The sequence below is a fragment of the Cupriavidus neocaledonicus genome, assembly GCF_000372525.1.
Lineage (GTDB): Bacteria > Pseudomonadota > Gammaproteobacteria > Burkholderiales > Burkholderiaceae > Cupriavidus > Cupriavidus neocaledonicus.
This window is the reverse complement of the sequence record NZ_AQUR01000072.1, coordinates 1-56,161: the sequence shown is the minus strand read 5'-3', so window position 1 is coordinate 56,161 and position 56,161 is coordinate 1. Positions and strand designations below refer to the sequence as shown.

53 protein-coding genes and 3 pseudogenes (1 of these 56 cut by a window edge) are annotated in these 56,161 nt (G+C 64.4%); 31 read left to right on the top strand and 25 right to left on the bottom strand.

From position 1 onward, the window contains the following. The 8 genes in view from A3AG_RS0104115 to A3AG_RS0104080 are tightly spaced (at most 57 nt apart) and all read right to left on the bottom strand, a layout consistent with a single transcriptional unit that may run on beyond the window. Positions 1-316, bottom strand: partial view of a Pnap_2097 family protein gene (locus A3AG_RS0104115; protein WP_018004197.1) — the 5' end (the start) only. The gene continues 524 nt to the left of window position 1, outside the view; the window shows 316 of its 840 coding nt (coding positions 1-316); the start codon lies at positions 314-316; its stop codon lies off the left edge, out of view. A 1-nt stretch (position 317) separates the two neighbouring features. Then, a complete protein-coding gene (locus A3AG_RS0104110; RefSeq protein ID WP_018004196.1) occupies positions 318-1,613 on the bottom strand; it encodes an MSMEG_0569 family flavin-dependent oxidoreductase in 1,296 nt (431 codons plus the stop codon). A gap of 57 nt (positions 1,614-1,670) precedes the next feature. Then, positions 1,671-1,958 (bottom strand): MSMEG_0570 family nitrogen starvation response protein, encoded by a 288-nt coding sequence (locus A3AG_RS0104105; protein ID WP_018004195.1) that lies wholly within the window; start codon positions 1,956-1,958, stop codon positions 1,671-1,673. Between the two features lie 3 nt (positions 1,959-1,961). Then, positions 1,962-2,978, bottom strand: coding sequence for a sll0787 family AIR synthase-like protein (locus tag A3AG_RS0104100; RefSeq protein ID WP_018004194.1), 1,017 nt, complete (start codon positions 2,976-2,978; stop codon positions 1,962-1,964). Further along, complete coding sequence (locus A3AG_RS0104095) at positions 2,975-3,529, bottom strand: MSMEG_0567/Sll0786 family nitrogen starvation N-acetyltransferase (protein ID WP_018004193.1); 555 nt, start codon at positions 3,527-3,529, stop codon at positions 2,975-2,977. The genes A3AG_RS0104100 and A3AG_RS0104095 overlap by 4 nt, the downstream gene beginning before the upstream one ends. After that, positions 3,526-4,605, bottom strand: a complete 1,080-nt coding sequence (locus A3AG_RS0104090; protein ID WP_018004192.1) for an MSMEG_0568 family radical SAM protein — start codon at positions 4,603-4,605, stop codon at positions 3,526-3,528. The genes A3AG_RS0104095 and A3AG_RS0104090 overlap by 4 nt, the downstream gene beginning before the upstream one ends. Beyond that, a complete protein-coding gene (locus A3AG_RS0104085; protein ID WP_018004191.1) occupies positions 4,598-5,614 on the bottom strand; it encodes a Nit6803 family nitrilase in 1,017 nt (338 codons plus the stop codon). The genes A3AG_RS0104090 and A3AG_RS0104085 overlap by 8 nt, the downstream gene beginning before the upstream one ends. A 20-nt stretch (positions 5,615-5,634) precedes the next feature. Beyond that, entirely contained in the window at positions 5,635-6,117 is a 483-nt protein-coding gene (locus tag A3AG_RS0104080) for an MSMEG_0572/Sll0783 family nitrogen starvation response protein (RefSeq protein WP_018004190.1), read from the bottom strand. Between the two features lie 391 nt (positions 6,118-6,508). Between A3AG_RS0104080 and A3AG_RS0104075 the strand changes: the two genes are divergently transcribed. Next, positions 6,509-7,900, top strand: coding sequence for an aminotransferase-like domain-containing protein (locus A3AG_RS0104075; RefSeq protein ID WP_018004189.1), 1,392 nt, complete (start codon positions 6,509-6,511; stop codon positions 7,898-7,900). A gap of 86 nt (positions 7,901-7,986) precedes the next feature. Here the strand turns inward: A3AG_RS0104075 and A3AG_RS0104070 are convergent, their stop codons facing one another. Then, complete coding sequence (locus A3AG_RS0104070) at positions 7,987-8,910, bottom strand: LysR family transcriptional regulator (protein ID WP_018004188.1); 924 nt, start codon at positions 8,908-8,910, stop codon at positions 7,987-7,989. A gap of 161 nt (positions 8,911-9,071) precedes the next feature. On the opposite strand from A3AG_RS0104070, the gene A3AG_RS0104065 reads away from it, so the two are divergent. The 8 genes from A3AG_RS0104065 to metC all read left to right on the top strand — a co-directional run bounded on the left by A3AG_RS0104065 (position 9,072) and on the right by metC (position 15,314). Further along, positions 9,072-9,836 (top strand): SDR family oxidoreductase, encoded by a 765-nt coding sequence (locus tag A3AG_RS0104065; RefSeq protein WP_018004187.1) that lies wholly within the window; start codon positions 9,072-9,074, stop codon positions 9,834-9,836. Positions 9,837-10,110: 274 nt separating this feature from the next. Beyond that, positions 10,111-10,941: a transporter substrate-binding domain-containing protein gene (locus A3AG_RS0104060; protein ID WP_018004186.1), complete on the top strand. Its 831-nt coding sequence runs from the start codon at positions 10,111-10,113 to the stop codon at positions 10,939-10,941. Positions 10,942-10,980: 39 nt separating this feature from the next. Further along, positions 10,981-11,115 carry a hypothetical protein gene (locus A3AG_RS34695; RefSeq protein ID WP_276307879.1) on the top strand — a complete coding sequence of 45 codons (135 nt, stop codon included), beginning with the start codon at positions 10,981-10,983 and terminating at the stop codon, positions 11,113-11,115. After that, complete coding sequence (locus A3AG_RS0104055) at positions 11,112-11,855, top strand: amino acid ABC transporter permease (protein WP_018004185.1); 744 nt, start codon at positions 11,112-11,114, stop codon at positions 11,853-11,855. Before A3AG_RS34695 ends, A3AG_RS0104055 begins: the two co-directional genes overlap by 4 nt. Further along, a complete protein-coding gene (locus A3AG_RS0104050; RefSeq protein ID WP_026163926.1) occupies positions 11,845-12,657 on the top strand; it encodes an amino acid ABC transporter permease in 813 nt (270 codons plus the stop codon). The genes A3AG_RS0104055 and A3AG_RS0104050 overlap by 11 nt, the downstream gene beginning before the upstream one ends. After that, a complete protein-coding gene (locus A3AG_RS0104045; RefSeq protein ID WP_018004183.1) occupies positions 12,644-13,516 on the top strand; it encodes an amino acid ABC transporter ATP-binding protein in 873 nt (290 codons plus the stop codon). The genes A3AG_RS0104050 and A3AG_RS0104045 overlap by 14 nt, the downstream gene beginning before the upstream one ends. Further along, positions 13,513-14,136, top strand: coding sequence for a cysteine dioxygenase family protein (locus tag A3AG_RS0104040; protein WP_018004182.1), 624 nt, complete (start codon positions 13,513-13,515; stop codon positions 14,134-14,136). The genes A3AG_RS0104045 and A3AG_RS0104040 overlap by 4 nt, the downstream gene beginning before the upstream one ends. Further along, entirely contained in the window at positions 14,133-15,314 is a 1,182-nt protein-coding gene (gene metC / locus A3AG_RS0104035; protein ID WP_026163925.1) for a cystathionine beta-lyase, read from the top strand. The genes A3AG_RS0104040 and metC overlap by 4 nt, the downstream gene beginning before the upstream one ends. Positions 15,315-15,417: 103 nt before the next feature. Here metC and A3AG_RS0104030 read toward each other — a convergent pair whose 3' ends face one another. The 3 genes from A3AG_RS0104030 to A3AG_RS0104020 are packed head-to-tail and all read right to left on the bottom strand — an operon-like array spanning position 15,418 to position 19,556. Then, positions 15,418-16,221: a transporter substrate-binding domain-containing protein gene (locus tag A3AG_RS0104030; RefSeq protein WP_018004180.1), complete on the bottom strand. Its 804-nt coding sequence runs from the start codon at positions 16,219-16,221 to the stop codon at positions 15,418-15,420. A 54-nt stretch (positions 16,222-16,275) separates the two neighbouring features. Then, entirely contained in the window at positions 16,276-17,331 is a 1,056-nt protein-coding gene (locus tag A3AG_RS0104025; protein ID WP_018004179.1) for a succinylglutamate desuccinylase/aspartoacylase family protein, read from the bottom strand. Between the two features lie 2 nt (positions 17,332-17,333). Beyond that, the gene (locus tag A3AG_RS0104020) at positions 17,334-19,556 is read right to left on the bottom strand and encodes a rhodanese-like domain-containing protein (protein ID WP_026163924.1); all 2,223 of its coding nucleotides are present in this window, start codon (positions 19,554-19,556) and stop codon (positions 17,334-17,336) included. 223 nt (positions 19,557-19,779) lie between these two features. Between A3AG_RS0104020 and A3AG_RS0104015 the strand changes: the two genes are divergently transcribed. Beyond that, entirely contained in the window at positions 19,780-20,766 is a 987-nt protein-coding gene (locus A3AG_RS0104015) for a tripartite tricarboxylate transporter substrate-binding protein (RefSeq protein ID WP_026163923.1), read from the top strand. Positions 20,767-20,789: 23 nt separating this feature from the next. After that, complete coding sequence (locus tag A3AG_RS0104010; RefSeq protein ID WP_018004177.1) at positions 20,790-22,424, top strand: rhodanese-like domain-containing protein; 1,635 nt, start codon at positions 20,790-20,792, stop codon at positions 22,422-22,424. A 58-nt stretch (positions 22,425-22,482) separates the two neighbouring features. Here the strand turns inward: A3AG_RS0104010 and A3AG_RS0104005 are convergent, their stop codons facing one another. Both A3AG_RS0104005 and A3AG_RS0104000 read right to left on the bottom strand, forming a co-directional pair. Further along, a complete protein-coding gene (locus A3AG_RS0104005; protein WP_018004176.1) occupies positions 22,483-23,313 on the bottom strand; it encodes a substrate-binding domain-containing protein in 831 nt (276 codons plus the stop codon). Positions 23,314-23,353: 40 nt separating this feature from the next. Then, complete coding sequence (locus A3AG_RS0104000; protein WP_020384431.1) at positions 23,354-24,280, bottom strand: tripartite tricarboxylate transporter substrate binding protein; 927 nt, start codon at positions 24,278-24,280, stop codon at positions 23,354-23,356. Between the two features lie 160 nt (positions 24,281-24,440). On the opposite strand from A3AG_RS0104000, the gene A3AG_RS0103995 reads away from it, so the two are divergent. The 8 genes from A3AG_RS0103995 to A3AG_RS0103960 all read left to right on the top strand — a co-directional run bounded on the left by A3AG_RS0103995 (position 24,441) and on the right by A3AG_RS0103960 (position 31,479). Further along, positions 24,441-25,343 carry a LysR family transcriptional regulator gene (locus tag A3AG_RS0103995; RefSeq protein WP_026163922.1) on the top strand — a complete coding sequence of 301 codons (903 nt, stop codon included), beginning with the start codon at positions 24,441-24,443 and terminating at the stop codon, positions 25,341-25,343. Positions 25,344-26,246: 903 nt separating this feature from the next. Beyond that, positions 26,247-26,882: a nitroreductase family protein gene (locus A3AG_RS0103990; protein ID WP_026163921.1), complete on the top strand. Its 636-nt coding sequence runs from the start codon at positions 26,247-26,249 to the stop codon at positions 26,880-26,882. Between the two features lie 186 nt (positions 26,883-27,068). Then, positions 27,069-27,614: a carboxymuconolactone decarboxylase family protein gene (locus A3AG_RS0103985; protein ID WP_018004172.1), complete on the top strand. Its 546-nt coding sequence runs from the start codon at positions 27,069-27,071 to the stop codon at positions 27,612-27,614. Positions 27,615-27,763: 149 nt separating this feature from the next. Beyond that, positions 27,764-28,459 carry a glutathione S-transferase N-terminal domain-containing protein gene (locus A3AG_RS0103980; protein ID WP_018004171.1) on the top strand — a complete coding sequence of 232 codons (696 nt, stop codon included), beginning with the start codon at positions 27,764-27,766 and terminating at the stop codon, positions 28,457-28,459. A 179-nt stretch (positions 28,460-28,638) separates the two neighbouring features. Beyond that, positions 28,639-29,088, top strand: a complete 450-nt coding sequence (locus tag A3AG_RS0103975) for a GNAT family N-acetyltransferase (protein WP_018004170.1) — start codon at positions 28,639-28,641, stop codon at positions 29,086-29,088. 113 nt (positions 29,089-29,201) lie between these two features. Next, positions 29,202-30,158, top strand: coding sequence for an AraC family transcriptional regulator (locus A3AG_RS0103970; RefSeq protein WP_018004169.1), 957 nt, complete (start codon positions 29,202-29,204; stop codon positions 30,156-30,158). Between the two features lie 275 nt (positions 30,159-30,433). Beyond that, complete coding sequence (locus A3AG_RS0103965; protein WP_018004167.1) at positions 30,434-30,940, top strand: YkgB family protein; 507 nt, start codon at positions 30,434-30,436, stop codon at positions 30,938-30,940. A 53-nt stretch (positions 30,941-30,993) separates the two neighbouring features. Next, positions 30,994-31,479, top strand: coding sequence for a Rid family hydrolase (locus A3AG_RS0103960; protein ID WP_018004166.1), 486 nt, complete (start codon positions 30,994-30,996; stop codon positions 31,477-31,479). Between the two features lie 298 nt (positions 31,480-31,777). On the opposite strand, the pseudogene A3AG_RS31335 reads toward A3AG_RS0103960, so the two are convergent. Then, positions 31,778-32,113: pseudogene (locus tag A3AG_RS31335) on the bottom strand (transposase); the annotation flags it as partial. Positions 32,114-32,214: 101 nt separating this feature from the next. Further along, positions 32,215-34,053, bottom strand: coding sequence for a PHA/PHB synthase family protein (locus tag A3AG_RS0103955; protein WP_081610679.1), 1,839 nt, complete (start codon positions 34,051-34,053; stop codon positions 32,215-32,217). A 267-nt stretch (positions 34,054-34,320) separates the two neighbouring features. Between A3AG_RS0103955 and phaZ the strand changes: the two genes are divergently transcribed. After that, on the top strand, positions 34,321-35,451 hold the full coding sequence (phaZ, locus tag A3AG_RS0103950; RefSeq protein WP_020384430.1) for a polyhydroxyalkanoate depolymerase: 1,131 nt from the start codon (positions 34,321-34,323) through the stop codon (positions 35,449-35,451). A gap of 252 nt (positions 35,452-35,703) precedes the next feature. Here the strand turns inward: phaZ and A3AG_RS31330 are convergent. From A3AG_RS31330 to A3AG_RS0103930, 4 genes and pseudogenes are all read right to left on the bottom strand, one after another. Continuing rightward, positions 35,704-37,123, bottom strand: a pseudogene (locus A3AG_RS31330) (amino acid permease). Between the two features lie 42 nt (positions 37,124-37,165). Beyond that, a complete protein-coding gene (locus tag A3AG_RS0103940) occupies positions 37,166-38,230 on the bottom strand; it encodes a porin (protein WP_018004162.1) in 1,065 nt (354 codons plus the stop codon). Between the two features lie 68 nt (positions 38,231-38,298). Continuing rightward, positions 38,299-38,691 (bottom strand): RidA family protein, encoded by a 393-nt coding sequence (locus A3AG_RS0103935; RefSeq protein WP_018004161.1) that lies wholly within the window; start codon positions 38,689-38,691, stop codon positions 38,299-38,301. A gap of 38 nt (positions 38,692-38,729) precedes the next feature. Next, complete coding sequence (locus A3AG_RS0103930) at positions 38,730-39,932, bottom strand: amino acid aminotransferase (RefSeq protein WP_018004160.1); 1,203 nt, start codon at positions 39,930-39,932, stop codon at positions 38,730-38,732. A 193-nt stretch (positions 39,933-40,125) separates the two neighbouring features. Between A3AG_RS0103930 and A3AG_RS0103925 the strand changes: the two genes are divergently transcribed. After that, a complete protein-coding gene (locus A3AG_RS0103925) occupies positions 40,126-40,593 on the top strand; it encodes an Lrp/AsnC family transcriptional regulator (RefSeq protein WP_018004159.1) in 468 nt (155 codons plus the stop codon). A gap of 681 nt (positions 40,594-41,274) precedes the next feature. On the opposite strand, the gene pdxR is transcribed toward A3AG_RS0103925, so the two are convergent. Then, entirely contained in the window at positions 41,275-42,801 is a 1,527-nt protein-coding gene (gene pdxR, locus A3AG_RS0103915; protein WP_018004157.1) for a MocR-like pyridoxine biosynthesis transcription factor PdxR, read from the bottom strand. Between the two features lie 190 nt (positions 42,802-42,991). Between pdxR and A3AG_RS0103910 the strand changes: the two genes are divergently transcribed. From A3AG_RS0103910 to A3AG_RS33140, 3 genes are all read left to right on the top strand, one after another. After that, positions 42,992-43,750, top strand: a complete 759-nt coding sequence (locus A3AG_RS0103910; protein ID WP_018004156.1) for an SDR family oxidoreductase — start codon at positions 42,992-42,994, stop codon at positions 43,748-43,750. Between the two features lie 30 nt (positions 43,751-43,780). Further along, positions 43,781-44,239, top strand: coding sequence for a cupin domain-containing protein (locus tag A3AG_RS0103905; RefSeq protein WP_018004155.1), 459 nt, complete (start codon positions 43,781-43,783; stop codon positions 44,237-44,239). Between the two features lie 131 nt (positions 44,240-44,370). Next, positions 44,371-44,625, top strand: coding sequence for a Txe/YoeB family addiction module toxin (locus A3AG_RS33140; protein ID WP_240619787.1), 255 nt, complete (start codon positions 44,371-44,373; stop codon positions 44,623-44,625). A 273-nt stretch (positions 44,626-44,898) separates the two neighbouring features. Here the strand turns inward: A3AG_RS33140 and A3AG_RS0103895 are convergent. Then, positions 44,899-45,159: pseudogene (locus A3AG_RS0103895) on the bottom strand (Hsp70 family protein); the annotation flags it as partial. Positions 45,160-45,758: 599 nt separating this feature from the next. Between A3AG_RS0103895 and A3AG_RS0103890 the strand changes: the two are divergent. The 6 genes from A3AG_RS0103890 to A3AG_RS0103865 all read left to right on the top strand — a co-directional run bounded on the left by A3AG_RS0103890 (position 45,759) and on the right by A3AG_RS0103865 (position 52,339). Continuing rightward, a complete protein-coding gene (locus A3AG_RS0103890) occupies positions 45,759-46,088 on the top strand; it encodes a hypothetical protein (protein WP_204321164.1) in 330 nt (109 codons plus the stop codon). 665 nt (positions 46,089-46,753) lie between these two features. Beyond that, positions 46,754-47,590, top strand: a complete 837-nt coding sequence (locus A3AG_RS0103885; protein WP_026163919.1) for a phytanoyl-CoA dioxygenase family protein — start codon at positions 46,754-46,756, stop codon at positions 47,588-47,590. 25 nt (positions 47,591-47,615) lie between these two features. After that, a complete protein-coding gene (locus A3AG_RS0103880; protein ID WP_026163918.1) occupies positions 47,616-48,023 on the top strand; it encodes a RidA family protein in 408 nt (135 codons plus the stop codon). Positions 48,024-48,116: 93 nt separating this feature from the next. Next, entirely contained in the window at positions 48,117-49,550 is a 1,434-nt protein-coding gene (locus A3AG_RS0103875; protein WP_018004150.1) for an MFS transporter, read from the top strand. A gap of 38 nt (positions 49,551-49,588) precedes the next feature. Continuing rightward, complete coding sequence (locus A3AG_RS0103870) at positions 49,589-50,950, top strand: NAD(P)/FAD-dependent oxidoreductase (RefSeq protein WP_051073466.1); 1,362 nt, start codon at positions 49,589-49,591, stop codon at positions 50,948-50,950. A gap of 84 nt (positions 50,951-51,034) precedes the next feature. Further along, the gene (locus tag A3AG_RS0103865) at positions 51,035-52,339 is read left to right on the top strand and encodes a flavin monoamine oxidase family protein (RefSeq protein WP_018004148.1); all 1,305 of its coding nucleotides are present in this window, start codon (positions 51,035-51,037) and stop codon (positions 52,337-52,339) included. Positions 52,340-52,346: 7 nt separating this feature from the next. On the opposite strand, the gene A3AG_RS31325 is transcribed toward A3AG_RS0103865, so the two are convergent. Further along, positions 52,347-53,006, bottom strand: a complete 660-nt coding sequence (locus A3AG_RS31325) for a TetR/AcrR family transcriptional regulator (protein WP_018004147.1) — start codon at positions 53,004-53,006, stop codon at positions 52,347-52,349. Positions 53,007-53,376: 370 nt separating this feature from the next. Here A3AG_RS31325 and A3AG_RS0103855 point away from each other — a divergent pair, with 370 nt between their 5' ends. Then, positions 53,377-54,591, top strand: coding sequence for a porin (locus A3AG_RS0103855; RefSeq protein WP_018004146.1), 1,215 nt, complete (start codon positions 53,377-53,379; stop codon positions 54,589-54,591). A 110-nt stretch (positions 54,592-54,701) separates the two neighbouring features. Here the strand turns inward: A3AG_RS0103855 and A3AG_RS0103850 are convergent, their stop codons facing one another. Together A3AG_RS0103850 and A3AG_RS31320 are read right to left on the bottom strand one after the other, a co-directional pair. Further along, on the bottom strand, positions 54,702-55,628 hold the full coding sequence (locus tag A3AG_RS0103850; protein ID WP_018004145.1) for an MBL fold metallo-hydrolase: 927 nt from the start codon (positions 55,626-55,628) through the stop codon (positions 54,702-54,704). A 197-nt stretch (positions 55,629-55,825) separates the two neighbouring features. Beyond that, on the bottom strand, positions 55,826-56,161 hold a 336-nt coding region (locus tag A3AG_RS31320), incomplete at its 5' end, for an NAD(P)(+) transhydrogenase (Re/Si-specific) subunit beta (protein ID WP_035847784.1).

Genomic DNA, 56,161 nt, shown 5'->3' with positions numbered 1-56,161 from the left:
GCGTCCCGTCCGGCGATGCCACGGCATGCTGGCTGAGGCGCTTCACGCCGCCTGCCGGCAAGCCGGCCGAGTCCAGCGTGAAGGTGCCATGCTCGCCGATCCTCTCGAGCACGGCATCGCGTACGCGTACGGCGGTGAAGGCGGCATAGACAGGATTGCCCTCGCCGTCACGGAAGTCCGGCACTGCCAGGCCACAGCCCGCGGCCAACTGGCGCCAGTGCAGGTCGCCGCAGCTCTTCAGCAACCAGTTTTCCGACAGGCCGGTGTAGGCCAGTTGCGGCATACCAGCGATATGGTGCGAGCGGACGGCCTCCATGTCACGCTGCCAGTGCGGCGTCGGGCCCGTATGCGGCGATCAGCCCGGCCAGGTACTCGGCATCGCGCGCGATGCCAGAGAAGCGCCCCGACCCCCAGGTGTGCAGCCACGGCAGGCCAAGGAAATACAGGCCGGCATGCGCGGTCACGCCACGCTCGTGGCCCGGATAGCCTCGGCCGTTGAAGACCGGAACCTCCAGCCAGCTGAAGTCCGGCCGGAACCCGATGCTCCAGATGATGGTGCTGATCCCCGCCGCACGGGGATCGAGTGTGGTGCGTTCCGACTCTGGCGTCCATACCGGCGTATAGATACTGGCCGGCGGCGCTTCGATGCCGCGCTCGGCAATAAACTTGTCGATGCTTGCGTTGATGCGGTTGTAGGTCGCATCGGCATCGTCGAGGCTCTGGCGCAGGTTCGGCGCAAAATGCAACTGCCCGTCCCGGTAGTCTTCCAGCACGCCGTACAACTGCATGCCTTCGGTGGCAAACTTGCGCAGGTCTATGTCGCGGCCGCCGTCGCGGCCGGTCACATAGTGATTGGTGTTGTCGCGCACGCCTTCGCGCAGTGGATGCTCGGTGACGGGCAAGTCGTAGTACTTCATGTCGGCGAGCCAGTCAACCACATCGCGGCCGCGATAGAAGCGCGCGCAGCGGGGCGCTTCCCCGACCGCCAGGACGACCTTGCGGCCGGCCAGATGCAGGTCTTCGGCAATCTGGGCGCCCGACTGCCCGGACCCCACGACCAGCACAGCGCCATCCGGCAGGTCTTGCGGGTTCCGGTAATCGGCCGACTGGATCTGGCGGATCGAAGCGGGCAGGCGCTCGGCCATGCGCGGCACGATCGGCGTGTGATAGCCGCCGGAGGCGACCACCACTTGGTCGGCGCTGAAGACGCCCCGGCTGGTCGTGACGAGGTACCCGCCTTGTGGCCTCGGCCTGACGCTCAGCACCGCGGTATGTTCGAGCACCGGTGCCGCGACGGACTGGATGAACCCGTCCAGGTACGCGATGATCTCGTCCTTCCTCATGAAGCCGTGCGGATCGTCCCCGCGGTACGGATGCCCCGGCAGCGCGCATTGCCAGTTCGGCGTGACCAGGCAGAAGGCGTCCCAGCGCTGTGTGCGCCAGGTATGGGTGAGCGTGTGCTTTTCCAGCACCAGGTGTTCGATCCCGGCCTGCTTCAGGTAGTAGCTGACGGACAGGCCAGCCTGGCCGCCTCCCACCACGATCACCGGGAGATGACGGGGTTCCGCGTGAACGGGCGTTTTAACGGGGGTATCGATGCTGTTGCGTGTCATGGCGTGGTTTCCTTGATGCGATTGGGGTTCGGCCACGGTGGCAGCCGTCAATGCTGGCTAACGACCGAAGCCGATCACCTGCACGGTGGCATCCGGCTGGTCGTGGAATCTTGCGGCGGCCGCTTCGATGGCCTGCAACTGGTCCATGGCGGACGAACACGCGTAGCCATACTTCATGCGCACGCGCTCCGACGCCTCGACCAGGGCCACGCGGGTCAGGCTCACGAACTCCGCGAGCGGATAGGTGCGGCCCGCGTCGAGATGCGCCGTCACCACCGATGACGGCGAATAGCAAACCGCTTCGCTCTGGTCCGGCCAGCGGATCCGGAAATGGGTAACAGGCATGGCTTACGCTCCCGGCGTGACGGGTTCCGGCGCTTCGAAACCCGCTGCCTGTTCAGGCAGGATGAAGGCGGCCCTGGCAAAGTCCCACAGCAAGGCCGACTCGCCCTCGTGGGCGATCGACACGCGCGTGGTGCCGTCGAACTGGCCGATGGACGCGCACGCGATGCCGCGCGCCTGGAAACGCGCCGTGACTTCCGCGACATGGCCTTCATCCACGGCAAGCAGGAATCCATAGCTCGGGAAGGCGCTCAGCCAACGGAGCAACGGCACATCCGGTGGCGTCGGCACGGCATCGAGGTCGATCCGTCCGCCGACGCGCGAGCACTCCATCAACATCAATGCCGTGCCCGCGATGCCCGCCATGCTGATGTCCTTGGCGGCCGCGCACAGTCCGGCCTCGGCCAGCGCGGGAAGGATCTCCAGATCGGCGCGTAGCCGTTCGGCTGGCGCGCTGGTGGACGCGTTCCAGTAGGGATATGGCTCCTCAAAGGCACCACGCAGGTCCACGGCCATCAGCAGGTGCTGGCCGGGACGCGCCGCGAAGCTCGACAGCAGCCGGCGCGCCCGGCCCAGAACGGCCACGGCCAGTTGCGCGCCATCGCTCCTGGCATTGCTGTGCCCGCCGACGACCGGCACGCCATAGGCGGCCGATGCGGCAGCCATGCCCCGGATGACGTCGGCCGCGCCGTCGATGCCATCGCTCCAGATCGCATCGACCACCGCCAGCGGCCGGCCGCCCATTGCATAGATATCGCTGACGCTCACCATCACTGCGCTATAGCCAGCGAACCAGGGCATGGTGCGCAGGAACTCGCCCACCATGCCTTCGATCGCGAACAACAGGTGTCCGTCACCGTCCGGAATCGCGGCACAGTCATCCCCCAGTGCGATGCCCCGGTCTTCCGCGCCCTGCCCGGCCGGCAGCGCATGCCTGAACACCGACAGCATGCCCGCGATATCGGTCTTGTGGCCAAAGCCGCGACCAGCCCGCAACACCTTCGCCAGTTCCGCAGCGTTCATGGCGCCCTCCTCTCCTCGATGACCAGTCCGGACAGAGGCGTGTGGCAAGGCGGATAGTGATTCAGGTCTGCCTCCATCAGGTGATGGGACCGGCCCAGCAGCACCTCCTCCTGCAGCGTGGCCCAGTGCAGGCGGCGGAACAGCGGCACGTTCTGGGTCTGCACATGGGCCAGGAAACGCCGGCAGCCTAGCGCATGGGCGCTGCTCACGGCGAGGCGGATGAGGGTCGCGCCGATGCGCCCCTGGCGGCGGTACGGCGCCGCCACCGCCAGGCGCGAGCCATACCAGACGCCGGGCTCGCTTTCGTGGATACGCACCGTGCCGACAACCTCGCCTGGCTCGGCCGGCAGGTCCGGATCGGTCCTGAGCGCCACCAGCAACTGCGCCACGTCGTCGATGGCATCACGGTCGTCACCGGCAAAAAGCTGCTGCTCTTCGCAGAACACGGCGCGGCGCAGCCCATAGGCCGCATCCAGTTCGCGGCGCGTATCCGCCCAGCGGATCCGGTACACCGGGATCGCCGGGACCTCGACGCAAAGATCGCGGCTCATGACGGCACCCCTTCGTACGCGGACAGCGACGAGCACGCCCCGCACTTGCCGCAGCCGGCCTTGATGTCGGCCGAGCGCATGCCGGCCGCCGCTACCATGGCGCCCAGCGGCGCCAGGATCTCTCGCATGAACGCCGGCGTCGGTGCGGGGTGATCTTCCAGCGGGGTCCCGGAGATCGGCACGAACGGCACCACGAACGGATACACGCCCATGTCCACCAGCCGGCGCGAGATGGCGAGAATCGACTCGGCCGTGTCGCCAAGCCCGGCGAGGATATAGGTGCTCACCTGTCCGCGGCCGAACACGCCCACGGCAGCCTCGAACGCACCCATATAGCGCGACAGCGGCACGGATGCCTTGCCGGGCATCATCCGTTCGCGCACGGCAGGCGTGACCACCTCGAGATGCATGCCAAGGCTGTCGATCCCCGCGGCGCGCATGCGCGCAAACCAGCGGTCGTCATCGGGTGGCTCGCACTGTCCCTGGATCGGCAGGTCGACCGCCGCACGGATCGCAAACGCACTGTCGCATAGAATGCTGGCCCCGCGATCGGGCGTCGGGGGCGTGCCGGTCGTGAGCACCATGTGCTTGACATGATCGAGCAGCACCGCCGCGCGCGCGACCTCGGCAAGTTGCTCCGGAGTCTTCCTGGCGATGGTGCGGCCGGCCGCCAGCGACTGTCCGATCGCGCAGAACTTGCAGGTCTTGCGCCGGCTCTCGTAGCGGATGCAGGTCTGCAGCACGGTCGTCGCCAGCACATCGGCGCCATGCAGCGTCGCGATCTGCGCATAGGGAATGCCATCCAGCGTCTGCAGGCCGTAGAAGCGCGGCGCTTTCGGGAAGCTGATGTCGGCGATCGGAATGGCGCCGCGCTTGAGCGCGCTGCGGCCGCTGCCGTCCGGCGCCGAGGCGACGAAAGGCGAATTCCACGCCGTACTGGTGTGCACGGGCACCATGATGGTCACGCCATCGATGGTCACCGCCTTGTGGTCGGACGGCCCCGCGCCGCCGCGACGGCTCTGGGCCCCCGCGCGCGGATCCTCCAGCCGCAGTCCGACGGACTGCAGCTCAGTCATCAACTGCCGGCTCGAGGCCGACATCGTCTCGCTCGCTTGCATGATCGGGGCTCCGATAAGTGGGAAGAGGAAATTCGCCCATGGCCGACACCGTGGTCGCCGGCCGGTCGTTGATGGCGAGGCTGAGCAGTTCGGGGCGCGCATAGTGGCCAACCGAGTCCATCATGCGTTTGCGCTTGGTGATGAGGCCCATGTCGAGGTCGGCGATCACCATCCCTTCGCCTTCGCGCAGCGGTGGCGCGAGGTGCTGCCCCTCCGGCGAGACGATCGCCGTGTTGCAGCCGCCGCGCAGCGCCTTTTGCAGCGCGGGATCGGCCGTCACCGAGGCGATTTGAGCATCGGTAAGCCAGCCCGTCGCATTGACCACGAAGCAGCCGGCCTCCAGCGCGTGATGGCGGATCGTTGCCTCGATCTGATCGGCGAAGATGGGTCCGACCAGCGAGCCGGGAAACTGGCTGCAATGGATTTCTTCATGCTGGGTCATCAGCGCGTAGCGCGCGAGCGGGTTGTAGTGCTCCCAGCACGCGAGCGCGCCGACACGCCCGATGGCGGTCTGCGCCACCTTGAGGCCCGCCGCATCGCCCTGCCCCCAGATCATGCGTTCATGGAAGGTCGGCGTCAGCTTGCGCCGCTTGACGGCAAGCCGCCCCTCGGTATCGAAGATCAGCTGCGTGTTGTACAGGCTGCCGTGGTCGCGCTCGTTGACGCCGAGCACGACCACCATGCCGTGCTGCCGCGCCTGTTCGGCGACGGCCAGGGTCACGGGGCCGGGTATCGTCACGGCCTGCTCGTACAGGCGCAGATGATCGCTTCCGGATTGCACCGGCGGACGCACGAACGAGAAGTACGGGTAGTACGGCACGAAAGTCTCCGGGAAGACGATCAGCTGCACGCCCTCGCGCGCGGCCTTGTCGATGGCTTCGAGCACCCTCGCCAGGGTTCCCTCGCCGCTTTCCAGGTCCGGCGAGATCTGGACCGCCGCGGCGCGGACAATGCGTTTCTGTGACATGGCGATACCCCTGCGCTGGATCAGACGGTCCAGGTGTCGATGATCAATGCGTTCTCCTTGCGGTGGAGCAGCTTCAGGTCCAGCACGTCGAGCGGATTGATCGGGCGGATGCCCTCGATGAGCGACGCTTCGCCATGGCCGTAGAGAGCCTGCAGTGCGAAGCGGCAGGCATAGACCTTGCCGCCCTCGTCCATGAACTTGCGCAGCTGCTTGTTGAAGTTCAGGTGGCCGGCAAAGGCTTCATCGCCCAGGCGCGGAAAGCCGCGCTGCAGGCCAAGGGTGACGCCCGGGCCGTACAGCAGGATGCTGGTGTCAAACCCCTTGCGCTGCAGCCGCGTGGCCTGCAGCAGATTGACGAAGCCGATCGATCCCTCGAAGGCCACGGTATGAAAGGTCACCAGCGCCTTCTCCCCGGGTTCCGCCTTGACGTCCTCGAACACCTTTTCTTCGAAATCGACCAGGAAATCGCCATCCTGATGGGCAGGTTTGTTGACTGCGGGCATGCTGTACTCCAGTGGGTTGCGGTTCGGACGAGCCGGTGCGGCGCAATCCGCCACCCCGGGGCCGGCGCTGTCGCCGACGGTCCAGCTTGTGCAACCGATATGCCATCCACCGGATTCACCCCTCCGATCAATGCCCGATCAGGCAGCCTCCGTGCGATCGATCGCATCATTGATCGGATGGACCGCATGACCGGCATGGCTTGATCGCAACGCGAAGGGCGCCTGACGCTTGCACCAGAATCAAGTCGCGCGCTGCTAACCACCGCATTCGGATGGTGCGGCCAGACGGCCCGCGCACCATCATGCAGCCATTCAGATGCAATCAAACTGGCACGCACCATGCATTCACTCGCCCGGCGCCGCGACGGCGCGACACCGTTTGGAGAGAATCTTGTCCGGCCTGACCAGTCATTGGGCAAAGCGCATTGCAGACAGCCCCAAGCCCGCCTATCTGACCATTCCTGACCTGATCGAGGAGGCGCTGGCCGACGGGCGCCTGCAGGCGCGCGACCGCCTGCCCGGCTTGCGCGACCTGGCCGAGGCGCTGGCCCTGAACTACACCACCGTCGCGCGCGCCTACGGCGAGGCGCGCAAGCGCGGGCTGATCGATGCCAAGGCCGGCAGCGGCACCTATGTGCGCGGCCGGGCGCCGGCTGTGCCGCTGCGCGCCGGCACCAGTGCCGAAATGACGATGAACATGCCGCCGGAGCCACCTGCGCTGGCGACGCGGCTGCGCGAATCGTCGGCGGCACTGCTCGCCGGGACGGAGCCGTATACGCTGCTGCGCTACCAGGATTTCGGCGGCACGCCGGCAGACCGTGCGGCCGTGACGGGCTGGCTGCGCCGGCTGGTGCCGGCGGCAGCCAGCGAAACGCTGCTCATCTGCCCGGGCATCCACAGCGCGCTCGTTGCCCTGCTGTCGCAACTGGCGCGCGGCGGACAGACGCTATGCGTTGAGCCACTGGCCTATCCCGGGATCAAGGCGATTGCTGCGCAACTCGGGGTCCAGCTGCAGGCACTGCCAGCCGACGAGGATGGCATGATCGGCAGCGCCTTCGAGAACTTCTGCAAGGCGCACAAGCCTGCAGCGCTTTATTGCAACCCCACCATCCAGAACCCGAGCACGCGCACGATGCCCCAGAGTCGCCGCGAGATCCTCGCCGATATCGCGCTGCGGTATAACGTGCCGATCATCGAGGACGATGCCTATGGCATGCTGCCCCGGCGCACCCCGGACACCTTTGCCGCGCTGGCGCCGGAACTGACCTACTACATGACCGGCCTGTCGAAATGCTTCGGCGCCGGCTTGCGCACGGCGTTCGTCCACGCGCCCTCAGCCCGGCAAAGCCAGCGCCTGGCAGGCACGTTGCGCGCCACCACCGTGATGGCCAGCCCGTTCACCAATTTGCTGGCCACGGCCTGGATCCAGGACGGCACCGCCGACGAGATGCTTGCCGCGGTCCGGCAGGAAAATGCCGCACGCCAGGCCATCGCCACGCGCGTGCTGGCCGGCCGCCCGTACGCCGCCGATCCGGAGGGTTTCCATCTCTGGCTGCATCTGGGCGCCGGCAATGCCTGGCGCCCGTCTGAACTGGCCTTGCACCTGCGTTCACGCGGCATTGGCGCGGTGTCGAGCGCGGCCTTCTCGACGGATGGCAACCCGCCCGATGCGATCCGGCTTTGCCTTGGCGGACCCGGCGACCGGGACGAAATCGAGGAGTCGCTGCAGATTGTCGCCGATACGCTTGACGATCCGCACCATCTGCATTCGGCCATGCTGTAGTCCAGGCTATGTCTCGCGCATACTCGCGCAGTCCTGCCAGCGCCGACCGTGAAGTGCAGTAAGGGGGGGTATGCAGTCGCTCGACCTTAGCCTTGCTCCGGGCTGGCTGCCCACTCGTCCCAATACGGCGGAGTCCCGATCGCCGCCCGCACGCATTCCGCAAAGGCGCGCAACCGCGCCGACACGCGCCGCCCTTCAGGATGGGCAATGTAGATGGCTTCCTGCTCCGCGTGAAAGCCGATCTCGATCACGGCCAGCGCGCCGCGCCGGATGGCCTCGCCAACGATAAAGGTAGGCAGCAGCGCGATGCCTACGCCGGCTTCGGCGGCGTCACGCATCATGTCGCCGTTGTTGACGCGCAGCGCGATGTGGGCACGGACGATCTCAATGCCGCTGGGGCCTTGCAGGCGCCAGTCGGCGGCGCCGCGATTGGCATAGTAGACGCCGCGGTGCTGCTTCAGCTCTTCCAGGGTGGCCGGGATGCCCATTTGCGCGAGATAGCCAGGCGACGCCACCAGCAGGCGACGGCTGGGCGCCAATTGCCATGCCACCAGCCGTGAACTCTCCAGCGGGCCGTGTCGAACGACGGCGTCGTAACTGTCAGTGGCGGCGTCGACGCGGCGGTCATCGAGATCCAGCGTCAGTTCCAATTCCGGGTGCTGCGCCACGAAGGGATAGAGTGCCGGCCCCAGGTGCATGCGGCCGAACGTGACTGGCGCGGAAATGCGCAGCGTCCCGGCGAGACTGCCGCGCCGCTCGGCCACGTCGGTGACTGCTGCCTCCACTTCGTTCAGGATGCGCTTGGCGCGCTCCGCGAAAGCGGCGCCGTCCTCAGTCAGCGTCAGGCGGCGCGTGGTCCGGCGCAGCAGGTTTGCGCCCACGGCTTTCTCGAGCTCGGCCAGGCGCTCGCTGACGACGGACTTGGAGAGGTTCAGGCGCCGGGCGGCCTCGCTAATCGAGCCTGCCTCGAGCACGGCGGCAAAGCTCGCGACGCCTTCGAGCTTGATCATTGTTCTGGAAATCCGGAAAGTTGTTCCCCGAATTGCAGTCTAGTGCGAACTCAGGCCCTTGCCCATACTGGATTCTCAAGGCAGCCGGATGTCCTGGCTGCCCAACACTGACATGGCGCTGCGGCCCTTACCCTGGCCCGGCGCCTGAATGGAGATCCATCATGGGACGCTTGTCTGACAAGGTTGCCCTCATTACCGGCGCCAGCTCCGGCATCGGCCGCGCGACCGCCCTGCTGTTCGCCGCAGAGGGCGCCAAGGTAGTGGTCGGCGCCCGCCGCCAGGCAGAACTCGACAGCCTGGTAGCGCAAATCCGCGAAGCGGGTGGCGAAGCAGTGGCACTGCCTGGCGACGTGCGGAGCGAAGCTTACGCCAGCGCACTGGTGGCGTTGGCGGTGGAGCGCTACGGCCGGCTGGACATCGCCTTCAACAATGCAGGCACGCTGGGCGAGGGCGGCCCCAGCACCGCGGTATCCGCCGAGGGCTGGAACGACACCATCGCCATCAACCTGACAGGCTCGTTCCTGGGCGCCAAGCACCAGATCTCGCAGATGCTCAAACATGGCGGCGGCTCGGTGATCTTTACGTCGACGTTCGTCGGCTATACCGTCGCCTTCCCGGGGGTGGCGGCTTACGCGGCGAGCAAGTCCGGGCTGATCGGCCTGACTCAGGCACTGGCGGCCGAATTCGGGCCACAGGGAATCCGCGTCAATGCGATCCTGCCCGGCGCCGTCGATACGGACATGTATCGCAGCATGAATGACACATCGGAGTCGCAGGCCTTTATCACCAACCTGCATGCGCTCAAGCGCGTGGCGTGGCCGGAAGAATTGGCCCGCTCGGTGCTGTACCTGGCGTCGGATGATTCGTCGTTCGTCACCGGCACTGCCTCACTGGCCGATGGCGGGGTGTCTATCACGCGCACCTGAACCTGAATGTTTGCGGCGCGGACCGATCCGGCCCTGCTGGGGCGATGGTGAGGTGAGGTAAGTTGAAAGGCAACAGCGCTCTCGCTCCAGAGGGACCGGCCTGCTGACAACGAGCAAGGCCGCTTCAACTTCCAAGCGTCCTGGCGGCGCCGGCGCGCACGAGCCTATGCGCCATGGAATGGCTTGGGACCTGTATATCCATATCCGAAAGCCTTCTTTGTTTGCTTCGGCGCGGAGCGATAGCATCGTCTCCTCCTTGTTCTTATGATCAGACATGCCCGCGCTCCCGTTCCTCCGCATCGCCGCTGCCGCGGCACTGTCCTGCCTTTCCATCAACGCCGCCTGGGCAGATGCCACGCTGGATCGCATCAAGCAGCGCGGCAAGGTCTCCATCGGCGTGCTGGTTGGCGGCAGCCTGTTCGGCTCGATCGATCCCGTCACGCAACAGCCCGTTGGCTGGAATCCCGACCTGGCCCGTGACCTGGCAAAGCGTCTGGGCGTGGAAGCCGAACTGGTTCCCGTGCAGCCTTCCAATCGCGTGCAGTTCCTGCAACAAGGCAAGGTGGACCTGCTGATTGCGTCGATGGAATACAACCCCGAGCGCGGCGAGCTGCTGGGCTATGCGCCAACGCCGTTTTACCGCGTCGGCGGGACGGCGGCGGTGTTAAAGCGCAGCGGTATCGCCAGGTGGGAAGACCTGCGCGGCAAGACCGTCTGCGCGTCGCAGGGCAGCAGCTACGTCAAGCCTCTGCAGGAGCAGTACGGCGCGCAGGTACGTGGCTTCAAGACCTCCGCCGAATCGTTGCTGGCACTGCGGGGCGGCCAGTGCGTGGCCGCGGTTCACGACGCAACGCTGATCCACCCGCTGGTCCGCGGCAATGCCGACTGGACCGATTACGCCGCGCCGATTCCGACCGAAATCCTGCCGGCACCTTCGGTGGTCTGGACCCGCAAGGGCGAGACCGACACCATCGCCGCAGTGGACAAGATCGTCCAGGAATGGCACCGCACGGGCTGGCTCATCGCCACGGAGAAGCGGCTCGGCATCACGCCGCCGCAGCCCCTGCTGCCCGAACTGCAAGCACGCTTCAAGAACCCGTCCTGAGCCCGGCCGTCGGTCGCTGCGTTACGGCGCCTTTCCGAAATGAACAGAGTCTCCCTTCGCTTCGCCGCCATCTCGCCGGGCGACTTCGCCGTCCTTGCAGAGCGCAAAAAAGCCATGAAGGCACGCCGACTTGGCTATGCGTTGCAGCCGGCGCAAGCGGGGGCGGCGGCATGACCGATTTGCTCGCATCCGTTGTCGCCACGCTCAAGCCGCTCGGGCTTAACTATGCCTTCGTCCTCGACGCCGGCGAACGTTCAGCGTTCCTGCGTGGCCTGGTCGTGACGCTGGAGCTCTGTCTGCTCACCATTCCCTGCAGCCTCGCCGCCGGCATCGTGCTGGCGGCCATGCTCACGTCGGGCCGCCGCGCCCTTGCCGCACCGGCACGCGCCTTTGTCGAACTTACCCGCAACACGCCCACGCTGGTACAGCTCTACTGCGCGTTCCTGGTGCTCAACATGCTGATCACCCAGCAGCTGGCCAGCCGCGGCACCGGCAATCCGCTGACGCCGTTCGTCTGGGTGGTGATCGTGGTCTCGCTGCACAAGGCGGTGTTCCATGCCGAGGCGCTGCGTGCCGGTATCGAGGCGGTGCCGCGCATCACGCTGGAAGCGGCGCGTTCGCTGGCCTTTTCGCGGCGGCAGTTGCTGCTCCGGGTCGAACTGCCGCTGGCGGTGCGCTTTGCGTTGCCGGCACTGGTCAACAACGTGGTGGACCTCGTCAAGATGACTGCCGTGGCGTCGGCCATCGCGGTCGGCGACGTGACCTATGAATCCATCATGATCTGGACCCAGCGCGACAACGTGCTCGAACTGCTGTTGCTGATCCTGGCCTGGTTCGGCCTGCTGACCTGGCTGGTCAGCCGTGCAGGTCGCTGGCTGGAACGCCACCTGAGGATGCCCGGCTATGGCCAGTGATTCGATTCTCCCGGCCGCTTTCGGGCGATCCGGGTTGCCGGCACGCGCGCTGCGCGATCCATGGATGCTGGTGCTTGCGGCACTGACGGCACTGCTGCTGTTCTGGAGCGTCACGGGCAGCGCGCCGGCCGCGGTCCGCAGTCTCTGGACCTGGACTCCCGCGCTGCTGCGCGGGCTGCTGGCCAACATCGAGATCAGCGTATTCGCCATGGGGATCGGCACCGTCGTCGGCCTGGTGATCGGCGCGCTGTCCTTGTCATCGCACGCAGCGCTACGCGTGTTCACGCGCAGCTGGGTGCAGGCTTTCCGCAACGCACCGGTGCTGGTACTGGTTTACTTCACCACCTATGTATTCCCGTTCGAGCTGCACCTGGTGCACTGGACGTTTCCGTTCCCGGACTGGGTCAAGGTTGTGCTGGGCCTTGCATTGCCGGCAAGCGCCAACGTTGCCGAGATCTTCCGCGGCGCGATCCAGTCGATTCCGAGCGCGCAATGGGAAGCGGCGCAGTCGCTCGCCTTGCGCCGCCGCCAGATCTTCCGCCTTGTCGTGCTGCCGCAATGCCTGCGGCGCATGCTGCCACCATGGATGAACCTGTACGCCAGCATCACCATGAGCACGTCGCTGGCATCGCTGGTCGGCGTGCACGACGTGGTCGACACCGCGCAGGTTGCCAGCAACACCGTGGCGCGCACCGACTTCACGATCCTCGTCTATTTCACGCTGCTGGCCCTGTTTTTTGCCTATTGCTATCCGATTGCGCGCGCAACTCGTGCGCTGGAACGCCGCCATGAACGCCACTGAGTCCTTCCTGCGCCGGGACACCGGCAGCCATGCCCCAACGCCGCTGGTACAGCTGCGCGACGTCCACCTCAGCTTTGGCGCGAACGCGGTGCTCAATGGCATCGATGTCGACGTGCGCCGCGGCGAAGCCGTCACCATCATCGGCCCGTCCGGATCCGGCAAGAGCACCATCTTGCGCTGCATCACCGGGCTGCTGCAGCCGCAGCGCGGGCAGATTCGCGTCGGCGATACCGCCGTCGAGGCCTTGCGCGGCGAGGACGAGTTCATCGCATTGCGCAAGCGGGTGGGCTTTGTGTTCCAGCAGTACAACCTGTTCCCGCACCTGACGGTGCTGGAGAACCTGGTGCTTGCCCCGACCCGGGTCATCGGCCGCCCGCGCGCCGACGCCGAGCGCGAGGCGCATGCGCTGCTCGCCAGGGTGCGGCTCGCGGAAAAGGCCAGTGCCTACCCCGGCGAGCTCTCCGGCGGCCAGCAACAGCGCGTTGCGATCGCGCGCGCGCTGGCGATGCAGCCCGAGCTGATCCTGTTCGACGAGGTGACCTCCGCGCTCGATCCCGAGACCGTTGGCGAAGTGCTGACCGTGATCCGCGAGCTGGTCGAAGACGGCATGACCTGCGTGCTGGTGACGCATGAAATGCGCTTCGCCGCCGAGATCAGCGACCAGATCTACTTTACCGAGGCCGGCCGCATCGTCGAGCACGGCCCGCCGGCCCAGATCTTCGGCAAGCCGCAGCAGGAACGCACCCGCGCGTTCCTGCGCCGCGCGCTGGGTGCAATCCCCCGCCTGCCGGCCGAGTTCGATGCCGCCTTCGCGCCGGCGCCTTCCCTCTATCCCGCTGACGGAGTCTCCGCACCATGAGCCATTCCTCTCCCGCCGAACGCCAGGCCGCCCGCGGCCAGGCAGTGGCCGACGCACTGAACGACATCCGCCGCCTGGCCGCGGGCCAGCCCGACCGCGACGCGCTCGATGCCGTTGCCACGCGCCTGCAGGCACTGGCCGCGCAGCGCGAACTGTTCACCCGCGAGGACTTTCCACCGCCGGCGGAGACCGCCAGCGGCGCCTCGACGCGCTACCGCCTGAACCCCGATGATGGCGACGACGCTGCCGCGCTGTACCTGAACTCGATCAACCCGGGCAAGACCACCATTCCGCACAACCACGACACCTGGGCCGTGATCGTCGCCGTGGAAGGCCGCGAGTTCAACCGGGTCTACCGCCGCACCGACGATCGCAGCGACCCGGGGTTCGCCCGGCTGGAGGTCGCGCGCGAACTGACGGTCGAGCCCGGCACGCCGATCGCCTTCCTGCCTGACGACATCCACAGCATCCACGTGGTGGGCGACGCACCGACGCTGCATTTCCACTGCTATGGCCGCCCGCTTGAAACGCTGACGGGCCGCTACGGCGTGCATCCGGAGACCGGCGAGATCGTCAATTACAACGCCACGCAGATGCAACCGAGCAAGGTGGTGGCATGAGCGACGCGGGCAGACATACGCGATTGCTGCATGCGGGGGCGCCGACGCTGCGCGATGGCGCGGGCCCGGTCAATGTACCCGTGGTCAGGACGAGCACGGTGCGCTTTGCCAGCCAACAGGCGCTGGAATCGCGCCAGCACCGCCGTGCCGCAGGCGAACGCATCGCCTCCTACGGCCGCCACGGGCTGGACACGCATGAGGCACTGGAAGACGCGCTGACCACGCTCGAAGGCGGGCATCGCGCATTCCTGGCGCCCTCCGGGCTGTCGGCGATCACGCTGGTGCTGCTTGCCCTGCTCGGCCCGGGCGACCATGTGCTGGTCTCCGACAGCGTCTATGCGCCCGTGCGCCGCGTCGACAAGACGCTGCTGCGGCACCTGGGCGTCACCGTCGAATACTTTTCGCCGGCGCATGACGACCTTGCCGCGCTGATCCGGCCCGGGACCAGGCTCGTCTACCTGGAATCGCCGGGGTCCTTGCTGTTCGAGGTGCTCGATTTGCCAAAGCTGGCGTCAGTGGCGCGCGAACGCGGCGTGACGGTAGCCGTGGACAATACCTGGAGCGGCGGATGGTTCCTGCAGCCCCTGAAACTCGGCGCCAATATCTCGATCCAGGCTGCGACCAAGTATATTGCCGGGCATGCCGACGTGATGCAGGGCGCGGTGGTCGTGGACAGCGCCGCGCTGGCGGAACGCGTCGCCACCACGCACGAGGCGCTGGGCCTTGCCATCGGTGCCGACGACGCCTACCTGTCACTGCGGGGCCTGCGCACGCTGCCGTTGCGCCTGGCCCAGCACCAGCGCAATGCCACCCAGGTCGCGCAATGGCTGCAGCGTCATCCGCAGGTGGGCCGCGTTTTTTACCCGGCGCTGCCCGAAGACCCTGGCCACGCGCTGTGGCAACGCGACTTCAGCGGCGCCAGCGGCCTGGTGTCGTTCGCGTTCCGCGATGCCGGGGCCAGCGCGGGCACTGCGTTCGTCGACGCCTTGCGGTGGTTCTCGATCGGCGCGTCCTGGGGCGGGTATGAAAGCCTGGCGCTGGTCGCCCCGCCGGAACGGCTGCGCGAACACCGGGCCTGGCAAGGCAATGGACCCGTGGTGCGGCTGCACGTCGGACTTGAAGACACACAGGACCTGCTGGCCGACCTGGACCAGGCATTCCACCTCACAGTGGCCTGATATGCGCTGCGCCCGCCGCGGTTGGACCCGAACCGGGGTGGCCACTTGCAGCCGGCGTGGTTGCGGCGATGATGGCGCCGGCGGTGGCCCCGGTCGCGGCGCGCTAGGGCTTGCCGGCATACTGCTGCCGCAGTTCCACCAGCAGCGGCGAGCGCGGCACCAGGTCGAGGCGGGCCTCGAGCCCGATCAGCCAGCCGGAGCCGTGCAGGCGCTGCAGCACCCCGTCCACCGCCGCGGCGGTGTCCTTCTCGCCCTTGCGTACCCATGCCACCTGGGGCGCCGGATCTACCTCCTCGGGCAGCACGGCGTAATCCCGCCATTGCGGATCGCGGGCCACAAGCTGGTTCAGTGTCAGGCTCTCATGGACCGCGGCCACGCACGACGCGCCACCACGCAGTGCCAGCAACGACTCCGCCATGCCCTTGAAGCCCTTGAGTTCGGCGCCGTAGGTAGCCGCCAGCGGCCTGGCGTAGCTGCTGCCCTGCGACAGGCACACCGATTTGCCGCGCAGGTCTTCCCAGCGGCGAATACCGCTGCGCTTCAGGAAGATCGCGGTGCCGCCGTTGCGGTAATAAGGGGTCGGCACATGGTCGAGCAGCGTGGTGCGCTCCGGCGTCAGCAGCATGCTGGCCACCAGCAGGTCGACCTTCCCTTGCTGGAGGAATTGCACGCGATTGGCGGGCAGCACCGGCACCAGTTCGGCCTGTACCGACAGTTCACTGGCGATCTTGCGCGCGAGTTCGGGGTTGAAGCCGACGGGCTGGCCGGTGCCCGGATCGATCGAGCCAAAGGCGCTGTTGCCATTGACGATCACGCCGATGGCAATCTTGCCGCGCTCGCGAATGCGATCGAGGGTGGCGTCCGCCCTGGCCGCCGGCATCGCGGCACAGAAGGCGAGGGGCAGCATGGCGAGCGCCTTGCGGCGCCCGGGTCGTGACGTCTGTTTCATCAGCAAGCCGTTTCAGGAATAAGTTGACGGAAGGCCGTCGGCGAGCTGATACAGGCAGTCGCCGCGTTGCGTCAGCGCGGGAACGCGCTTGCAGATGACCAGGCCGCCCGCCGGGAAATGCACGGTCACCGGCTCGCGTTCAGGCCGCTCGGGTGTGTGCAGCCTTGCCGCGGGCTGGCCGGCTTCGACCCGCTCTCCGAGTTGCACGAGCGGCTCGAAGACACCGTCGTCGTACGCGTAGACATAGTGCCGCCCACGGTCCACCCGCAGCAGCCGCGTGTCGTGCGGTGGGCCCGGCGGCACCAGTGGTCCTTCCAGCACCCCCAGATGTCCCAGCAGATGCAGCGTGCCTTGCCAGGCGCTGTCCAGCACGGCCGTGTCCACGGTGCCCGCACCGCCCAGCTCGGTCAGCAGTCCGAGCACGCCGTTGCGGCGCGCCGCGGCAAGCAGGCCAACGGGGTTGGGACTCTCGTTGATGACGCCATGCGGCAAGCCAAAGGCCGCCACCGCATCCAGCACACGCCGATGACGCACCGGATCGGGATCCGCCTGGGCGAACAGCGTCGCGCCGTGGTACTGGAGCGAGCTGCCGCCGGAATGCAGGTCGATCACCACATCCACGCGCGGCAGCAGGCTGCGCTCGATATAGTCGGCAATGACCTGAGTCGGGGTACCGCGCGGATCGCCGGGAAAGCTGCGATTCAGGTTGCCGCCGTCCAGCGGCGAGGTGCGCAGGCCGGCTTGCGCGGCCGGGTAGTTCGCCATCGGCAGCAGGATCAGGCGGCCCCGCACATGCTCGGCGGCCACTTCGCGGATCAGGCGCGACACCAGGATCTGGCCTTCGTATTCGTCGCCGTGATTGCCGGCCATCACCAGCACGGCGGGACCATCGCCCCTGCCAGTCGATGCAGTCGATGCGATCGATGCGATCGGAATAGGCAGCCAGCCGTAGGCCGAGCGGTGCACCGAATGCGGCAGGCGCAGGTGGCCCACCTGCTTGCCCGGACGTTCGAAATCGATCTCGCTATGGATCGGAGATGCGATCGGCGGGACGTGCGCGACGCTCATGTTCAGTGCGCCAGCAGCCGGATGCCGATATCCCCCTCGCGCTCGAGCTGCGCGACCAGCCCGATCTCCCAGTCCAGGTAGGCGCGGAAGCCCGCGTCGCGCTGCGCCACATCGGCGTGGTGGTACGGGCTGTACCAGTGATCGTCCTCACCGGTCAGCACGCCCTGCGCGCCGCTGCCCGTGGGCAGGCCAGCCGCCGTCCAGGCTTGCGTGCCGCCGGCCAGGAAGCGCACGTCACGGCCGCTGCGCGCCCCCAGTTCTGCCGCCACGATGCGTGCGAGGACGCCATCCGACGACGTGATCAGCACCGCGTCATCGACGGGAATGTGGGCAATCAGCGCCTCCAGCCGGTCCGGCACAGCGAACCGGGCGCCGGCAACATGGCGCTTCTCATAGGCGGCGCGGCGCTCGACTTCGAAGATGCGCGCGCGGCCCGCCTGCAACAGCGCATCGGCCTGCTGCACGGACACCGACTGCGCCGCCGGTCGCGACGACAGCACGCGCAGCGGCTCCGGGCCGGTGTCCACCGCGGCGTCAGCCGGCGGGGCATACACGAACACCTCGTGCGCGCCCAGTTGCGCCAGCCACGCGCCGGTGGTCAGCGCCCGCACGCCATCCCAGTCGGCAAGCACGATCCGCGCATGGCGCGTTGCCGCGTATTCATCGGTTGCCTGCACCAGTTGCCCGCCTGGCGCCCAGCGCCAGCCCGGCAGGTGGCCCGACTCGTATTCGCCTCGCGTGCGCACATCGAAGCGATACAAGGTGTGCTGGCCGGCTTCGCGCTCCAACCGCGCCAGGCCGTCGTCATCGAGACGGCGCACGCCGGCGCGGGCGGCGACGGCCTCGGCGCGGGCACGGGCGGCTTCACGGGTCGCCCGGGCCGGCTCGGGCAGCGGCGTATGGCGTCCGTGCGCCAGCGTGCGGCCCTCCAGCAGCCAGGCCATGGTGCCGTCCTTGAGCGAAACCACGGGGTTGGGCACCCCGGCGTCGATCAGCGTCTGGGCACCGACGATGCTGCGGGTGCGCCCCGCGCAGTTGACCACGACCAGCGTTTCCGGCCGGGGCGCCAGCTCGCCGATGCGATAGACCAGTTCCGCGCCGGGCAGGCTGTGCGCGAACGGCAGGCTGAAGTCGGCAAATTCCTCGGTGGTGCGGCTGTCTACCACCACCAGGTCGTCGCCACGCTCGATGCGTTGCTGCAGTTCGTCGGCGCTGATCCATGGCGTGTGCTTCCGGTGCTCGATCACTTCGCCAAAGGCCTTGCCCGGCACGTTGCTGCCGCTGAAGATCTCGAACCCGGCCGCCACCCATGCCTGCGTGCCGCCGGTGAGCACCGACACGTTGCGCCAGCCCAGGCGCAGCAGCTTGGCCGCGGCCTGGTGCGCCAGGCTATCGCCGCCCTCGCCGCCATCGGTCAGCACGATGCGGGTGTCGCGGCGCGGCACCAGCCTGTCGGCCAGCAGCTCCAGCCGCCACAACGGCGCGGAGGCCGCAAGCAGCAGATGCCCGCGCACGAAGACCCCGGTCTCGCGCACATCCAGCAGCGCGATCTCGTCGCCGTCCGCCAGCGCCGCCTTCAGCGCGACCGCATCGATGACGGCATGGGCGATATGCCTGGGCGGGCCGAAATGCCGATAGCGGCCGCCGGCGGCACCTTCGAACACCACGCGCCCGCCCAGCCGGTCCAGCGCCAGGCCATAGAAATGCAGGTGCAGTCCGGGCTCGTCGCCAACCAGCTCGATGGTATGGACGTCGTCGGGCAACAGCGTCACGGAGCTGCCGCTGACGACATCGCTGCGGCCGGTCTCGGTCAGGCGATCGCGTGCGGGGTCATCCGTGGCCTCGCGACGATAGAAGACATTGCGCTCATTGCCGGCGATGCCGGCAATGATGGCCCAGGTGGTGTGGTCATGCGGTGGCTGCGCCTTGCCAGGCAGTCCGGCCGACACGTACAGCGCATAGCGGCCATCGAGATCTTCCGACAGGCGATAGACCTGCGCGGGATTGTCGGCTGAAACCGGAAAGTGCGCCGACGGGAACAGGTCGCGTTGCGCGCCCAGCCGCTCCAGCGCCCGCGCCACCGTCTGCAGCGTCTCGCGGTCGGCATGCCCTGCACGCTCCAGCAACCGTCTTGCGTCGGCGATGAATGCGGCCACGGCCGCGTGGCGCCGGCTGGCAACGTCGCTGCCCGGCACCGCTGATGGGGAAAGGTTCTGTTGGGTCATGCGGCGACTGTAACGCCGCGACCAGAGCGGTGCCAAAGAAGGCTTTCGCGTATCGACATGCTGTCCGCTTCCACCCCGACCGGCCGTCGCCACCACGCACACCGCATATCCATAGGCTCAAACATTCGTTGGTGCGGGTCGGCCGGCTTCGTAAGCTTGACGGTCCGATTGGCCGTCATGCAAGCACCCACGACGGCCTGCAGGCTCTCGTCAGGTCATCGCCATGCTCCGCCGCAACGTTCTCCGCGCCCTCCTTGTCCTTTCGCCAGCGATGCTGGCTGCCCACCCGCTTGCGGCAACCGCCGCCGATGGCACGTTTCCCGCGCGGCCAGTGCGCATCGTGGTGCCGGTGGCGCCCGGCGGCAGCGCTGACAAGCTGGCGCGCACCCTTGCCACCCGGCTCAGCGAAGTGTGGCAGCAGCCGGTGGTGGTGGACAACGTGGTCGGCGCCAGCGGCACCATCGGCGCGGCGCAGGTGGCCAAGGCCCGCCCCGATGGTCACGTGCTGCTGCTTGGCGGCGAAGGCGTAACGCTCAATGCCTCGCTGTACAAGCACCTGCCGTATGACACCAGCCATGCCTTTCGCGGCGTCACCAAGGCCGTGGTGAACCCGCAGGTGCTGGTGGTCAGGCCGGACCTGGGGGTAAAGAGCTTCCAGGATTACCTGGCCCTGGCGCGCCGCAAGCCGGGGGAACTGGCACTCGGGCTGCCCGGCAATGGCGGCATCGCGCACGTCGCGCATGAGATGCTGTCGCGCCAGCTGGGCTTCAAGGTCAACTACATTCCCTATGCCGGTGGAGCGCCGGCTACGGTGGACCTGCTCGGCGGCCACATCGACGCCACGCTGATTACCCTGGCTGCCGTGACCGACTATGTCAGGGCCGGCAAGCTCACGGCGCTGGCGGTCACGACGCCCTATCGCTCCAGGGCACTGCCTCATGTACCCACGCTGGCAGAAGCCGGCGCCGCGGGATTCTCCGTGGAGAGCTGGCAGGGACTGCTTGCCCCCGCTGCAACCCCGGCCGCCGTGGTGGATCGCATCAGCCGCGACGTGGCGGCGGTGCTGCACGCACCCGCCACGCGCAGCCAACTCGAAGACGCGGGCTATGTCGTGGTCGCCTCGTCGGCGCAGGAACTGGATGCCACGCTGTCGCGCGACCTGCCCCGATACGCCGCCGTGATCGCCTCTTCGGGCATCGCCTTGCGCTGAGCCCACATCCCCCATTGACCGACATGACCCATACCATCGACGCCACCACGCTGCGCACGTGGCTGAATGACGGCCAGTCGCTGGCCTTGTTCGACGTGCGCGAGCATGGCCAGTACGGCGAAGGCCACCCCTTCTTTGCCGTGCCTCTGCCGTATAGCCGCCTCGAGCTGGAAGTTGGCCGCCTGGCCCCGCGCCGCACCGAGCGTATCGTGCTGTTCGACGACGGTGCCGGTGACGTGGCAACGCGCGCGGCGCGGCGGCTTGCGACACTGGGCTACGCTGACGTGACGCTGCTGGCCGGCGGTGCACCGGCGTGGGCGGCTGCCGGATACACCTTGTTCAAAGGCGTGAACGTGCCATCCAAGACGTTTGGCGAATGGGTCGAGCATCGCCAGCACACCCCGCATCTGAGCGCCGATGCGCTGGTCGCACGCCGCGCCGCCGGTGAGCCGTTCGTGCTCGTTGACGGCCGTACCGACGAAGAACACCGCAAGATGACCATCCCCGGGGCGCTGGGATGTCCCAACGGAGAGCTTGCGCTACGCCTGCCGGCCCTGCTGGCCAATCCAAATACGCCGGTCATCGTGCATTGCGCAGGGCGCACGCGCAGCATCATTGGCGCGCAGACGCTGCGCAACCTCGGCCTGCCCAACCCGGTGCTCGCGCTCGAGAACGGCACGCAGGGCTGGTATCTCGCCGGCCATGCGCTGGAACACGGCAGCGAGCGGTTCGCCGACGCCCGACCCTCCGCCCCGCTCCTGCAGCTTGCGCGCGATCGCTCCGCCCGACTGCTGCAGCGCTTCGGCCTGCCGTCGCTTTCGACGGCACAGGCGCAGCAATGGCTGGATGACGAGCACCGCACGACCTATCTTTTCGATATCCGCACCGCGGAAGAATTCGCCCGGCGCTCGATCGACGGCGCCGTCCACGCCCCCGGCGGGCAACTGATCCAGGCCACGGACCGCTACATCGGGGTGCGCGGCAGCCGTGTCATCGTGTTCGACGATGACGGTGTGCGCGCCCCGGTGATCGCCAGCTGGCTGCACCAGCTTGGCTTTTACAGCGCCGTCCTTGCCGAAGGCATCGGTGCGGCGCTCACGGTGCCGGCGAGGCCGCGGCCGGACCTTGGTGCGGGCCCGCGTGTACTCGGCGTCGGTCAGCTGCGCGCGCTGCACGATGAAGCCGCGGCGCTGGCGGTCGTCGACCTGCGCGAGAGCGCGGCGTTCAATCAGGGCCACGCGCAAGGTTCCGTGTGGTCGATCCGGCCGCGCCTGCTGCAAGCCTTGCAGACGCTGGGTACGGCGCCGGACGATCCGGTGGTATTGCTCGCGAGCGAGGCCGAAGTGGCCGCCCTCGCGTGGAAAGACCTGCTGGAAGCGGGCTATGCCAATGTGTTCCGCACCGAGGCAGGCTACCAGACGTGGCTATCGGCCGGCCTGGCGCAAGCCGCCGAGGCCGGGCAGTTGCCGCCGGCGGCGCGCATCGACTACCTGTTCTTCGTGCATGATCGCCACGAGGGCAACCAGGATGCCGCCAGGGCATACCTGGCGTGGGAGACGGGGCTGATCGCCCAGTGCGAAGCCGATGAACTGCAAGGGTTCCGCGTTCCGGCGGAGACGCGCAACGCGTCATCCGAGGCGGGCAGGACAACGCCATAGCGCAACTGGAATGCGTGACGCTTGGTCGACGTAATCCGACCAATGTCCCCAACCTGGATCAACGCTTCTGCCCCTGCCCCTGCCCCAGGGCCGGAGGCGCCGGTGGCGGCAGCGGCGTGGCCACGGGCTCCAGCCCGGTGCTGCTGACGATCGATGCCGCCGCCGGCGAGGCCAGGAAACGGATGAAGCGGGTCGCTGCCGCGCTTTGCCCGCCCGCGGCCGTTCCCGCGGAAAAGAACACCCGCTGCTGCAGCTCGGCGGGCAGCGGCCCCACGTAGTCCAGTTCCTTGAAGGGCAGCAGCTCGCTGACCTGCTGGAAGCCGATCTCGGCATCGCCCCGCGCCACCACGGCGCCGACCCGCTCGCTGTAGATCTTGCGCGCCTTGTCCTGGATCTGCTCCGCCACGCCAAGCCGGGGGAACAGCTCGGTGGAGAGATACGTCCCGCTGGCACTGGCCGAATAGGCGATGGACTTTGCGTTGAGCAGGGTCTGCTTCAGCGCCTCGACCGTGCTGATATCCGGCTTGGGCGTGCCCTTGCGCACGGACATGCCGATCAGCGAACGCGCCAGGTCGACCCGGCTGCCGGCGGCCACCTTGCCTTGCTCGACCAGCTTGTCCAGGCCCGAGTCCGCCAGGATCACGACATCGAAGCTCTCGCCACGCGCCAGCCTGCTGGGGATAGAGTCCGGCGCGTTGCCCATCGACGCGCCATAGGCGGTAATGACGCGGTCCTGCGTGGCGGCCTCATACAGCGGCACCAGTTGCTGGTAGGCCGCGGTAAAGCCGCCCGAGGTGATCACGCGGATCTCGTCGGCCCAGGCCGGCGCGGCCAGCCATAGCACGAACACCAGCAACGCGTGCCTGCCGGCCGGGATGTTCAGTTTCATGTTGTCTCCTCTGGTTCAGTCTTGCGGGCGCTGCCGCGCCTCAGTCTTCTTTCATGTTGGCGGCGCGCGCAATCGGGCCAAGCCGCGCTTTCTCGCCGGCAAGGAACCTGGTGAAGTCCGCCCGGGTCCCGCCCATCGGCTGGATCCCTTGCGGAATCAGCCTGGCCCGCAGTTCAGGCGACTTGATCGCGGCATCGATGGCCTTGTTCATCTTGTCCAGGATCGCGTCGGGGGTACCGCGCGGCGCGAAGACGCCGGACCAGTGACCGATAAAGACGCCGGGATAGCCGAGTTCCGCGGTGGTGGGCACGTCCGGCATCGCGGCAATGCGCGTATTCCACGTCGACGCGATCGCTCGCAGCTTGCCGCCCTTGACCTGCGGCAGCACCACGACGCTGGCCTCGGAGGTCGCGTCCACCTGCTTGCCCACCACGGCGACCATGCCTTCCGAGCCGCTCTTGTAGGGGATGATCTCGAGTCTTGCGCCAGTGGCCAGCTTCAGCATTTCCGCAACGAAGTGCGGCGTGCTTCCGGTTCCCGCCGTGGCGAAATTCAGGCTCTTTGCGCTTTTGCTGCTGGCCACGAGGCTCTTGAGGTCCTTGATCGGAGAGTCGGCGGATACCACGATGACCGACGGGCTGACGGCCAGCATGGCCACGGGCACCAGATCCTGCTCCTTGTACGGGAGGTGGGACTTGATCATGCCGTTGGTAATCACGCCGGCGGCGGGGGCCAGGAAGGTGTAGCCGTCCGGGGCGGACTTGGCTACGTAGTCGGCCCCCAGCACCGAGCCGGCGCCTGGCTTGTTCTCCACCACGATGGGCTGGCCAAGCTGCTTCGACGCCGCTTCGGCCACGGCGCGGGCCACCAGGTCGTTGGCGCCGCCGGGACCGAACGGCACCACGAACTTCACAGGCTTTGCGGGCCAGGCATCGGCCCAGGCGGAAAGGGTGCATGCGCTCAGCATCAGGGCGAGCGCGAAATGGCGGACAGCGGGTTTCAAGGCGGGTCTCCGGGATGCGTATTGTGTCTGCGCTTTTCGGCACGACACGACGTCCCGATCAGGCATTGCAAGGGTAGCCACACGAGACTATTCTGTGAATTGCAATGTTCTGATGATCTCATGCATGCCACGCATCAATTTCGCCCTTGAAGACCTGCAGGCCTTTGTCGCAACCGCTGAAAAGGGCAGTTTCCGCATGGCGGCCGAGGCGCTGCATATTTCGCAACCGGCACTGAGCCGGCGCATCGAAAAGCTGGAAACAACGCTGGGCTCGCGCCTGCTGGACCGGACCACGCGCCGGGTGGAGGTGACCCATGTCGGCCGCCAGTTCCTGGAAGAGGCCCGCGCCGCGCTCGATATCCTGGACAACGCCGTGTTCCGGCTCGGCGACGAAGCAGCGCTGCAACGCGGCCTGGTGACCGTGGCAGCGATACCGTCTGCCGCCCTGCATTGCCTGCCCCATGCGATCCGCGCGTTTGCCGGGCGGCATCCCGGCGTGCGCGTGCGCGTGGTCGACGAAAGCGCCAGCAGCGTACTGGCCAGCGTACTGTCCGGAGAATCGGATTTCGGCCTTAACTTCATGGGCGCGCAGGAGCCCAATATCGACTTTCGCGCCATCCGCGCCGAACGCTACCGGCTGGCAATGCGGCGGGACCACGAATGGGCCGGGCGGGAACGCGTGGCCTGGCAGGAACTGGCCGGACAACGGATGGTCAGCGTGTCCCGGCACAGCGGCAATCGCGCCCTGATCGAGAACGCCATCGCCCATCTCGAACAGCGGCCGACCATTCACTACGAGGCCAACCACGTCGTTGGCGTGCTGGCGCTGGTCGAGGCCGGCCTTGGCATGGCCGTGCTGCCTGGCATGGCGGTGCCGCCGGACCATCCCCGGCTTTGCGCCGTGCCGCTGGTCGAGCCGGATGTAGACCGCGTACTGGCGCTGATACGCCGGCGGGACAAGCCACTGCAGCCCGCCGCGCAGGCGTTGTACGAGACCATCTCGTTGTCGATGGCGGGTGACGCCTGACGAAGGGACCGGCTCGGACGGGTCAGGTGCCAACGAGGTGCGGCGGCACGGTCGCGGTGATCGGCGCGGGCGTGCTGACGGAGAATGGCCATATGACGTTCTCGCGCACACATACCAGATGGTTGCTCAGCGATACCTATCCTGATGCGCCGGAGCAATGAGCGCGTGCTGTTTGTCTACGATGTCGAACGCGGCATGCGCTTCGATATCGGCACGAGCACCGGGTTGGCGCGATGGAGATCTAGCAGCGCCAACGTTGCAGGTAATCGGTGCGCGCAAATTAATCGCACTTGGTCCCAGTTCTTCTGTTACCGGACTAGGAATCCCAATTGTCGGCGCCTTCTGCACTGACCTATGCGGCAATTCACCCACTACGTCAGCGCATCCAGCAGTCCTTTTTGCCTGCTGCCAGTCGGCGGTGTCGAACGGGCAGTTCGCCCTTGAGCCGATACAGTTCCGCTTCGTAATAGCGCTCTCCCGTGTTGCTCGTCATGACCAACGCGTCCTCCAGCGAGTCCGGTCCCGCCTGAACTTGTCCAGCATTCCGATAGGCTTGAGCCAGCAGGGCCAGAGAATTCAGCCTCGCGCGCGGTCTAGTTTTCGCGGCTGAAGGCTTCCGGCGGTGGCAATCACCGCGCGGGGTACCGCGTTGGTCGCACGTACCGCAGCCGCATGACCACGTGCTGGAACCGTACCGCAAAAGTCGCTCGTCATTGCCGCGCTGAAGGTGAAGGATGGGTCGCGTCGTTGTTTGATCCTTTTGGGCATTTTATTGATCACAGGTAGGCTCGAAATCGGTATCGGGTCCGCCTAAAGTTGAGGCTCCTAACCACCTGATGCAAGGGTCGCACCATGAGCCGTATCGCTATTCCCGTCATCGGGTCCGCCACCGTCGCCACCGCTATGCCCAACGAAACTACCAAGACCAATGCCGTCATCGAATGTATCTTGAGCCGCAGCGCCGCCAAGTATTACGACCCTGCCGCAATCTTGAATGACGACCAAATCCGCGAGCTGGTGCGAATCGGTACCGCCGCGCCGACATCCTTCCACTTGCAGAACTGGCGTTTCATCGCCGTGCGCACACGTGAAGCCAAGGCTCGGCTGAGTCCGATCGCCTGGAATCAACCTGCGATCACCGATGCCGCCGTTACCTTCATCGTCTGCGGCCAACTGGCCGATTCCAGCGTAATACCGGAGCGTCTAGCTCCGTTGGTTGAAGCAGGCGTTATGCCGGCAACGATGGTGCCTGAATGGGAAATCCCTGCAAGGGATCTGTACATGGACTACCCGCAGCGCCAGCGCGACGAGGCCATACGCACTGGCACCTTCGGCGCGGCGGCGATGATCTATGCGGCCCGCTCGCTGGGACTGGGTTCGACGCCGATGATCGGATTCGATGCCGAAGCGGTGCACCGCGAGTTCGGACTGGCTGCAAACGAAGTACCGGTCATGCTGTTGTCCATCGGGGCAGAGCGCCCGGGAAACTGGGCGCAGAAGCCGCGGCGTCCTGTGGACGATGTGCTGGATTTGGTATAGGTGCGTCGACACGGCAGTGATCGCGCCGAACGACTAAGCGACCTTCAAGTGGGAGGCGGCCGCAAGGAACGTCCTACTTGAAGGCATGCCCAGCTTCGACCCAAGACTTGGGCACGAAGTAAGCCGAGGGGTAGTTCCCACGTGGCTTTCCCCAATTAGCAAAACCCGTAACTCACGGAGATTATGATGGCACGAGCAGCAGCCCTGAAGCCGGAACAGGTACCGGCCGATTCGAAACCCACCCTCGATGCGTTCACCAAGAGCATCGGGTTCACCCCCAACATGATGGCGACCTTCGCGCAAAGCCCGATCGCGTTCAACGCATGGGCAGGCCTGCTCGGCTCCCTGAGCAAGGCGCTGGACGTGAAGACGCGTGACGGCATCGGCCTCGCGGTCTCCGAAGTGAATGGCTGTAACTACTGTCTGGCGGTGCACAGCCTTACAGCCGAGCATATGGCCAAGCTGCCGGCCGAAGAAATCATTCTCGCTCGGAAGGGCCGCGCCAGCGACCCGAAGCGCGACGCCGCCCTCCAGTTTGCGCGCAAAGTCATCGAGACCCGCGGCCAGGTCAGTGACACCGATCTGAAAGCCGTCCGCGATGCCGGCTACACGGATGCGAACGTCATGGAGATCGTCGCGCTTGTGGCCATGTACTCCCTGACGAATTTTTTCAACAACGTGTTCGACCCCGAGAAGGACTTTCCTGCCGTCACGCCGGCCGGCTCGATCTGAACTTTATCCGGCCGCATCGACCCTCTCCGAGGGTCCTCGAAGGTGTCATCTGATGCGCGCGCAATGCCAAAGCCTGGACGCACCCAAGGAAGAATCTTGGAAACGTGTCCAGGCTCTCTGTATGTACGGCCGAGTCTGGGAGGAAGAACGTGACACTCACTCATCCAATTTTCACGCGCTGGCCGGCGCGGTACCCCGATCGGCTCCAGCTCTTTTCCTTACCGACGCCCAACGGAGTGAAGGTCGGCATCATGCTGGAGGAGACAGGCCTAGCCTATGAGCCGCACCGCATCGACATCATGGCGAATGAGAACCACGATTCGGCCTTCCTCGCGCTCAACCCCAATGGCAAGATTCCTGCGATCTACGATCCTGACGGTCCGAACGGACGGCCGCAGGCCTTGTTCGAATCGGGAGCGATCTTGATCTATCTCGCCGACAAGACGGGGCAGTTTCTCTCCACCGATCCCGGCACGCGCTACGAAACGATCCAGTGGCTGATGTGGCAGATGGGCGGTGTGGGGCCGATGTTCGGCCAGGTTGGCTTCTTCAACAAATTCGCCGGCAAAGCCTATGAGGACAAGCGCCCGCGCGACCGCTACGCAAACGAATCAGCGCGGCTGCTCGGTGTCCTCGACGAACGGCTCGCGGGCCGCGACTGGGTGATGGGCGCTGACTATAGCATCGCCGACATTTCGCTGCTTGGTTGGGTGCGTAACCTGATCGGCTTTTACGAAGCGCGCGAGATTGTTGGCTTCGACCGCTTTCTTCATGTTCAGATGTGGCTCGATCGCGGCCTCGCGCGTCCGGCTGTGCAGCGCGGGCTGGAAGTGACGGCGGCCTAGCCAGAAGCCCGGAGGGAAGGCTTCTGCGGGCCCCGCGAGCTGCGTGGACGCCGTTGCAGCGAACGGTACTTACAACTATGCACGGGCCAAAGAAGGCAGCAACATCTACGCAGCGACTACTGCCCGCCAGAGATGACGGCCAGTGCATGAATGCGCATCTTTTCTTTCTGGAATCTTCTATGCAATCAGTCGAGATCAAAGCCATTGATAACTACGATTTTGATATGTGGCTTCGGCTGTGGAAAGGCTATCAGCGATTTTACGGAGTGCATATCCCCGAGTCCGTGACGCTCAATACCTGGAGGCGTTTCTTGGACCCGGGCGAACCGATGCATGCAGCGCTTGCCATGGCGGGCGAGCAACCAATGGGGCTGGTGCATTCGATCTACCATCGCTCTACCTGGACGACGGGCGACTACTGCTATCTTCAAGACCTGTTTGTTGCTGACAATGCGCGTGGCGGCGGCATCGGTCGCTCGCTGATCGAGCATGTCTATGCGGAAGCGAAACGTCGCGGGGCGTCCCGTGTGCACTGGCTGACACACGAATCAAACCATAACGGCATGCAGCTTTACGACCGCATCGCTGATCGCTCAGGTTTCATCCAGTACCGAAAGCTATTGGCCTAACCCGCTGAGCGGGTACTGGTGTCCGATCAGCTCGTGCACTGGAGCCATGTGGTGCGTACAGCCGGTGTGCAATCGCAATAAGACGCTTGAGTGTTTCAAGTTCCCGAGGTCCTATGTCCCAAATTGACTGGCTGAGCCATTTCCTGCAAATGATTAACATCACCGGCCAGCTGGAGGTTCGCTGCATCTACGGTGCGCCGTGGCGTGTGGCCTGGGATCAGTCCGCGGCGCACGAAATTCCCTACCACGTGGTGCTCAAGGGCCGGGCCATTATTGAGGATCCGGAGACGGGAACGGCCAGAGAGTTAATGGGTGGAGATATCGTGCTGTTGCCCCACGGGTCGGCGCACGTGCTGCACGATGGCAGCGGGCATGCGCCCGCCCTTACCTACAATCGCCAAGGTTCTGCCGGATGGACGCTCAGCGAGAATGATGGTCAGGGCGAGCGTCTGGACATGTTGTGCGGGCGATTTTTCATCGGGCCGCCCCATCATCGGCTGATTCGCGATTACCTACCCACGACTCTCGCGGTACGGGCCATGGACGTCCGTGGTGAAGAGGGCATCGTGTCAGCGTCGAACCACCTGGCCAGCCTCGTGGGTCTGATGCGCATGGAGTCCACCGGCGACAGACCGGGCGGGCACGCCATGCTCAACGCGCTTAGCTTCGCGCTGTTCACACTGGTACTGCGCGCGGCGAGCGAATCCGAACAGGCCCCGGAAGGCTTGTTGGCGCTTGCTGGCCATCCACGACTGGCCCCGGCCATTTCCGCCATGTTCGCCGACCCGGCGCGACCCTGGAACCTATCTGATCTGGCCGACTTGTGCAGCATGTCACGCGCCACCTTCATGCGGCATTTTCAGGCCAATCTAGGGCGCTCGGCCAACGAACTGCTGACCGATATCCGAATGAGCTTGGCCGCCAACGAGCTGAAGAAGCCGGCGATGACCACTGAGGCCGTGGCCGACTCAGTCGGGTATCGATCCGTAGCGGCATTCCGGCGTATGTTCACCGACAAGATGGGGATGACGCCGGGGCAATGGCGCCGCTTGGCACGAGAAGCCGAGTAATGCGCTTCGCTTTCCGTGTGCAGCTTCGATGAGGCGCTAGACGCCGGCGATCCCTTCGGGCTGAGCGGGTTCACGATCTGCGAGCACCTGAACCTCGAACTCGACGAGACGATTTGCGACGTGCGGCGCTGTGCCGCCGTTTGGGATAGATTGCCTCGTTTATTTTGATCCCTGTTGGCATTTTATTGAGCCAAGGTAGTCTCGAAATCGATATCTGTGGGGCCTACAGTGGATGCTTCTAACCACCAGATGAACAACTTGAATGGGAAACCCCAATGACCACTCGTGCAAATCAGTTTCGTCTACAAATCGCTGAAAAGAGCGTTGGATCTCACTCTCTTCAGGCCCTGCTCAGATGGGCGTTGGTCGTCATCTTTCTTTGGTTCGGTGGAATGAAATTCACCGCTTACGAAGCCAACGGCATCGCTCCGTTCATCGCCAACAGCCCCATCATGAGCGGGTTGCATGCGATATTCGGAGTTCAAGGGGCAAGTTACGTTATAGGTGTACTTGAGCTGTCGACCGCAGCTGCTCTGATTCTCGGCGCCTTCCAGCCCATTTTCTCAGCATTGGGAGCGGCGATGTCGGCTGCGACCTATCTGATCACGCTCACCTTTTTCTTGACTACCCCCGGCGTAGCAGAAGCGACGGCGGGTGGGTTTCCGGCCATTTCAGCTATGCCTGGCCAGTTCCTTCTTAAGGATCTCGTTCTGCTGGCTGCATCGCTTTCTCTCCTTCTTGCATCTGTCCAGGGCTCATGGCCCAACGCTCAAAAGTCATAAGGTGAACAAATGGCCCGGAGTTCCGGGCCGGCTTATCCAACAGGAGATCAGATATGACCAACACGACGGCGGCTAACGGCAGAGAGGCAGCCTATCACGGCGTGCCGGCGGAAGATGACTACGGCTATGCACAGGCAATCAAGATCGGAAACATGGTCTATGTGTCCGGCCAGTTCAGCCACGACGACAAGGGCGCGATGATCGCGCCTGCCGCGCTCGATGGAACGGGCAAGCCAGCCGACTTCTCGATGATGGCGGAGCAGATGCTGGTGACCTATGCAAACGCTGCAACGATCCTGGCAAAGTTCGGAGCCACGCTCGACCACGTAGTGGAAGAGACGCTCTATGTCCTTGATGTCGATGAGGCGTTTGCAGTAGCGGGCAAGGTGCGCAAACAAGCCTACGCAAAGGCGCGACCTCAGTGCGCCAGCAATCTGATCGGCGTATCGAGGCTAGCCTTTCCGGAGCAGCTTATTGAGATCGTCTTCAAGGCGGTGCTTGCCGACGAGCACGAGCGGCAGCCCGTCGAACCAGCTTGATGAACGGCACGACAGGCCAGCGATGCGCAGGTTATGGAGGCCTGCGCCGGCGCCCATTTTTCGTGCGTGAGTCCTGCAGGCATTCGTCCCACGATGCCCAGCAAATCGCACCTCAGTACGTCAAGCCGTTTTTGAATGGCAACATAAACTGCGACGCCCTAGTATCGCTAGCAATAGCGGTCAAAGTAGCGCACTCAAATTCCGTGCGATCTAACATAATTGTTGTTGTGCGTTTTTTTACTGTAGCCGCTAAGTTGTAATGTCCGCTTCGGGGGTGAGGACAGTTTCTTGGACTGATTTAGGTTGCGAGTCCAAGGTGGCGCCGGTATTCGACCGGGCTCATTGCACGCAGCGACAACTTGATGCGCCGCTCGTTGTACCACCTGATGTAAGAGTTCAGCTCGTGCATGAATCCTTCTACCGTCGTGCCACCCCAGTTGCGACCGTAGTAGATGTCATTCTTCAGGCGACCGAAGAAGCCTTCGCAGGCAGCGTTGTCAGGTGAGCGGCCCTTTCGCGACATGGAACGGATGAGACCAGCCGCCTTGATGCGTTGCAGCCATCCCGGCCAACGATAGTGCGAGCCCCTGTCACTGTGTACTACGGGGCAGTCGCCATCGGTGAGCGTGGTGATGCGGATCTTTGGAGTTGCCCGTCTTGCACATTTTCGAACAAAAATGGTCATCTCGTTGCAGAGGGCCGTTTTCCTTGTGCTAAGAATCTGTGATGCGCACCTCAACGTTGATGAACATATGTCCCAGGGGCATCAGCCAGAATCGGTAAGCCACTCGCAGGGGCCCCCATTGCCGGTGGCGGTACGCGCTGGGGGGACGACCGGGCTTCCAGCCATTCGACCCATGCCGGCCACCAGGAGCCTTCGCGGAGTTCGGCACGTTCGAGCCACCGGTCTGCGTGGAGGCACGGGTCTTCCGCCTTCTTGTGCGCGAACCGGTAGCGCCGACCCGGATGCCCGGGTTCGCTGACGATACCCGCGTTATGACCGCCGCTGGTGAGTACAAACGTGATGTCGGTGTCATTCAAGTAGTGGATCTTGTAGACAGACGGCCATGGCGCGATGTGATCCCGTTCTGTGCCGAGGGCGAAAATCGGCGCCCGGATGTTCTGGATTGCAACCGGATGTTCGTCTACCACGTACCTGCCGGCGGCAAGGTCGCCGTTCAGGAATAGCGACCTTAGATACTCCGAATGCATGCGGTAGGGAAGTCGGGTCGCGTCCGCGTTCCACGCAATGAGGGCGTTCATGGGGGGCGGCTCACCCATTAGGTAATGGCGAAGCATGCGCGACCAGATGAGATCGTTCGAACGCAGCAGTTGGAAGGCCCCCGCCATATGGAAGGCCGGGAGGTATCCCCGTTGCCACATCAGGCCCTCCAGTGACTCGACCTGGCTGTGATCGATGAAAAGCTCGAGTTCTCCCGGCTCGCTGAAATCGGTCTGGGCGGCGAGCAGTGTCACAGAGGCGAGCCGTTTGTCCTCCATATGTGCCATGGCCGCCGCGGCAATCGATAGCAGCGTACCCCCGAGGCAGTAGCCGACTGCATGGACCTTGCATTTAGGCACAATCAGGCCGATGGCGCCGAGTGCCGCCATGACGCCGAGGCGGCGATAGTCATCCAAGCCGAGATTGCGATCGGCGGCAGTGACGTTGCGCCAGGAGATGCAGAAAACCGTGAATCCTTTACCAACGAGGTAGCGGATCAGCGAGTTTTCTGGCGACAGATCAAGAATGTAGAACTTCATGATCCAGGCCGGGACGATCAGCAGTGGCTCCGCGTAGACACTCCCGGTCGACGGCGTGTATTGGATGAGTTCGATCAGGTGGTTCCGGTAGACGACCTTGCCCGGCGTGACCGCGACGTCTTCGCCCACTCTGAATTTTTCGGCTCCGGCGGGTGGCTCGCTATTCAAGTTCCGACTGAGGTCATCAATGAAACGCTGGAATCCCTCGACGAAGCTCCGCCCCCCAGTTTGCAGGGCCCGATCAAGCACTTCCGGATTGGTAAAGATACAGTTCGATGGGGAAAAAACATCCAGCACCTGGCGCATCGAGAACGAGACAACATTTTCGTGGTGCGGGGAAACTCCGGGCACATCATGCGTGGCTGTGTGCCACCATTGCTGAGTAAGGAGAAATACTTGATACCACAGCACGAAGGGCAACTCTTGCCAGGCTTCGGCACGAAACCGCGTGTCGCCTGAAAGCGGCTCGATGCAGTTGGGTGTCTTCTCCGTCAGCGCGCGGCGGATGGTATATCTCGCCAATCGGCCCAACTTTTTCCACGCTTTGTTGCCGAGTTCCGCCTGTTTTCCCGGAGAACGGTAAAGATGGACCAGCCAATCAGAATAGGCAAGCCATATCGCAGTTGGTGAGATGCCGCCCGTCGCATTCGCTGCCATGCTGGCAGCGATTCTGTCGATGGCGCGAAACAGCTCGAAACCACCCGACTCGTCGAGATGCGTGCTAAGCGAATTCAGAGCCGCCGGCCTCGAATCGGCTCCCTGAGGGCGGCGGGGCGCTGGGCCCGCCCTACCCCCTGCCTGTGTGTTCTTCATTGGGCAGCTCCGGGCAAAGGTATGAGTGCAGCTTAGGAACAACGAAAGGCGTCTGGAAAGGACTGTTTCGCAAATCCAGCCCCACAGCATTCCTGCTCGGGACCGAAGGCGATGCGCGTCGTAAGCTAATCTAGTTAGAATCGATCGGCCAGCACCCTCGCTTGACGGAGGGAATCCATGGATATAGGCAGGGAGCCCACACATCAAGCCCTGTTCACCCCGCTCGGCCTCTGGAGCGGATGGATCCACTCGACTGGATCCGGATGGATGTGGCAGTTTGCTGAAGCCGCGAGATCTCAGCACTTCACGCAATGTTATGAGCTCTTCCAACAAGCCATCAAGGCATTAGGTACGCCGGCCTTCGATCTCGCGCAGGTCGAGTTCGAAGGCTCCAGCATGCCGGTAAGCGAGTCGGTGGTCATGGAGACCGAATTTTGTCGATTGCGCCGCTTCTCGTGCAAGCGCGGCAGATCTGGCAGGACGGCCCGGTCCATCCTGCTATGTGCGCCGCTGGCGGGCCACCACGCTGTACAGATGCGAGAGGTAGTGCAATGGCTACTGCCGCACGCAGACGTTTATGTCTCCGACTGGGTAAATGCCAGAGACATTCCACAGACAGCGGGAGATTTGCATCTGGACGATGTTGTGCTGACATTGCAGCATTTCATGGTGGGGCTGAAGCCTGCCGAGCTGGACGTGCTCGCAGTCTGCCAGGCGACTGTACCGGCCCTTGCAGCGGCGGCACGCCTGGTGGCGGCCGGGTATCCTGAGCCGCGCTCATTAGTGTTGCTGGGCGGACCCATCGATCCACGCCGTAATCCCACCCCGTTGACGCGCATGGCTGGAAGCCTGCCTCCAAGCTGGCTCGACGCACTGGGGACGCATATCGTTCCTTCGGGGTACCGGGGTTCAGGTCGGCGAGTCTATCCGGGTTTCCTGCAGTACCCGTCCTTGATGATCTGGCAGCCGGAGCGGCCGTTCTTGCTGTTATTTGATTACATCCAAAGCCATGGGAATGGCGACCCGGAGGCGGCACGCGAGGCCGAACGATCGATCGCACACTATGGCGCTATGCTGGACATGCCGGCGGAGTTCATCCTGGATACCCTCCGCGTGGTATTCCAGCAAACCCTACTGGCAAAAGGCATCTGGCGCGTGGCGGGGAGCCCGGTACGACCGGATCAGTTACGTGAGACTCGCTTGCTGACCATCGAGGGCAGTCGAGACACGATTTCTGGAGTGGGCCACACCCACGCTGCACACGGTCTATGCGTCGGCGTGCCGGCAGAGCGCCGACGCCGGCTCACCATCGCAGGCTGCGATCACTACGGACTGTTTGGCGGGCCCACCTGGCGGACGGCGGTTTATCCGGTCGTCCACGACTGGTTGGTCGGCTAGAGCCGCTGATGCAGCCCTGCAAACGCACCAACTCAGCCTTGGCCCGGGCGAAGTGCATCCCACTGCCGCCACGGATGACATAGCGACGCCCTCGCCCGAAACGCTATATACCTTGCTAGGCTCACACGCGCTGGGCATGGGAAACACCACCATCCTGACTGCGCTGGCCAAGGCCAGGCGATCTTGAGCGCGGTGAGCGGCCGACGTCGATGACCGCGTTGCGACAGATGGAACTTGAGCGTCCCGACGAAATCAGCCCGCGTGCGGCTCCAGCGGTTCGGCCCGCGTGGCCCTCGCATACCAGCCAAAGTACGCCACGCTCAACAGCGCTAGCCACGGTACACCGAAGAGCATTGTCATGCGGAACTCGGCCGTGAACATGGTGGTTACCATGATGGCGAGCATCAGGGCGGCGCCCAGGAGAGTCAGTACCGGGAAGCCCTTCATGCGGAACCGCAGCGGACCATGGCCTTGCGCCTCCCACTTGCGGCGGAAGCAGTAGTGTGTGACAAAGATCATCATCCACGTGAACAGGGCCCCGAACATCGATACCGCCATCATCAGCGTGAACGAGGCATCGGGATAGACAATGCTCAGCACGGTCGCCAGCGCGATGCCGAGCGTCGACACCAGCAGCGCCGACATCGGCACGCCGCGCCGGCTGACACGACCGAAGCGGGCGGGCGCGTAGCCCGCGCGCGACAGGCTGAACATCATCCGCGTGGTGGCTATTCATCGACGACAGCGCCGCCACCAGCACGACAAAGTTGATCACGCCTGCGGCGCCTGGGATATTGATAGCCTCCATGACCTTGACGAAGGGACTCTCCTCGCGGCCGGCGGCGGTCCACGGCACGATCGCCAGCATCAGGGCCAGCGTCAGCAGGTAGAACAGGACGAGCCGGATCATGGTGGAACGGAAGGCGCGCGTGATCGCATGCTCGGGATCCTCGGCCTCGCCTGCGGCCACAGCTATCATCTCGATGCTCAGGTAGCTAAAGATCGAGACAATAACGGCGACCCACATGCCCCACAGGCCCTTCGGGAAAAAGCCGCCGTGCGTGGTGTAGTGGTGGAAGCCGGCCACTGCCCCCTCTGCCGATCCGGCCACCGACGCCGGTGCGCCGAAGACAACATAGGCGCCGATAAGGATAAAACCAACGATCGCCGCGATCTTGATCACCGAGAACCAGTATTCGACGACACCGAAGATACTGACGCTGAGCGCATTGACCAGTACCAGTGCTGCGGAAAAGCCGGCAATCCAGAACCAGCCGGGCACTGCGGGAAACCAGTACTTCATGTAGAGCGCGGTGGCGGTCACCTCGGTCCCGACCGCCAGCACGATGCAGGCCCAGTACGCATAGCGCACCAGGAACCCGGCCCACGGGCTGACGTAATGCTCCGCGTAGGCGCCGAACGAACCCGAAGTCGGATGCGCCACGGTCATCTCGGCGAGGCAGCCCATCAGGATCAGCGCGATGGCGGCGCCGATGGCGTAGCTGAGCAGCACGCTCGGGCCGGCAAAGCCGATTGCGAAGCCGCTGCCAAGGAACAGCCCAGTGCCGATCGCGCCGCCGATGGCAATCATCGCCATCTGGCCGGCGTTCAGCGTGCGCTTCAGCCCACGCTCGCGCTCCACGATCTGCTGGAAGCTCTGCTTCTTGTCCATGTTGTCTCTCTCCTTCTGATAGTGAATGCGGCCCGCCTGCGCTCAGAACACGTGGCGCACGCCAACCGCCACGCCGGTCTGGTTGCCGCGCCCCGGCATCTCGCTGGCGGCGCCGCCGCTTACGCGGTTGTAGTCCACCGTGCCGTACAGCTGGGTCCGCCTGGACAGCGCATACTCGGCCAGCAGCACGCCGGTCAGCCGCTGGCCGCTCTGGCCGGCCACGCCGTTCACGTTGCGGATACTGTCGTGATAGACCACGCCCGTCAGCGCTAGCGCGCCGCCGGCCTGCCAGGTCAGGCCCGTGTAGAAGGTCATGTCCTTGCGCGGATTGGCGGCAAAAGACCCGTAGCTGACGCTGCGGGAAGGATCGTTCAGCATGCCGTCGACCATGCCGGTTGCGTCCCTGCCACCGAGGTAGCCGGCGAACAGTTTCGCCGGGCCGAAGGCGTAGCGGCCGGCGACACCCCACATGCGCTGGGTTTCGCTGGCGGCGTTCCGTATTTCCTGGTAGACGGCGCCGATGCCGAGATTGCCCTGGTTGTATGCGGCCCGCACACCCCAGTAGGAACCGTGCTTCAGGTTGCCCGGCAATTCGCCAAAGCCGTAGCTGGCGCCGAGACTGAGGCCGCCGAAGGTGCCGTCGTAGCTCACCGCGTTGTCAACCCGCCCCCCGGTCATGAAGTACGGCCAGGCATTGGCGGTGTAGTTGCCCACGGTCAGCGGATCGAAGTCGCCGAACAGGTTGAAGCCTTCCGTGGACTGGCGGCCCAGCTTGAGCGTGCCTACCCCCCCGGACAGTCCGACATAGGCATGGCGGCCAAACAGGCGCCCGTTCTGGTTCACGCGCCCGGTGTCCGGATCGAAGCCATTCTCGAGCCGGAACAGCGTCTTCATGCCGCTGCCGAGGTCTTCCTCGCCGCGCAGGCCGAAGCGACTGTTGGTCACGGCGCCGTTGGTCAGCTGCACCTGGCTGTTGTTGGCCTGGTTGGCATTGGTTGTGAAGCGGATGCTCTGGTCGACGATGCCGTACAGCGTGACGGTGCCCTGGGCGCAAGCCGTGCCCGCCGCCAGACCGCCCAGTGCCAGCGGGACTGCGAATTTCTTCATGTCTCCTCCATTTGATCTTGTTCTGCTTTTGATGATGAAAACCGCCGTCGCCAGCGGAACGAAGCGGATCAGGCCCGGCGCCTGCCCGCCGGCAGCCTGACGTAGGCCACGATCTCGATCAGCATGGCCGGATGGGCAAAGCCGGCCACTGCCACGCTGGCCCGGTTCGGATAGGGTGCGCGAAAGAACTCGCGGTATACCGCATCGATGGCCGGCATATCGCCGGGCGCATGCATGTACACAAGTACCTGCGCGACATCGTCGAGCCGGCATCCGGCCGCCTCCACCGCCGCTGCGAGATTGCCGAACGTCAGCCGCGCCTGCGCGGTGATGTCGCCGCCGGCAATATTGCCGGCCGCATCGACGGGCCCATGCGCGGTGAACATCAGGCCGGCGGCCTGTGTTGCCCACGAGAACGGCTGCGCGGGTTCGGGCAGCGGGGTCGGGATGATCTCTGCCATGTGTTTCCTCTGGACCATGAATGCCTGAGCCGCGGGGCTCAGGCGCACGCGCGCAGAACCGCCGCCATCGCATGGGCGACGTGGTCGACATTGGCGGGGTTGAGTCCCGCCACGCACATGCGGCCAGAGCGCAGCATGTAGACGCCGTGCGCTTCGCGCAGGCGGTCGGCCTGCGCCGGTGCCAGGCCCGTGTAGCTGAACATGCCGCGTTGCGCCGTCAGGTAGCCGAACGGCATGCCCGGCAGGCTTGCCTCCAGCCGCTCCCTGAGCGCGCCGCGCATGCGCGCGATGCGTTCGCGCATCTGCGCCACCTCCGCGGCCCACTGGCTTGCCAGAGCAGGATTGCCGAGCACCGTCGAAATCAGCCTCGCGCCATGCAGCGGGGGGCTGGAATACACGCGCCGCACCGCCGCCTTGAGCTGCCCGAGCACGCGCCTGGCTTCGTCCTCGTCCGGCGTGACGACGGAAAGCCCGCCGCAGCGCTCGCCGTACAGCGAGAAGTTCTTCGAGAAGGAGTTGCTGACGAGGAACGGCAGGCCGGCATCGACCAGCGCGCGCACTGGCCAGGCGTCTTCTTCCAGGCCTTCGCCGAAGCCCTGGTAGGCCATGTCAAGGAATGGAATCAGCCCGCGTTGCCGCAGCACCTCGATCAGTTCCGCCCATTGCGTGCGCGACAGGTCGATGCCAGTAGGGTTGTGGCAGCTCGGCTGCAGCAGGACCACGCTGCGCGCCGGCAGTGCGCCGATCGTCGCCAGCATGTCGCCGAAGCGCAGGCCATTGGTTTGCGGGTCGTAGTACGGGTAGTGGTGCACCGCCACGCCCGCGCCAGCGAACAGGACCTGGTGGTTTTCCCAGCTCGGGTCGCTGATCCATACCGCGCTGCCGGGGAAGTACAACTTCAGAAACTCGGCGCCGATGCGCAGCGCGCCCGAGCCGCCCACCGACTGGATCGTCGCGACCCGGTTTTCCTGCAGCGCGCGGCTGTCCGCGCCGAACACGAGTTGTTGCAGCGCGTGGCGGTACCCGGCCATGCCCTCCATCGGCAGGTAAGTGTGCGGATCATCCAGCCCGGCGAGCTGGCGCGCGGCCGCGCCGACACTGCTGAGCACCGGGATGCGGCCGTCCTCATCGTAGTAGAGGCCGATGCTGAGGTTCGCCTTGTGCTGCCGGGAATCGGCCTGGTAGGCCTCCATCAGCGACAGGATGGGGTCGCCGGCATAGGCGGGGATATGCGCAAACATGGGATTGCTCGGTTCGGTTCAGGGATGCGGGACGGCGCGCCGGGGTGGCTGGTTTTTGCGGTCGGCGCGACGCCGTCATGGGAACGGAATCCTATCAAGCGAAAAGCCGAATGTGCTTGCTTTTATTGCTCCTTTTGGCTTATACATTGAAGCATTCACCGATTTATCCTCATTCATCGAATAATTCTTCGACATGGAACTTGACCGCACCGACGTGAGCATCCTGCATCACCTAGAAGGCAACGGCCGCATCACGAACCAGGAATTGGCAGAGGCGGTGGGACTGTCCGCCTCGGCGTGCTTCAGGCGGGTAAAGCTGCTGGAAGAGCGCGGCGTGATTGCCGGCTATCGCTGTGTGATAGGTGCGAAGCAGGTCGGCATCGCCTTCGAGGCGCTCGTGCATGTTTCGATGCGTTCGGACATTGAGAACTGGCACGAGAATTTCGTGCGAGCGCTCAACGGGTGGGCTGAAGTGGTGACGGCCCGAATCGTGACAGGCACGTCAAACTATGTGCTCACTGTGCGCACGAAGGACCTGGAGCACTTCTCCCACTTCGTGATCCACAAACTTCACAAGGAGCCGGGGGTGATGGCGATCAATTCGAATATCGTGCTGGAGACTCTGAAGTCGCATGGCTCTGTGCTGGAGTTGCTGGGATAGCCGCTAGGCCGTGCCGTTCAAGCTCCGACAGCGCGATGCCGATCAGCCGAGCGTTACGACGCTGCTCAGCGGCATGCGTACCACCGTGGCCTGCCGCGTGGCCCCAGTCTCGGAGCAAATCGGGTTGGCGCATGCCTTATTCTTGCTGGCGCCCTGTCTCCGCGGCTTCGTCCAGCGTCATTCCGTCGGCAAGGACCGAAGCCAGCGCGGTCTCCGCTAAATCAGCCCGGGGTTTTATGGCTCGATTTATGAGCCATTGAAAACCGGAATCGCTTGTGGCGCGATTAGCGGCGCGAATTTTGCCTCGCACCAGGGATACCGTTTGCACGTCTCGACGGCGAGCTCGTTAACAGGCAGCAATTACCGCGCGTCCAGATCAGTCAACCGTTCCAGGACCATCGGGCGGTGCGTTCACTGGACGCTAACCGTACGCGCAACGCCGCCAGTAAGCGCAGCGCCAGCTGCGGTGTCATTCCGGTCGCCCGCAGTTCGCGTATCACGCCAAGTTGACGGGGAATGCGCATGCGCTCAAAAATGCGGACAGATCCTAGGTCGCCAGCACATGAACTCATCATTCGCGACCAGTATTCCCTCCAACATCTGTGGACACCCTCGATGTCGTCAGCAGCCAGAGCGCGGATCCCGTGTGGGGATGTACCCGGAGATCCTACCTGGTCAAGCTCAACCATCAAGGCACGCCCGCAGCGTACGCGCGAGACGGTCCGCTTCCTTTGTATCGGTGATGTTCGCAAAGCCCATCACCAGGCCACGCGGGGTGTCACGGATACGGCCGTGGGCATACCAGTTGGAAAGCGGCAGTACCGCTAGCCCCGCATCGCGCGCACGCGAGGCAACGGCGACATCGTCGACCGGACCGTGAGCCGCTTCGGCGAAGTGCACCGCAAACTGGATTCCGCCCGGTGGCAATTCAACGGTCAACCGTTCTCCAAAAGCCTGCTTTAGCGCTTGTGCAATCAACAGGCGCCGCTGTCCATACAACGCGCGCATCCGTTTTACATGCCGCGCAAAATGTCCCTGTTCAATAAAGTCTGCCAGCGCCGACTGAAACAGCGTTGGCGCGCCGGCGTTCATGCTGCACGCCACCCGTCCCACACGCTCGACGGCGCGCTCTGGCACCACCGTGTATGCGAGCCGGAGCCCGGGGAACATCACCTTGCTGAAGGTGCCGCAATAGAGCACGCGATCTTGCCGGTCGAGACTCTTCAGGGCCGGCAAGGGGCGGCCCAGATAACGGAACTCGCTGTCGTAGTCGTCTTCGATAATCCAGCGAGACCCCGCCTCTGCCCAGTTCAGCAACGCCATGCGCCTTGCGAGCGAAAGCGTGTACCCCAACGGGCTCTGATGCGATGGCGTGACGAGCGCGAAGCGTGCCTCACGCTCGCGCTCGATGCCGCGTTCGACATCGATGCCTTCTTCATCGACTGGCACCGGTACCAGCTGCATGCCGGTCTCGGCAAGGAAGTTGCGCGCAAGTAGATAACCGGGATCCTCGAACCACATGCGATCGCCCGGGCTCGCAAGACTGCGCAATACCAGTTCAAGGGTAGCGCGATAGCCACTGGTAATGAACACTTGGTGAGGCAGACAGGTGACACCGCGCGACAACCCAAGATAGGTAGCGATATGTTGGCGCAATGGCAAATATCCCGCCGGATCGGGGTAGGCGAGCAGCGCGCGTTCGCCGCCGCGCGCACGCCGTGAAACGATCCGGCTCCAGATCTTGCGCGGAAACGCGTCGAGCGCCGGCAGGCCTGGCTGCAAGGGCCGCGGCTCGCCGCTCAGTGCGACCGCGATCACGGGCTGACGTGCCGTCGAGACGTTGGGTGTTGTATATGTCTCTTTTTCTCCGACGGCGTCCTTAAGGGACGACACATCAGGCGCATTCCGCCGGCCACCCGCAGCGACCGCTTGCATCTGGGATGCCGACAGTGAAGGCGAGACAAAGGTGCCGGCAGCTCCACGCATCTGCAGGTAACCCTCGTCGACAAGAATCGTATAAGCCAGTTCGACGGTGCCTCGCGCCGTATTCAGCTGCGTGGCGAGGCCGCGCAAAGCCGGCACCCGATCGCCGGGGCGAAGATGGCCCGCCGCTATCGCCGTCCGGAAGCGCTCGCAAATCTGCTGATAGATCGGCAAAGGCTTCTGGCGGTCGATCTCGATGGCCAACCTGGGGTTGCGTACCGTCATGACAGTCTCACGGGTGATTGGGCGCAACAACAACTTGGCCTAGTCAGATTGTCAATTCTTGGCCCTTATTCATGGGGCATGATTGTCGCACACTGGGCTTCATGCGATGCGACGGTGACGGACACGGTCGGTGATGCCGCAGCACCAGGGTGAGCATCGCGTTCCTCTACCCTTATATGGAGAATCAGCCATGAAAATCGTTGTTATCGGTGGTTCCGGCCTGATCGGCTCACGCCTTGTCAAACTGCTGAATCAGGCGGGCCATACGGCGGTCGCCGCCTCGCCGAGCACCGGGGTCAACACACTGACGGGCGAAGGCCTGAGTCATTCACTGGTGAACGCAGATGTTGTCGTCGATGTGACGAATGCGCCATCCTGGGAGCCACAGGCAGTGCTCGACTTCTTTCGCACCTCGGCACGCAACCTAGGCAAGGCCGAAGTCGCCGCGGGCGTGCGCCATCACGTCGCCCTGTCGATTGTCGGTACTGACCGCATGCCGGACAACGCGTATTTCCAGGCCAAGGTTGCTCAGGAAGCGGTGATCGACGCCGCCGGTGTGCCTTACACGATCGTGCGCGCCACGCAATTCATGGAATTCATTGGCGGCATCGCGGATTACGGCACGGAAGGTGACACCGTGCGAATCGGGGACGGGCTGTTCCAGCCGATCGCAGCGGATGACGTCGCGGCGGCGCTTGCGCAGGTGGCGACCGCGGCGCCGCTAAATGGCACCATCGATATCGCCGGACCAGACCGCGCTCCGTTCGCAGAGATCGTTTCGCGCTATTTGAAGTCGGTGGGCGACACGCGCACCGTCGTGACCGATCCCGACGCGCGATATTACGGCGGCCACGTCGAAAAACTATCACTCGTTCCCCTGGGCGACGCTCGCCTGGGCAGCATCACTCTCGACCAGTGGCTGGCGCGGGCTCATGTTGCGTACGCCTGAACGATATTCTGCATGCATCGGAGATACAACATGAAGCGCCTTATCGCGTCGATGATCCTTGCCTCGCTGCCCTTGCAGTCAGCCCTTGCCCAGGACCATTCGGGTCACCAGGCAACGGTGCCAGTGCAGGAATTGGCAACTACTTCCACGGGTGTAAAAGTCACGCTCGTGTACCAGCAAGAGATCCCGAACCTGCCGGGCAAGAGTGTCAAGGGCGTAGTGGTGGAATACGAGCCGGGCGGGGTCAACGCCGCGCATACCCACGCCAGGTCGGCATTGATTTACGCAACGGTGCTGGAAGGCGCCGTGCTGAACCAGCTCAACGGGGGGCCACTTCGCACGTTCACGAAGGGTCAGAACTTCACCGAAATGCCTGGCGACCGGCACGACGTCAGCGCCAACGCGAGCAAGACCGAGCCCGCCAAGCTGCTCGCGGTGTTCGTCGTGGATACGAATGACACCGTACTGACCACACCATTGAAGCGTTAAGGCAGGCTGCTTAGCCAAGTCAGGTCTCTGACTTGGCTTTGATGAATCCGGGTCTCCAAGCTACTCACCGTCGACCATGGCACAAGGCCCTCTACTTTAATTTCTTACCCCTATGGCACACTGCGAGATACCTGCCAACGGGACCACCAATTGATGCTCGAGACACCCCCGGGGACCCCGGCAAAAAAACCCTGAAGCGTATCAATGCCTTGATACAGGACGCGCAGCGCGAGCCGTTCGAAGGTATCGGCAAGCCGGAGGCCTTGAAGGGCAATCTATCGGGCTTCTGGTCCCGCCGGATAGACGATGTAAACCGCCTGGTATATGCGGCAGATGACGTAACGCTACGTATCCTTAGTTGCCGCTACCACTACGGCGACAAGTAGGGCCATTTCGCGCGGTGATCCGGCGCGGGCTCATGGTCGACGGCCTCGATGGCTGCCGCGGCGGTCGCTTTCATATCGGAAACGTGAACCGCGTGAGATCGCAGTATTGCAGCGCATGCCAACCCCACGCGGCCCCTTTACGTCAGACGTGTCCCAGCACCTGCCACCACAGCGGCCCAGCCACCAGCCACGCCACCATATGGTCAGGAATCCCGCCTTCCACCATTCCCGCTGCGTCACATAACCGGCTCCGAGCATGAACCGGCGCTAACGTTGGTACACCTTGATGGTTACCGCCGCCTGATTGTCTTCGGCGGTAGAAAAGACCTCAGAGAACCTGGTCGGGATGGTGGTGTTCTTGGCGATCATCTTGCTCATGACGCCGCCAAGGGTCTCGATCCCAAGCGACAGGGGGGTAACGTCGAGCAACAACACATCCTTGCGCTCGCCCGTTAGTACCGCGCCCTGGATCGCCGCACCCACTGCCACCGCCTCGTCGGGGTTGACATCCTTGCGCGGCTCGCGCCCGAAGGAAACGTGGATTTGTGACGCATTTCAGGACACAATTCCGGAATGAGACCATCTCTGCATCTAACCCGGACCGTTGCCCTGGGCTTCCTGCTGGCCATCGTGGCAGGCAGCGTACTCCTGATGTTGCCCTGGTCCCGAGTGGATGGCGGGAGCGCGCCCTGGCTGACCGCATTCTTCACCGCAGTCTCGGCGGTTTGCGTGACTGGCCAGGGCACGAGCCGGGTTCCCCCAGCAGTTCGATCGGCGGGTGCAGCTTATGACGAAGTTCAAGTGAGACAGCCACGTTGGCACTCGTCGTCATTGCCCGGCGTCAGTGATGTCGAAGAGCGCCTTATCGCTCCATGAAGATGAGTCTCCATCTGCTCGGGCTTGAGCAGTGATCCAATCCTAGTCGATGCTCAGTTCGCGGTGGCAAGCAGGACAAGTCAGCGGGGTGCGGCAGCTTTCCCACCTCGCCATAGGCCGCGGGCGCAATCCGCGCGTCAAATGTGGTAAGCGTCTAACCTATAGATTGATTGGTACGCGCGCGGAGGTGCCTCTTGGATCGGTCGTCATTTCTCGCCAGACTCTTTGGACCGACTTTCCTCGCGGTCGCTTTTGGCATGCTGATCAATCTCGGCATGTACGAAAGCATGATCGCGGAGGCGCTGCAACTCGGCATCCTGTTCTATCTGTCCGGTTTATTGTCGCTTCTCGCTGGCCTCGCAATCGTCAACCTGCACAATAGATGGCAAATGGAGTGGCGCCTGATCATTACAGTGCTGGGCTGGTTGATGACAATCGGTGGAATTATCCGCATCGTCCTGCCGAGAGTCGCAATTGCGATAGGTTCTACTATCTATAGCAGCCGGGCCTCCACGATCGTGGCGGCGCTGATAATCGGTACGCTGGGCGCTTTCCTGAGCTTTAAGGGTTACAAGCAGCGTGGTTGAAGGCACGGAATTCAAGAGATCGACTCCGGGCTTCCGCTCTTCCGCTCATGGCTCGGATGGCTACGCTTCGGCCTGAACCGGCCTTCCCGGCATGAGGCTTGAAGGGCCGAAACCGGCCAAGAACGGCCTTTGACCTCGACGAAGCGAAGGACCGTTCTAAATCCACTTGCAGCCATTTTGCCGAGGTAGCGTTTCGGGACACCCCACGTTGCCGATGGCCTTAACTGAGCCTTAGTCAACGGGCGTTGCGCCAGTCCCTACACTTTGCACTCCTCACGCTTTTCATGACGGCGGCCATGGGCCGGCGTCGCACAGCACCTTCCACGACCCAGGTGCCCACGGCCAGGTGGGACGTTCAACTATCCGCTCTGCGACCAGCCCGCCACGCATCGAGGCGGCATGTTGCCACGGCATACGCCGCGGTATCCGCACGTCCGTCTTGCCCGAGTTGAAGCCATATACCTGGACAACGCCTTCTTGTCCGCTGAGAACCAAGCACGGCCGAACTCTCGTCCCGATTACACGGACGGCAAACTCGACGATTCTCCAAGAATCCCGAGGCTCGCACTTTAACACAACGCATGTTGTCTTAAATCGGATTGCGAGTTATTGTTCATGCATCGCGCCGGCCAGCGTCCATCACCGAGGAATGAAGGAGACTTATCATGCTCACCACCCAATCCCAACGAGAGGCGTTTCGCGAGGACGGCGCCGTACTTATAAAGAACTGCCTCGACCCTGTGCAGCTGGCCCGGTGCTACGAGGCTTTCAAGTGGAACGTCGCTAACCCGGGCCCATATCACTTCCGCTCGCTGGACGGCACCAGCCTGCAGACCCATATCGACAACGCCAATCCGGTGGTTAAGCAGAAGCTTGACGACCTGGTCACGACGCTGCCGTTCGGAAAGGTGTTCCAGGAGTTATGGGGCTCGGAGCATGTCTGGTATTTCGCCGAGGAGGTGTTCGCCAAGGAAGGCGGCAACAGTGGCCGCGGGCCGTGGCATCAGGACACCGCGAACCTGCCGTGGGCCGGCAAGCATTGGGGCAACGCGTGGATTACCTTCCAGACCATTCCAAAGAAGAATTCGCTGGAGATCATTCGCGGCTCGCACCTCGGCATCCAGTACGACGGGGCCAGTTTCGCGAATGCCGATGACCCGACCGATCCGCTGTACGGCGACGGCACCCTGCCCCGCCTGCCGCATATCGACAAGGAGCTCGCCGAAGACCCCAATTCCTGGGACGTGCTCTCCTGGGAGGTGACCCCTGGCGATGTCGTGTTCCTGCATCCACGTTCGCTTCACGGCGGGGCCGCCGTCGATGCCGCCTGCGCGACCCGGCACACGCTGGTGCTGCGCTTCTTCGGTGACGACGCCACGTTCCGCGCCCTGCCAATGTCGAACCCGCGCTATGCCCGCAACGGGCCGCTCTTCCGGGAAGAAATGGCCAGGCTCAATGAAGGCGAACCGTTCCGCTCGCCTGTCTTCCGCCAACTCGCCTGATATCGCCTTGCACGGAGCAGCCGCCATGAAACGACAAATGATCAATCCCGGCCTCATGCAGGCCAGGCACTACGACCAGCTTCACTTCTCTTCGGCAACCCGTGTCGGCGACATGATCTGGGTGTCCGGCCAGGTGGGCTTCGATCTGGCCACGGCCTCGGTGGGCCAGGGAATGGAAGCGCAGGCCCGGCTGGCGTTCGAAAACCTGAAGGCTGTGCTCGAAGCCGCAGGAGCCAGCCTTGCCGACGTCGTGGAAATCATGACGTTCCACACCGACCTGCGCGGCGAGATACAGGCGTTCGTGAAAGTCAAGGATGAGTACTTCCCCGACCGCTATCCCTCGTGGACAGGCGTGGGCGTAAACCAGCTGGCGCGTCCCGAGTTCCTGGTCGAGCTACGCGCGATTGCAGTCGCGGGTTGCGGCGACGGCTGACAGCCAGAAGCCGCGGCCCGTTTGCACACCAGGGTCGCGGCACGACATCCCCTACAAAAAATGAACAGCGACAAAGCTGATGGAGACACAAACATGAAGCGTCCGAATGCGGTCGTCAGACCGGACAAGCCATCCAGCATTCTTGCGCGGCTTGACCGCCTGCCGGTAATGGCTTCCCACTACGTCTGGGCCGCGCTGCTCGCGGCCAACCTGATGCTGGAGTATTACGACAACGCCATCTTTGCCTATGCCAGCCCCACGATCAAGGCCCACACCAACCTGAGCACCGGGCAGATCGGCGCCATCAGCAGCGCGTTCTTCATCGGGATGATCATCGGGGCGCTGGTGGGAGGAAGACTGTCTGACCAATGGGGACGACGTTCGGTGCTCGTATGGACCACCGTGCTGTACTCGCTGGGAGCGTTGGCGACGGCATTCGCACCTACCTACGAGACCATACTGGCCTCCCGCGTCATCACAGGTATCGGCGTGCAGGCCGCCACCTCGGTGCTGCTGGTCTATATCGCCGAGATGTTTCCCGGCAGGGCACGTGGCCGCTTCGTCTCCATCGTGACGATCGGGTTCGTGGTCTCCGGCATCGGCGCTGCCGCGCTAGCGATGTTCTATCTCCCACACGGCAGTAGTGATGCCTGGCGCAACCTGTTCCTGGGCGGCAGCGTCGGCCTGCTGATTGCGCCCCTGGCACGCTTCATCCTGCCGGAATCGGTGCGCTGGTGTGTCTCGCGCGGTCGATTCGACCGCGCCGAAGGCATCGTAAGCGAGCTGGAAGCGCGCGCGCTGCGCCGCGGTCCGCTCGACGAACCCGCGATTGCCACCGTTCAGCCGGCCGCCGCAGCGCCCACGCTACGCGACCTCTTCAACGACAAGGCCTTGCTGCGAACCATCGCCGTGCTCACGCTCGGCTACTTTGGCGCCAGCCTGGCCTATTACCTGTTCGGCCAATGGGGCGTCTACTCGCTCGTATACAGCCTCAAATACTCCGAGGAACATGCGTATTACATCCAGTTCCTGTGGAACGTGATCTATGGCGCCACGCCGCTAGTCGCCATGCTGTTTCTCGACCGGTATGAACGCAAGTCCACCATCCTTGTCGTGTCCGTGCTAAGCGCATTGCCGTTGGCGGTGCTCGGCATCTCGGCCACCAGTTGGGCAGTGATCGGGGCAGGCGGACTCGCCGCCATCATCACGGGGCTCGTCGTCAACGCCTACTACACCTACATCCCGGAGACGATACCGACGCAGCTGCGCGCCCTCGGCAGCGGGATCGTGATGTCTGGCGGCCGGTTCGGCGGCGCGGCCGCCGGCGTCCTGGGCGCCGCGCTGTTCTCCGCAAGCGGCATGGCTGGCGTCATGCTCGCGGCGGCAGCTTGCTACATCGTCTTCTCCATCCCCGTCGCGCTGTTCGGCCCGCGCACGACCAACCGCTCGCTGGAAGCCGTTGCCGGCGACGAGACGGGCGCTGCCAACGGAGCGCGCCCGTGCCCGGACACGTCCATGGCCGCCTGACACGGCATTTGCGTCAAGCGCGGATTGTTCCCGCCCGCATGACTCACCAGACAAAGGAAAGCGGCAACGTGACCGAAGACTTCAAGACATATCGAACGCTGGGCGGCTGGATCGAAAGGCCGGCTGACCTGCAGCCATCGCTCGAGGGCCACACCAACGCCGATGTGGTCATCGTCGGCGCCGGCTTTGCGGGGCTATGCGCGGCGCTGGAGCTCGCCCGGCAGCGCGTGAAGGTGGTCGTGCTCGAACGCGAGTTCTGTGGCCATGGAGCGAGCAGCCGCAACGCGGGCTATCTCGCCGGCGGGCAGGGACTCAAGTACGACCGCTTCCTCAAGCGCGCGGGCCACGAAAAAGCGAAGCGGATCGTACGCTTCTACGAAGACGGGGTCCGCTTCGCCGAAGGCAAGTTCGCGGAGCATGGGATCGACTGCGACTACCACCGGTCGGGATTGATCCGTGCCGGCATCGAGCCGTCGCAGGAAGCCAGGGTGCGCGAGGATATGCGGATCGGCGCCGAACTCGGATGCCCATCGGAATACCTGGACCAGGCCGAGATGCGCGCACGCGGCATCCCGCCAGCGTTCCTGTTTGGCAGTTACGTGCCGACCGGCGGCACGCTCGATCCCGGCAAGTACGTCCTGGGACTGCGGCGCGCGGCCCTGCGGGCAGGCGTGACGATCCACGAAAACACGCCGTTGCTGTCCTTCATCGAAGGACCAACCGTCAGGGTGCAGACACCTCGCGGCAGCGTCAGCGCGCCGGTGATGATCCTGGCCACCAATGCCTATACGCCCCGGCTCGGCCCGCTTGCGGACAAGGTGGTGCCGTTGCGGCTTTCGGCCATGGAGACCGAACCGCTTTCCCCTGTACAGCTGGCGGCGCTTGGATGGCCCCGCCGCGAAGGCATCACAACCATGCACTGGGTCATGGAGAGCCATCGCCTGACCGCGCACAACACGCTGGTCTTGACCACCAAGCGCCTGCGCTACCCCTTCGGCTCGCGGACGCCCGAAGTGCCCGAGCACGACCAGTATCGAGCGCTGCGGATGGCACTGCATGACCGCTTTCCACCTTTGAGGGGCATCGCCATCCGGCACTGCTGGAGCGGCTACATCAGCTATGCCGACGATGGCCTGCCGGTGATCGGCCGCACAGGAGCAGACAGGAACATTTACTACGCGGCGGGATGTTCCGGCCACGGCGTCGGCACACAGGGCATGGTCGGACACATGCTGGCGCAAGACATCCAGGGCATCGGCAACCCGCTGCTTGCCATGCTGATGCAACATGCGCCGCCCGCGACGCTGCCGGAACCCCTGCGCTGGCTCGCCCTCAACGGCGCCCTGAAGGTCGCAAGCGGTCTCGATGAACGTTCGAACCGCAAGGCGCGCCGCACATGAGGCAGCGTGAGAGGCGGCCTCGCAATTGCCGGGAGCCATCCTTTCCCGCCCACGCATCACCTGAAACTCAATACGGAAATTCCCATGACAGATCTGTACGATGTGGCCGTGATCGGCGCTGGCTTCGCAGGCGTGACCGCTGCGCGGGACCTCAGCATGGCAGGCCATTCGGTGCTGCTGCTCGAAGCGCGTGACCGGATTGGCGGGCGCACCTGGTGGGGCAAGGCGCTTGGCCTGGACCTCGATCTGGGCGGCACCTACGTGCACTGGACGCAGGCGCATGTGTGGCGCGAACTCAAGTGCTATGGCATCGGCCTGGCAACACCAATGCCGGTGACCAGGGCGTATTGGTACGCCGACGGCGTGGTACACGCCGGGACATGGGAACAGCTCAACCAACTGGCCACGCCGCTGGTCGCCCGCTTCTTTGCCGATGCGCGGATGCACTTTCCCCAGGTGGATGACCTGGCAGCCGCCGACGTCGGCACGATCGACAGGCAAACCATCGGCGACCGGCTTGATGCGCTTGAACTCTCGGCGCACGACCGCGACGTGCTGGTCAACGCGATGTCCATCCTGGTTTGCTCCGAACGCGAGCAAGGGCTTGCGCAACTGCTGTTCTGGTGCGCGATCTGCTTCGGCAACTGGAGCGCGTTCAAGGAAATCGCCGGGCACTGGCCGATCGAGGGCGGCACCGGTCGCCTGATTGGCGCCATGAGCGCCGAATCGAAAGCCGAACTGCGCCTCTCGACGCCAGTGGCCGCAGTCGATGACAACGGGCACGAGGTCATTGTGACCACACGCGAGGGGCAGCGTATCCGTTCCCGGCGCGCCGTGGTGGCATTGCCGCTGAACATGCTGAGCGAGTTTTCCGTCACGCCTGCGCTGCCGCGCCCCGTGCGCGCCATGATCGAGCAAAGAAACCCGATCATGCCCACCAAGATCTGGGTACGGGTCAGGGGCGAGATCGAGCCCTTCGTGATCTATGCACCGGCAGGCAAGCATCCCATCAACACCGCCCATGCCGAGCGGCGCGACCATGGCGATACGCTGGTGGTGTGCTTCTGTTCCGACAGCTCGGCGCTGGACGGCAATGACCGCGAGGCAGTACAGCAGGCGCTGCGGGACTTCATTCCGGACATCGAAGTGTTGGACACGGTCTGCCAGGACTGGGCGAACGACCCGTTCTCCAAAGGCGGATGGATGCATCACCGCCCCGGCAATCTGACGCAGGCCGCGCCCCTGATGCGGCAGAGCCACGGCCGCATTCATTTCGCGGGCGCGGACATAGCGCCCATCGGGGTCGGCGGCATCGACGGCGCCATCGAGACCGGCGCCAAAGCCGCTATTGACATCGCTCGCGCCCTGCGTGGCGAGCACCGGTTGTGATCCCGTGCTACGCGTGCGCCGCCCGTCCGCCAGGCTTGTGCTCGCCCGGCACGGGCGCCACCAGCACCGCCAGGGCATCGATGAGCGCCCGCATTCGCTTGGGCGTGAAGCGCTTGGGTTCGATCGGGTACATCATCATCCATCCATCCCCCATGGCAACGAGCTGGTCGGTGAGGATGTCCGCCGGAATATCGTTGCGGACCGTCCCCCGTTCCTGCGCGTCCTTGACAATGGCGGCGAGCAGGCGACGATAGCGAGCGTAGCGCCTGGTGATGACTTCCGCAAACGCAGGCTCGTGTCGTCCCTGCGCCAGCAATTCCGATGTCGCCGGCCAGAACCTGGTGCTGCGGTCGGTCAGCCTGATCCAGCTTTCGAACGGGGCGAGGATGTCACCGCTTTCCCGGGCCGACTCCAGCATCGCGTCGAAACGGTCGAATGCGCTTTCCATCAGCGCCACGACCAGCTCTTCCTTGTTGGCGAAGTAATAGGTCACCGCGCCGGTGGTGTAGCCCGCATGCTTCGCAACCTTGCGCAGCGATGCGTTGGCATAGCCCTCCTGTGCAATCACCGTCGATGCCGCGCGCAGCAACTCCTTGCGCTTCGCTTCGCGATCGCCGACCGGACGACCCCGGGTTGAGACCTGCTCGATATCGTCGTCGCTTTCCATTGTCCTGTTTTGTCTCTTGAGCATTTCGACCACCGGCTGCCGGGCTGGTTAGCCGCCAGATGCGTGATTTTACAGAATCATCGTTATGTTCTGATTCCATGTAGTCCTCTCCCGCTAGCCCCGCTCGGGCAAGGCCTCTGCGCAGTCTGTTCCACCCCGGTAGTGCGCCGGCGTTCGCACGCCCCCACGCAGCCACACCTGTGCCAGCTCAGGGCGCCGCCCAGGCAGGGAATACCCGGCCTTTTTATTTAACATTACGCTCGTTATGCTAATTCACGATTTGCGCGAATCGCCGACAGGTTTCAGGACAAATGCGAGGCCGATGCGCTGCATGCGGCCGCCAGGCAACTGACAAACAAGGAGATCGTTGATGGATGCATTCAGGCGCTATGCCTCTGACAAGGATGGGGCTGTGGTCACCGCGGTGCCGTGCAAGCTGGCACGCGACTGGGGCAAGACGCCTGCTGTCGCACTGGCAGCTTTTGGTGTCTTCGCAGGCGCGGCGCACGCCCAGCCGTCCGTCACGTTGTACGGTACGCTCGATACCAATCTGGAATTCGACACCAACTTCAAAAGCGCCAGCAGCGGCTCGGCCCATCGATACGCGCTGAACGGGGAAGGTCTGTCGGGTTCGCGTTGGGGCCTGCGCGGCGTGGAAGACCTCGGCAACGGACTGAGCAGTGTCTTCGTGCTGGAAAGCGGCATCGGAGCAGACGATGGTACCCTGCAGCAAGGCGGTCGCCTGTTTGGCCGTCAGGCGTTTGTCGGCCTGCAGAGCGCCACCTACGGCAAGATCACCTTCGGTCGCCAATACACCTCGATGCTGGAGGCACTGGCCAACTTCTCGCCAGCGGCGATGTCGAGCCTGTATGAGCCCGTGATCGCCCAGATCGGACCGGTGTACCGCGAGGACAACACCGTCAAATATGCGGGCACCTTTGGTCCGGTCAGCGTCGGGGCACACTGGAGCTTTGGCACCGGCGGCAGCAGCGGCACCATGGACCTGAGTCGCCTGGGTGGCCCGGGCGAGGGTCCCGGCCAGTTTCGCCGCGATACCGGCTTTGGTGCCCGGGCGTCCTATGCGGCGGGGCCGTTCAGTGCCACCGTCACCTACGACCAGGTGAACCCGAGCATCGTGGGCAGTGGCGGCTTCGCCGGTACCGGCACATTCAAGAAGGCCGCCGCAGCAGCCAGCTACGCCGTCGGTCCGGCGATCTTCATGACTGGATACCGCTGGGGCATGTCGACTGCGCCGGGGCAGACACTGACGCGCGACAACTTGTACTGGGCCGGCGTCTACTACGAGATGACGTCTGCGCTGAGCCTGACGCTGGACTACTACTACCAGACGTTCCGGTCCTCGACCTTGCCGGCGCTAGGGCCTGCCGGCAATCCGAGACAGTGGATGCTCATCGCCGACTACCGCCTTTCCAAGCGTACGGACCTGTACCTGACCACTGCTTACGCAAAGAATGCCGGCCTGTGCCTGGACACCGCGTCCATTGCGTTCAACAACGGCTATCAGCCCGCTGCCGGCAAGGACAGCATGTTCGGCGTCGCGCTGGGCATCCGCCACAACTTCTGAGCGCGACGGCAATCGTCAAACCGATGCAATCCCGATGCGGGCAGCTTCAGCGATCCGCATCGGGACATGATGCAAGGGCGGCCACTACCGAAGTGGTCCCCCCGGGTATCTCATCCCACCCGGTAGACGCCCTCTTCGTTCACCTCGACCCGCCCGTCCGCCAGCAGTTCTGCCAGATGCCGGGAAATCGTACGGGTCTCGGCATCGACTACCCATGAGCCTTGAAAGCCCGGCGGATACAGCAGCCGCAGGTCTACCAGCTGTGCCAGTGTCTTTGGCGATTCGCGCAGCAAGGCCAGCAGGCGCTGTTCGCGTTGGTCCAGCTTGGCCGCATAGGCAGCGAGATCGCGCAGGAAGTGCTCACGATCGGTATAGACGCCCCGATGATGGGACGTAACCCACACCTTGGCCGGAACCTCGGGCAACCGTGCCAGGCTACGACGGAAGTCCCCCAGGCTGGACCCTGCATCGCCATAGTAGGGTCCGAATCCGGTCAGGTCGATATCGCCCGTGAAAGCCACCCCCTCCGGTTCCACCAGGAGAACGGTATGGCCCGCGGTGTGCCCTGGCAGGTGGAAAGCCCGAATGCCGGTCTGGCCCAGATCCCAGCACGCACCGTCCACGTAGCCTTGCGCGTCGGGCCGCGGCGCATAGAAGAATTCACGCTGAAACCTGAGGAGGGTCTCCGATGCATACGCCGCATTACCGAAAGCGGCGACCATGCCATCCCAGCTCCTTGCCGCCGGCAAATCGCCTTCGTGCACATAGACCGATGCATCCGGCAGGCGATGCAACCCAGCCATATGGTCCTCATGCACATGGCCCATCACCACCAGCTCGGTGGCGTCAAACTCGGGACCGATGTAGTTCGCGACAAGCGGCGTGTCGAAAGCCGCGCGGGTCTCGGACCCCCTTATCAATACCTGGTTGCCGTCGGGATACTTGCCGCTCTTCTCGCCAAAGAAGACCGACACGCGTCCGAAATCCACGCGCTGGATATGTCGCTTCGTGCCTGAATTGCAGAACGCTGGGCTCATGTCGATCCTCCTTGCTGGGCAGTCTTGGCGATCTGCCGCAGCCGGGGCGTCCCGGTAGCGATCAGGTCAGGCTGCGCAGTTCTGTTCTCTGTCTATTTATAATAACATCAGTCATCAAAATAAAAGAGGCCTGCAAATGCGGCACAGACAGAACGGGATGTCGTTGGACGCAAACGCCTTCACGCCAGGCATCAGGGTTATGCTTCGACCGCCTTGAACATGTCCTCGACCACCTTCTTGGCGTCGCCGAACACCATCATGGTCTTGTCCATGTAGAACAGCTCGTTGTCCAGGCCGGCGTAGCCGGCCGCCATCGAGCGCTTGTTGACGATGATGGTCTTGGCCTTGTACGCCTCCAGGATCGGCATGCCCGCGATCGGCGACTTGGGATCGGTCTTGGCCGCCGGGTTGACCACGTCGTTGGCGCCCAGCACCAGCACCACGTCGGCCTGGCCGAACTCGCTGTTGATGTCTTCCATCTCGAAGACCTGGTCGTACGGCACCTCGGCCTCGGCCAGCAGCACGTTCATGTG

Excerpts from the sequence above, each read along its gene's own strand:
- A3AG_RS0104110 (WP_018004196.1), bottom strand. The coding sequence starts at position 1,613 with ATGACACGCAACAGCATCGATACCCCCGTTAAAACGCCCGTTCACGCG.
- A3AG_RS0104105 (WP_018004195.1), bottom strand. The coding sequence starts at position 1,958 with ATGCCTGTTACCCATTTCCGGATCCGCTGGCCGGACCAGAGCGAAGCG.
- A3AG_RS0104100 (WP_018004194.1), bottom strand. The coding sequence starts at position 2,978 with ATGAACGCTGCGGAACTGGCGAAGGTGTTGCGGGCTGGTCGCGGCTTT.
- A3AG_RS0104095 (WP_018004193.1), bottom strand. The coding sequence starts at position 3,529 with ATGAGCCGCGATCTTTGCGTCGAGGTCCCGGCGATCCCGGTGTACCGG.
- A3AG_RS0104090 (WP_018004192.1), bottom strand. The coding sequence starts at position 4,605 with ATGACTGAGCTGCAGTCCGTCGGACTGCGGCTGGAGGATCCGCGCGCG.
- A3AG_RS0104085 (WP_018004191.1), bottom strand. The coding sequence starts at position 5,614 with ATGTCACAGAAACGCATTGTCCGCGCCGCGGCGGTCCAGATCTCGCCG.
- A3AG_RS0104080 (WP_018004190.1), bottom strand. The coding sequence starts at position 6,117 with ATGCCCGCAGTCAACAAACCTGCCCATCAGGATGGCGATTTCCTGGTC.
- A3AG_RS0104070 (WP_018004188.1), bottom strand. The coding sequence starts at position 8,910 with ATGATCAAGCTCGAAGGCGTCGCGAGCTTTGCCGCCGTGCTCGAGGCA.
- A3AG_RS0104065 (WP_018004187.1), top strand. The coding sequence starts at position 9,072 with ATGGGACGCTTGTCTGACAAGGTTGCCCTCATTACCGGCGCCAGCTCC.
- A3AG_RS0104060 (WP_018004186.1), top strand. The coding sequence starts at position 10,111 with ATGCCCGCGCTCCCGTTCCTCCGCATCGCCGCTGCCGCGGCACTGTCC.
- A3AG_RS34695 (WP_276307879.1), top strand. The coding sequence starts at position 10,981 with ATGAACAGAGTCTCCCTTCGCTTCGCCGCCATCTCGCCGGGCGACTTC.
- A3AG_RS0104055 (WP_018004185.1), top strand. The coding sequence starts at position 11,112 with ATGACCGATTTGCTCGCATCCGTTGTCGCCACGCTCAAGCCGCTCGGG.
- A3AG_RS0104050 (WP_026163926.1), top strand. The coding sequence starts at position 11,845 with ATGGCCAGTGATTCGATTCTCCCGGCCGCTTTCGGGCGATCCGGGTTG.
- A3AG_RS0104045 (WP_018004183.1), top strand. The coding sequence starts at position 12,644 with ATGAACGCCACTGAGTCCTTCCTGCGCCGGGACACCGGCAGCCATGCC.
- A3AG_RS0104040 (WP_018004182.1), top strand. The coding sequence starts at position 13,513 with ATGAGCCATTCCTCTCCCGCCGAACGCCAGGCCGCCCGCGGCCAGGCA.
- metC (WP_026163925.1), top strand. The coding sequence starts at position 14,133 with ATGAGCGACGCGGGCAGACATACGCGATTGCTGCATGCGGGGGCGCCG.
- A3AG_RS0104030 (WP_018004180.1), bottom strand. The coding sequence starts at position 16,221 with ATGCTGCCCCTCGCCTTCTGTGCCGCGATGCCGGCGGCCAGGGCGGAC.
- A3AG_RS0104025 (WP_018004179.1), bottom strand. The coding sequence starts at position 17,331 with ATGAGCGTCGCGCACGTCCCGCCGATCGCATCTCCGATCCATAGCGAG.
- A3AG_RS0104020 (WP_026163924.1), bottom strand. The coding sequence starts at position 19,556 with ATGACCCAACAGAACCTTTCCCCATCAGCGGTGCCGGGCAGCGACGTT.
- A3AG_RS0104015 (WP_026163923.1), top strand. The coding sequence starts at position 19,780 with ATGCTCCGCCGCAACGTTCTCCGCGCCCTCCTTGTCCTTTCGCCAGCG.
- A3AG_RS0104010 (WP_018004177.1), top strand. The coding sequence starts at position 20,790 with ATGACCCATACCATCGACGCCACCACGCTGCGCACGTGGCTGAATGAC.
- A3AG_RS0104005 (WP_018004176.1), bottom strand. The coding sequence starts at position 23,313 with ATGAAACTGAACATCCCGGCCGGCAGGCACGCGTTGCTGGTGTTCGTG.
- A3AG_RS0104000 (WP_020384431.1), bottom strand. The coding sequence starts at position 24,280 with ATGCTGAGCGCATGCACCCTTTCCGCCTGGGCCGATGCCTGGCCCGCA.
- A3AG_RS0103995 (WP_026163922.1), top strand. The coding sequence starts at position 24,441 with ATGCCACGCATCAATTTCGCCCTTGAAGACCTGCAGGCCTTTGTCGCA.
- A3AG_RS0103990 (WP_026163921.1), top strand. The coding sequence starts at position 26,247 with ATGCCCAACGAAACTACCAAGACCAATGCCGTCATCGAATGTATCTTG.
- A3AG_RS0103985 (WP_018004172.1), top strand. The coding sequence starts at position 27,069 with ATGGCACGAGCAGCAGCCCTGAAGCCGGAACAGGTACCGGCCGATTCG.
- A3AG_RS0103975 (WP_018004170.1), top strand. The coding sequence starts at position 28,639 with ATGCAATCAGTCGAGATCAAAGCCATTGATAACTACGATTTTGATATG.
- A3AG_RS0103970 (WP_018004169.1), top strand. The coding sequence starts at position 29,202 with ATGTCCCAAATTGACTGGCTGAGCCATTTCCTGCAAATGATTAACATC.
- A3AG_RS0103965 (WP_018004167.1), top strand. The coding sequence starts at position 30,434 with ATGACCACTCGTGCAAATCAGTTTCGTCTACAAATCGCTGAAAAGAGC.
- A3AG_RS0103960 (WP_018004166.1), top strand. The coding sequence starts at position 30,994 with ATGACCAACACGACGGCGGCTAACGGCAGAGAGGCAGCCTATCACGGC.
- A3AG_RS0103955 (WP_081610679.1), bottom strand. The coding sequence starts at position 34,053 with ATGAAGAACACACAGGCAGGGGGTAGGGCGGGCCCAGCGCCCCGCCGC.
- phaZ (WP_020384430.1), top strand. The coding sequence starts at position 34,321 with ATGTGGCAGTTTGCTGAAGCCGCGAGATCTCAGCACTTCACGCAATGT.
- A3AG_RS0103940 (WP_018004162.1), bottom strand. The coding sequence starts at position 38,230 with ATGAAGAAATTCGCAGTCCCGCTGGCACTGGGCGGTCTGGCGGCGGGC.
- A3AG_RS0103935 (WP_018004161.1), bottom strand. The coding sequence starts at position 38,691 with ATGGCAGAGATCATCCCGACCCCGCTGCCCGAACCCGCGCAGCCGTTC.
- A3AG_RS0103930 (WP_018004160.1), bottom strand. The coding sequence starts at position 39,932 with ATGTTTGCGCATATCCCCGCCTATGCCGGCGACCCCATCCTGTCGCTG.
- A3AG_RS0103925 (WP_018004159.1), top strand. The coding sequence starts at position 40,126 with ATGGAACTTGACCGCACCGACGTGAGCATCCTGCATCACCTAGAAGGC.
- pdxR (WP_018004157.1), bottom strand. The coding sequence starts at position 42,801 with ATGACGGTACGCAACCCCAGGTTGGCCATCGAGATCGACCGCCAGAAG.
- A3AG_RS0103910 (WP_018004156.1), top strand. The coding sequence starts at position 42,992 with ATGAAAATCGTTGTTATCGGTGGTTCCGGCCTGATCGGCTCACGCCTT.
- A3AG_RS0103905 (WP_018004155.1), top strand. The coding sequence starts at position 43,781 with ATGAAGCGCCTTATCGCGTCGATGATCCTTGCCTCGCTGCCCTTGCAG.
- A3AG_RS0103890 (WP_204321164.1), top strand. The coding sequence starts at position 45,759 with ATGCTGATCAATCTCGGCATGTACGAAAGCATGATCGCGGAGGCGCTG.
- A3AG_RS0103885 (WP_026163919.1), top strand. The coding sequence starts at position 46,754 with ATGCTCACCACCCAATCCCAACGAGAGGCGTTTCGCGAGGACGGCGCC.
- A3AG_RS0103880 (WP_026163918.1), top strand. The coding sequence starts at position 47,616 with ATGAAACGACAAATGATCAATCCCGGCCTCATGCAGGCCAGGCACTAC.
- A3AG_RS0103875 (WP_018004150.1), top strand. The coding sequence starts at position 48,117 with ATGAAGCGTCCGAATGCGGTCGTCAGACCGGACAAGCCATCCAGCATT.
- A3AG_RS0103870 (WP_051073466.1), top strand. The coding sequence starts at position 49,589 with ATGACTCACCAGACAAAGGAAAGCGGCAACGTGACCGAAGACTTCAAG.
- A3AG_RS0103865 (WP_018004148.1), top strand. The coding sequence starts at position 51,035 with ATGACAGATCTGTACGATGTGGCCGTGATCGGCGCTGGCTTCGCAGGC.
- A3AG_RS31325 (WP_018004147.1), bottom strand. The coding sequence starts at position 53,006 with ATGGAAAGCGACGACGATATCGAGCAGGTCTCAACCCGGGGTCGTCCG.
- A3AG_RS0103855 (WP_018004146.1), top strand. The coding sequence starts at position 53,377 with ATGGATGCATTCAGGCGCTATGCCTCTGACAAGGATGGGGCTGTGGTC.
- A3AG_RS0103850 (WP_018004145.1), bottom strand. The coding sequence starts at position 55,628 with ATGAGCCCAGCGTTCTGCAATTCAGGCACGAAGCGACATATCCAGCGC.